Source organism: Trueperella pyogenes (assembly GCF_001070855.1).
GTDB classification, from domain to species: Bacteria; Actinomycetota; Actinomycetes; order Actinomycetales; family Actinomycetaceae; genus Pauljensenia; species Pauljensenia pyogenes_A.
The window spans coordinates 115343-173013 of record NZ_JVLH01000012.1 but is presented as its reverse complement, the minus strand read 5'-3'; the positions used below and the strand labels follow the sequence as shown (position 1 = coordinate 173013).

Annotated in this window: 49 protein-coding genes and 1 other RNA gene (2 of these 50 running past the window's edge); 15 read left to right on the top strand and 35 right to left on the bottom strand. The window is 55.6% G+C overall.

Annotation, left to right across the window (positions count from 1 at the left end):
• From ADG72_RS06125 to ADG72_RS06110, 5 genes are all read right to left on the bottom strand, one after another.
• On the bottom strand, positions 1-1071 hold the 5' portion of the coding sequence (locus ADG72_RS06125) for an EcsC family protein (protein WP_048713407.1). Its footprint begins 18 nt before the window's first position; the window shows 1071 of its 1089 coding nt (coding positions 1-1071); its start codon is at positions 1069-1071; its stop codon lies off the left edge, out of view.
• A 65-nt stretch (positions 1072-1136) separates the two neighbouring features.
• On the bottom strand, positions 1137-1811 hold the full coding sequence (locus tag ADG72_RS06120; RefSeq protein ID WP_239667685.1) for an EcsC family protein: 675 nt from the start codon (positions 1809-1811) through the stop codon (positions 1137-1139).
• Positions 1812-1940: 129 nt separating this feature from the next.
• Positions 1941-2315: a transfer-messenger RNA gene (gene ssrA / locus ADG72_RS08460) on the bottom strand.
• Positions 2316-2499: 184 nt separating this feature from the next.
• Complete coding sequence (locus ADG72_RS06115) at positions 2500-4704, bottom strand: YhgE/Pip domain-containing protein (protein ID WP_048713405.1); 2205 nt, start codon at positions 4702-4704, stop codon at positions 2500-2502.
• Positions 4701-7295 (bottom strand): YhgE/Pip domain-containing protein, encoded by a 2595-nt coding sequence (locus ADG72_RS06110; RefSeq protein WP_048713402.1) that lies wholly within the window; start codon positions 7293-7295, stop codon positions 4701-4703. Before ADG72_RS06110 ends, ADG72_RS06115 begins: the two co-directional genes overlap by 4 nt.
• Here ADG72_RS06110 and ADG72_RS08875 point away from each other — a divergent pair.
• Entirely contained in the window at positions 7261-7392 is a 132-nt protein-coding gene (locus ADG72_RS08875; protein WP_275043135.1) for a hypothetical protein, read from the top strand. The two genes, ADG72_RS06110 and ADG72_RS08875, sit on opposite strands and share 35 nt — an antisense overlap.
• On the opposite strand, the gene smpB is transcribed toward ADG72_RS08875, so the two are convergent.
• From smpB to gdhA, 12 genes are all read right to left on the bottom strand, one after another.
• A complete protein-coding gene (gene smpB / locus ADG72_RS06105) occupies positions 7373-7900 on the bottom strand; it encodes an SsrA-binding protein SmpB (RefSeq protein ID WP_048713400.1) in 528 nt (175 codons plus the stop codon). The genes ADG72_RS08875 and smpB overlap by 20 nt on opposite strands.
• Before the next feature lie 40 nt (positions 7901-7940).
• Entirely contained in the window at positions 7941-9212 is a 1272-nt protein-coding gene (locus tag ADG72_RS06100) for a M23 family metallopeptidase (RefSeq protein ID WP_048713397.1), read from the bottom strand.
• A 4-nt stretch (positions 9213-9216) separates the two neighbouring features.
• On the bottom strand, positions 9217-10131 hold the full coding sequence (gene ftsX / locus ADG72_RS06095; RefSeq protein ID WP_048713394.1) for a permease-like cell division protein FtsX: 915 nt from the start codon (positions 10129-10131) through the stop codon (positions 9217-9219).
• Positions 10131-10820, bottom strand: a complete 690-nt coding sequence (ftsE, locus tag ADG72_RS06090) for a cell division ATP-binding protein FtsE (protein ID WP_009408207.1) — start codon at positions 10818-10820, stop codon at positions 10131-10133. The genes ftsX and ftsE overlap by 1 nt, the downstream gene beginning before the upstream one ends.
• Before the next feature lie 106 nt (positions 10821-10926).
• The gene (prfB, locus tag ADG72_RS06085; protein WP_009408209.1) at positions 10927-12054 is read right to left on the bottom strand and encodes a peptide chain release factor 2; all 1128 of its coding nucleotides are present in this window, start codon (positions 12052-12054) and stop codon (positions 10927-10929) included.
• Positions 12055-12210: 156 nt separating this feature from the next.
• Complete coding sequence (locus ADG72_RS06080) at positions 12211-13353, bottom strand: ABC transporter ATP-binding protein (RefSeq protein WP_048713391.1); 1143 nt, start codon at positions 13351-13353, stop codon at positions 12211-12213.
• A gap of 21 nt (positions 13354-13374) precedes the next feature.
• Positions 13375-15144 (bottom strand): ABC transporter permease, encoded by a 1770-nt coding sequence (locus ADG72_RS06075; protein ID WP_048713388.1) that lies wholly within the window; start codon positions 15142-15144, stop codon positions 13375-13377.
• Between the two features lie 138 nt (positions 15145-15282).
• Positions 15283-16341, bottom strand: coding sequence for an ABC transporter substrate-binding protein (locus ADG72_RS06070; RefSeq protein WP_048713385.1), 1059 nt, complete (start codon positions 16339-16341; stop codon positions 15283-15285).
• A 124-nt stretch (positions 16342-16465) separates the two neighbouring features.
• Positions 16466-17143, bottom strand: a complete 678-nt coding sequence (locus tag ADG72_RS06065) for a response regulator transcription factor (RefSeq protein ID WP_048713382.1) — start codon at positions 17141-17143, stop codon at positions 16466-16468.
• Positions 17140-17988, bottom strand: coding sequence for a sensor histidine kinase (locus ADG72_RS06060; RefSeq protein ID WP_239667684.1), 849 nt, complete (start codon positions 17986-17988; stop codon positions 17140-17142). Before ADG72_RS06060 ends, ADG72_RS06065 begins: the two co-directional genes overlap by 4 nt.
• A 311-nt stretch (positions 17989-18299) precedes the next feature.
• Entirely contained in the window at positions 18300-18911 is a 612-nt protein-coding gene (locus tag ADG72_RS06055) for a class I SAM-dependent methyltransferase (protein ID WP_048713377.1), read from the bottom strand.
• Between the two features lie 181 nt (positions 18912-19092).
• The gene (gdhA, locus tag ADG72_RS06050) at positions 19093-20457 is read right to left on the bottom strand and encodes an NADP-specific glutamate dehydrogenase (RefSeq protein WP_048713373.1); all 1365 of its coding nucleotides are present in this window, start codon (positions 20455-20457) and stop codon (positions 19093-19095) included.
• 194 nt (positions 20458-20651) lie between these two features.
• Between gdhA and ADG72_RS06045 the strand changes: the two genes are divergently transcribed.
• On the top strand, positions 20652-21881 hold the full coding sequence (locus ADG72_RS06045; RefSeq protein ID WP_048713371.1) for a phosphotransferase: 1230 nt from the start codon (positions 20652-20654) through the stop codon (positions 21879-21881).
• A 108-nt stretch (positions 21882-21989) separates the two neighbouring features.
• Here the strand turns inward: ADG72_RS06045 and ADG72_RS06040 are convergent, their stop codons facing one another.
• The 3 genes from ADG72_RS06040 to ADG72_RS06030 form a co-directional block, all read right to left on the bottom strand.
• Positions 21990-25394, bottom strand: a complete 3405-nt coding sequence (locus ADG72_RS06040; protein ID WP_048713370.1) for a UvrD-helicase domain-containing protein — start codon at positions 25392-25394, stop codon at positions 21990-21992.
• A complete protein-coding gene (locus ADG72_RS06035; RefSeq protein WP_048713368.1) occupies positions 25391-28537 on the bottom strand; it encodes a PD-(D/E)XK nuclease family protein in 3147 nt (1048 codons plus the stop codon). Before ADG72_RS06035 ends, ADG72_RS06040 begins: the two co-directional genes overlap by 4 nt.
• Positions 28538-28674: 137 nt before the next feature.
• On the bottom strand, positions 28675-29460 hold the full coding sequence (locus ADG72_RS06030; protein WP_048713365.1) for a DUF5067 domain-containing protein: 786 nt from the start codon (positions 29458-29460) through the stop codon (positions 28675-28677).
• Between the two features lie 257 nt (positions 29461-29717).
• On the opposite strand from ADG72_RS06030, the gene ADG72_RS06025 reads away from it, so the two are divergent.
• Entirely contained in the window at positions 29718-29942 is a 225-nt protein-coding gene (locus ADG72_RS06025) for a DUF3107 domain-containing protein (RefSeq protein WP_048713362.1), read from the top strand.
• 36 nt (positions 29943-29978) lie between these two features.
• Here ADG72_RS06025 and ADG72_RS06020 read toward each other — a convergent pair whose 3' ends face one another.
• Positions 29979-30602 carry a ferritin-like fold-containing protein gene (locus tag ADG72_RS06020; protein WP_009408228.1) on the bottom strand — a complete coding sequence of 208 codons (624 nt, stop codon included), beginning with the start codon at positions 30600-30602 and terminating at the stop codon, positions 29979-29981.
• A gap of 186 nt (positions 30603-30788) precedes the next feature.
• Here ADG72_RS06020 and ADG72_RS06015 point away from each other — a divergent pair, with 186 nt between their 5' ends.
• Complete coding sequence (locus ADG72_RS06015; protein WP_239667683.1) at positions 30789-32420, top strand: DEAD/DEAH box helicase; 1632 nt, start codon at positions 30789-30791, stop codon at positions 32418-32420.
• A gap of 859 nt (positions 32421-33279) precedes the next feature.
• Here ADG72_RS06015 and ADG72_RS06010 read toward each other — a convergent pair.
• From ADG72_RS06010 to ADG72_RS05960, 12 genes are all read right to left on the bottom strand, one after another.
• The gene (locus tag ADG72_RS06010) at positions 33280-34020 is read right to left on the bottom strand and encodes a hypothetical protein (RefSeq protein WP_048713358.1); all 741 of its coding nucleotides are present in this window, start codon (positions 34018-34020) and stop codon (positions 33280-33282) included.
• Positions 34021-34231: 211 nt separating this feature from the next.
• Positions 34232-34861 (bottom strand): hypothetical protein, encoded by a 630-nt coding sequence (locus ADG72_RS08830; protein ID WP_239667682.1) that lies wholly within the window; start codon positions 34859-34861, stop codon positions 34232-34234.
• Between the two features lie 61 nt (positions 34862-34922).
• Positions 34923-35225, bottom strand: coding sequence for an ankyrin repeat domain-containing protein (locus tag ADG72_RS08825; protein ID WP_239667681.1), 303 nt, complete (start codon positions 35223-35225; stop codon positions 34923-34925).
• A gap of 88 nt (positions 35226-35313) precedes the next feature.
• A complete protein-coding gene (locus ADG72_RS06000) occupies positions 35314-36249 on the bottom strand; it encodes a hypothetical protein (protein WP_048713356.1) in 936 nt (311 codons plus the stop codon).
• A gap of 271 nt (positions 36250-36520) precedes the next feature.
• Entirely contained in the window at positions 36521-36862 is a 342-nt protein-coding gene (locus tag ADG72_RS05995; protein ID WP_034251332.1) for a DUF2249 domain-containing protein, read from the bottom strand.
• 148 nt (positions 36863-37010) lie between these two features.
• Positions 37011-37631 (bottom strand): CPBP family intramembrane glutamic endopeptidase, encoded by a 621-nt coding sequence (locus ADG72_RS05990; RefSeq protein WP_048713344.1) that lies wholly within the window; start codon positions 37629-37631, stop codon positions 37011-37013.
• Between the two features lie 104 nt (positions 37632-37735).
• Positions 37736-38548, bottom strand: a complete 813-nt coding sequence (locus tag ADG72_RS05985) for a hypothetical protein (RefSeq protein WP_048713341.1) — start codon at positions 38546-38548, stop codon at positions 37736-37738.
• Positions 38548-39276 carry an ABC transporter ATP-binding protein gene (locus ADG72_RS05980; RefSeq protein WP_048713340.1) on the bottom strand — a complete coding sequence of 243 codons (729 nt, stop codon included), beginning with the start codon at positions 39274-39276 and terminating at the stop codon, positions 38548-38550. The genes ADG72_RS05985 and ADG72_RS05980 overlap by 1 nt, the downstream gene beginning before the upstream one ends.
• Positions 39277-39292: 16 nt before the next feature.
• Entirely contained in the window at positions 39293-39658 is a 366-nt protein-coding gene (locus tag ADG72_RS05975) for a GntR family transcriptional regulator (protein WP_048713338.1), read from the bottom strand.
• Positions 39659-39845: 187 nt separating this feature from the next.
• A complete protein-coding gene (locus ADG72_RS05970) occupies positions 39846-42212 on the bottom strand; it encodes a glycogen/starch/alpha-glucan phosphorylase (protein WP_048713332.1) in 2367 nt (788 codons plus the stop codon).
• Between the two features lie 108 nt (positions 42213-42320).
• Positions 42321-42959 (bottom strand): MarC family protein, encoded by a 639-nt coding sequence (locus tag ADG72_RS05965; protein ID WP_048713330.1) that lies wholly within the window; start codon positions 42957-42959, stop codon positions 42321-42323.
• Entirely contained in the window at positions 42956-43801 is an 846-nt protein-coding gene (locus ADG72_RS05960; protein WP_048713329.1) for a PHP domain-containing protein, read from the bottom strand. The genes ADG72_RS05965 and ADG72_RS05960 overlap by 4 nt, the downstream gene beginning before the upstream one ends.
• Positions 43802-43858: 57 nt before the next feature.
• Between ADG72_RS05960 and ADG72_RS05955 the strand changes: the two genes are divergently transcribed.
• Positions 43859-45391 carry an aminopeptidase P family protein gene (locus tag ADG72_RS05955; protein ID WP_048713326.1) on the top strand — a complete coding sequence of 511 codons (1533 nt, stop codon included), beginning with the start codon at positions 43859-43861 and terminating at the stop codon, positions 45389-45391.
• A 58-nt stretch (positions 45392-45449) separates the two neighbouring features.
• Here ADG72_RS05955 and ADG72_RS05950 read toward each other — a convergent pair whose 3' ends face one another.
• Complete coding sequence (locus ADG72_RS05950) at positions 45450-46130, bottom strand: general stress protein (protein ID WP_048713325.1); 681 nt, start codon at positions 46128-46130, stop codon at positions 45450-45452.
• Positions 46131-46232: 102 nt separating this feature from the next.
• Here ADG72_RS05950 and ADG72_RS05945 point away from each other — a divergent pair, with 102 nt between their 5' ends.
• The 10 genes from ADG72_RS05945 (at position 46233) to ADG72_RS05900 (ending at position 57534) form a co-directional block, all read left to right on the top strand.
• Positions 46233-47522: a magnesium transporter MgtE N-terminal domain-containing protein gene (locus ADG72_RS05945; protein ID WP_019127241.1), complete on the top strand. Its 1290-nt coding sequence runs from the start codon at positions 46233-46235 to the stop codon at positions 47520-47522.
• Positions 47515-48090 (top strand): DUF1003 domain-containing protein, encoded by a 576-nt coding sequence (locus tag ADG72_RS05940; RefSeq protein ID WP_048713323.1) that lies wholly within the window; start codon positions 47515-47517, stop codon positions 48088-48090. The genes ADG72_RS05945 and ADG72_RS05940 overlap by 8 nt, the downstream gene beginning before the upstream one ends.
• A gap of 42 nt (positions 48091-48132) precedes the next feature.
• Positions 48133-49263, top strand: a complete 1131-nt coding sequence (locus tag ADG72_RS05935) for an Mrp/NBP35 family ATP-binding protein (protein ID WP_048713322.1) — start codon at positions 48133-48135, stop codon at positions 49261-49263.
• 95 nt (positions 49264-49358) lie between these two features.
• On the top strand, positions 49359-49994 hold the full coding sequence (locus ADG72_RS05930; RefSeq protein ID WP_048713318.1) for an O-methyltransferase: 636 nt from the start codon (positions 49359-49361) through the stop codon (positions 49992-49994).
• 304 nt (positions 49995-50298) lie between these two features.
• The gene (locus ADG72_RS05925; protein WP_048713315.1) at positions 50299-51924 is read left to right on the top strand and encodes an anthranilate synthase component 1; all 1626 of its coding nucleotides are present in this window, start codon (positions 50299-50301) and stop codon (positions 51922-51924) included.
• 1 nt (position 51925) lies between these two features.
• Positions 51926-52591, top strand: coding sequence for an anthranilate synthase component II (locus ADG72_RS05920; RefSeq protein ID WP_048713312.1), 666 nt, complete (start codon positions 51926-51928; stop codon positions 52589-52591).
• A gap of 1 nt (position 52592) precedes the next feature.
• On the top strand, positions 52593-53624 hold the full coding sequence (trpD, locus tag ADG72_RS05915; RefSeq protein ID WP_048713309.1) for an anthranilate phosphoribosyltransferase: 1032 nt from the start codon (positions 52593-52595) through the stop codon (positions 53622-53624).
• Positions 53621-55921 (top strand): tryptophan synthase subunit beta, encoded by a 2301-nt coding sequence (gene trpB / locus ADG72_RS05910; protein WP_048713306.1) that lies wholly within the window; start codon positions 53621-53623, stop codon positions 55919-55921. Before trpD ends, trpB begins: the two co-directional genes overlap by 4 nt.
• Entirely contained in the window at positions 55918-56775 is an 858-nt protein-coding gene (trpA, locus tag ADG72_RS05905; RefSeq protein ID WP_048713304.1) for a tryptophan synthase subunit alpha, read from the top strand. Before trpB ends, trpA begins: the two co-directional genes overlap by 4 nt.
• A gap of 3 nt (positions 56776-56778) precedes the next feature.
• The gene (locus ADG72_RS05900) at positions 56779-57534 is read left to right on the top strand and encodes a HisA/HisF-related TIM barrel protein (protein ID WP_048713301.1); all 756 of its coding nucleotides are present in this window, start codon (positions 56779-56781) and stop codon (positions 57532-57534) included.
• Here the strand turns inward: ADG72_RS05900 and ADG72_RS08455 are convergent.
• Positions 57517-57671 carry the 3' portion of a DUF3117 domain-containing protein gene (locus ADG72_RS08455; RefSeq protein ID WP_065427159.1) on the bottom strand. Its footprint extends 10 nt past the window's final position, so only the last 155 of its 165 coding nucleotides appear in the window; its start codon lies beyond the right edge, outside the window — the gene reads right to left on this strand; it ends in the stop codon at positions 57517-57519. The genes ADG72_RS05900 and ADG72_RS08455 overlap by 18 nt on opposite strands.

Here is a 57671-nt window from a genome sequence, read left to right as displayed (position 1 = left end):
CTCAGCAAGCTCGACGTAGCGCGCGAGCTCCTCGTCCAGATCGTCCACATCATCCGTCCCGTCGGACGGAGCCTCAGCCTCTGCGTCTGATTCCTCCTGCCCGTAGCGTTCCAACAGGAGGCGCTCTCGGTAGAGGTTGTCCGCTGTCACCCCGATGGTACGGATGAGGGACACGTTGAGGGCCATGCCGACGATGATGCCGATAATCGGCAGGATCTGCGCCATCTTCATGCCGACGAGACGCGTTCCCAGGGCCGCGAACAAGGAGTTCACGGATGCGGTCAGCGCGTTGTTCCCGACGCTCTCCATCGATCCGCGTTTGGTGAGCTTGCGCACCACCTTGTTAAACACACGCATCGAGGTCGCCTTCTCGACGGCATGGTCATCAGCCTTGCTTCGCGGGGCGATCGCCTGGGATAAAACCATCGTGGAGAACAGCTTTTCCGCTGGATCCTTCGTGTCATACCCGTAGTACGCAGCCGTGTGCGACACGAGGCGCGCAGAGGAGGCCAAGAACGTCGCGATATCGAGGCCGATTGCCCCCATGATCACGCCGATACCGGGTGCCGAAGCGATGCCCAGGCCAAGGAGAGCCGCAACCGCCCCTCCCGTCGCGAATATGCTGCTCAACGCTCCTTCCGTCGCGGTAACGACGGCATATCCCACCTTCAGGTGGGGCCTGACCAATTGGATCTCTGCCAGGTTCAGGTTTCGGATGTCTTCGAGACACTCCACGTCGTTGCCTGCCCTGCGATACGCCTTCACGATTCGTTCGCGTCGAACCGATGATTCGGCGGCTGATGTCGCCTTCTCGACGAGCCCCAGGACAGCCGATGAGATCCAGCCGGCAACCGCAGCGACGCCGGGCATCTTGCCCGCGAGGCCAACCACTTTTTTCAAAGGGGTGAGCACGTACGAACGGATGCGCTGAGTGATGACGCGAGGACTGCGAGGGTTGACCTGAGCGGCCTTCCATTCCTGGATCGCATCCCACTGCGCACGATCGTCGTCGGTCATGCGCTGCCGAATATCGTCGCGTGCGCTGTTCTCTTCCTCCGGCTGATCCGTCATACCCCAAGCCTACCCGACCAAGATAAAGCGGCCCACACCACAGAGCGAGCGGGATTGCCGCTCTCCTACGGGCGACTCTCGGCCTCCGCGATCTCCACGTAGCGCGCGATGTCTGCGCTCAGCTCCTGGCTGCCGGCAGACCTCGCCAGGTCCGTCGAGGCGCCATCGGAGGTCTCCACGCGACCGTAGTGTTCGGCGAGGAAGCGCTCGCGGTACAGGTGATCGGCGGTCTCGCCGATGGTGCGCATGAGGGCGGCATTGAGCCCGGCGCTCACGACGACTCCCGCGACAGGGACGATCTGCGCGAGCTTGCGAGACGCCAGACGCACGCCCATTGCGCTGAAGAGGGAGTTCATCGCGCTCACGACCACGTTGCCGCCGAGGCCGTCGAGCGAACCGCGCCGGGCAAGGTCACGCATCACCTTGTTGAAGGCCAGCATCGTCGTCTGCTTTTCGACGACGAAATCGTGGCCGCTGCCCGTCGGGTCGATCGCCTGCGAGAGCACCATCGTGGAGAAGAGTCGCTCCGTGGGGTCCTCCGAGTCGTAGCCGTAGTAAGCGGCCGTGTGTGCAACGAGGCGCGTCGCAGCGGCCAGGAAGGTCGTGATATCGACGGCGATAGCCGAGGCCGTGACCCCCACTCCCGGGGCAGAGGCCACCATTGACACACCCGAGACCCGCGACCAGCTCTTCGAGTACTTCGTGGATAAGGTATTCATCGGGCGCGAGCAGATCATCATCGCGTCCTATTTCCATGACAGCGCAGCGCCCATCGAGTTCGAGGAGCTAGAAGAAGCGCTCACCAGCGGACACAGGGCGGGGGAAGTGCGAACCTACGCTCGAAAGCGAGAGTTCGACACTTCCCCCTCAGGTGGAGATGGGGGGAATCGAACCCCCGTCCAACAGCCGACCCCGAGGTCTTCTCCGAGCGCAGTCTGCGAGTTATTTCTCAGCCCCTGGCATCATGCAGACCTGCTACCAGATAGGCTCAGTTGATGAAGTGTCGGAGCCGTCCTACCAACACGAACGGCACCCAGTGGCTTCCTAGACGACGCCAGACACCGGACCGGAAGCACCTTCCGGGCTGACGGACTAAAGGTTCACGCGGCAATCAGGCGGCGAGAACGTAGTCGGTGCGATTCTGTTCGGCACCTATTTGTTTGCACACATCGTTAACGAGTAGAGCATGCCTCCTCGGCTCGCTTCCCCTCGATCGACGACCGCTGTCGAAACCGATCATCCCCTATTGAGTTCTTCACTCACCAGCGCCCAGCCACCACAGCGGCACAGACACCGGACTTGAAATCATACGTCCCCGCAGCAGAGCTGGCAAGAGATCTCCGAGGCCACGCCCCCACTCCCCCGCACGCAGGCAGTCAGCGCCCCCTGGCCTCGGCGAAGAAAACCGAAGAACAACCCAAGGAGGCACTACATGAGCTTTGTGGATTCCAGCTTCTCAACCAAGAGTCGGTTGTTCTTGATGAGGAAGGGACGAAGACCCAATCCCAAGACCGCCGCAAATAGGGCAAAAGCACCCAGCAACAGCATTGCGTCAAGATATTCATTACCCGAATACCCCGCAATCGAGGCTCGCAGCGCCGTGATCCCATGCGTTGCGGGAAGATACGGCGAAATCGACCGGAAGAAACTCGGCAGAATATCCAGAGGGAACGCGCCACCGGAAGCCGAAATCTGGAGCACCAAAAACAGCACGCCCAGCGCCTTCCCCGCGTTCCCGAATGTCGCAATGAAGGTATAGAGCAGGAATGAGAACACCAAAGCCATGAACCATCCCGCACACATAAACTCCCACGGGTGAGCGTGCTGAACTTTCAGGAAGAACAGCTCACCCAGGCACAGAATCGTCGCCTGGATAAGCGCGATCAGCCCAAAAATGAGGTAGCGTCCAAGGAAACCTTCCCACAGCTTCACCTCGCGGCCCTTGAAATAGAGCGCAGTCGGATGTGTCTCTTCAAGCCCGTCGGCAACGTTCTCGGCAGTGACATCACTGCGCAAAGCAACAATCATCAGCACCGAGCCTACCCACAGTGCCAAAGCAGTGTACAAAGGCGCCATCTGCGAGCCAAAGTTCTCTACCGGATACACCGCAATCGTCTCGATCCCCACGGGTGCTGCAAGTGCGATTGCGAGCGCTTGGGGATCCGAGCCGATGATCGTTCGAACCTGGGCAAGATTCCCACCGTTGAGTGCGTCAGTGAGCTTCGTGTGGATCGTCGCCAGTTTTTCCGAGGCCTCGCGAAGGTTGGTCCCGACATTGCTGAAGGTGGATTGAAGTTTCGTCAGTCCCTCACGCACTCCCGTTGACCCGTCACCGACTTGAGAGCTCGCTGCGGAAAGCTGATTGCGAAGCGAAGCCATCGATGAAGTCGCAGAATTCATCGTCTGAGAAAGCTGCTCCAGCTGGGGGCGCAACGTCGATTCGACATCAGACTTGAGTGTCCCCACGGCCGTTTTCGCCTCTTCGATGAGGCTCTTCACGTCTTGATGATTCGCGGCTGCCGCTGCCCCGTTCTTTTCCAGATCATCCGCCGCCGCATTGATCGCACTTTGAAGCGCATTCAGGCGATCAGCAGAAGCTTGCAGACGATTCAACACGTCTTGAGAAATGGGAGAACCCGGGAGCTGTGAAAGAGTCTCTTTCACGTGAAGATACTGGGTCGCCTGGTTGCCCACGGCCTCGGCCTGAGAGCGCAAGGTTGCCACGGCCGAAGTCACGGTGCTCCCGCCTCGGGAATACACATCATCAATCGACGAAGCCAGGGCGTCCAAGGAACTAGCCGACGCACTCACCGCTGAAGACAGAGCAGAAGCAGCCTGCGAGGCACCAGAAGAGATCTTTGCAATCGAAGAAGAAGCCGTGTTTCCTGCATTGGAAAGCGGATCCTTCGCCTGCGCAGCATTATTGAGCATCGTCTGGGTGGAATCCACAAGCTGAATGGACGAGCCAATAAGCCCCGCATAGGCATCGGCGCTCGCCGCCGCATTCGCGAGACGTGTCGAGGTCGTCTCCAGACGCGAATTGAGCGCCTGAATCCCGCGCACGTTACTTGGGTCCGAAAGAGAGTCAGAAAGCGATGAGGCAGTATCGACAGCGATCTCGGCCAGAGTCTGAGCAAAAGCATGGTTGATCTGCGCGGAAACATGCTCTGCTCCCTGCCCCGCGATCTTCGGACTCAAACCGTTCTTCTTCTCGTTGATGTAGTAGGTCAGCGGGGTGCTGTGCGCATCCGAAGAGAAGAAGGTCATCATCTCGCGCGAGAAATCCTGAGGAATCACGACCGCCGCGTAGTACTCACCGGAGCGAGTCTTCTCAACTGCCTGCGCTTCACTATCAACAACCCAGTCGAAGTCCTCATTCGCACGCAGCGCGGCAACAACCTGATCGCCAATATTGATCTTCAAGGGCACCAGATCCGACTTGTACCCCGCGTCGCTATTGGCAATCGCGATTCGAAGATTCTTCGTATTCGCGAAAGGATCCCACGAGGCCGCAATGTTGAACCACGCGAAAATCGACGGAAGAACAACCAAACCCAGGACAACGACCATGGAGATGATCGAGCGATGCGCGCGATGGAGATCAGCCCGGAAAATTCGCCACACGGCTTTCACTTCTCGCTCCCCTCTTCCGTATTTTCCTCATTGCCGAGGCGGTGCTTCCCCAGTTGCGCAGCGGAAGCCTTGACTCCATGGAGCCTGCGACGCAGCAAGGAGCGCACGTCAGAATCATCCATCGAGGTGAGCAACTGCTGACGAGCCAAAGACTCACGAATGTACTCCAGGGCAATGAGGAAAGTAATAATCACGAGAATCCAGACGATCCACAGCCCCAGAAGGAGGGGGACCTCCGCAACGCTCGCAACAGAAAGAACTGCAAGGATCGCAGGAATCACGATTCCCAGAATCAGAGCCCCACGGCGCATCTTCGGATAACGCCGCTCGAAATTTCGCGCACGACGGGTTACCGAACGCGAATACCCATCGTGATCGGCAAGGACTGCAACGATCTGGGATAGACGGTAACGCGAGGAAGGAAGGTGCGTGGCCTCGGCAAGGAACAATCCTGAACGGGACAGGTCGCGACTGACCATCGCATTGAGGTTGACCAAGAAGGGACGAACCAGCAAGCCCACGGCGAAAGCGATAAGAACGTGGATTCCCAGCACTGCAATCGCCCTCAGGTACGCGTGCCCGTAGAAACCACCAACTGCCTCGCGCATCGCGTTAATCCCATAAGTGAAGGGGAAAAGCGGATGAAGGAAACGGAAGAAGGAGGGCATCATCTCGATGGGATACAAGCCCGCCGCTCCGGGGATCTGAAGGACCACAATGATGACACACAGGCCCTTACCGATATGTTGGAAGCAGGTCGCCAACATGTAGATCACGGAAAGGAACACCAAAGAAACAAGGACAGCAGTCCCCACAAAGGCCAGTTTCGAAACCGTTTGGACCCCGATCACCAGATCGCCGATGGAGACGACCAGAGCTTGCCCAATCGCGAATAGAGCCAAGAGCATCCAACGTGACATGTACTTTTGCGCCGAGGTCATGGAGCCGACGCCCTCTTCATCGACCTCAAGCTTGAGAATGATTACGAGTGCGAAGGCACCGATCCACAGAGAAAGGTTCGTGAAGAGCGGTGCCATTGCGGAACCATATGTAGCAACCGGGAAAACAGTCTGGGTTGTAATCGATGTCGGGGCAGCCATGAATTCTGCGATTTTCTCAGGGTTGAGATTCATCGAGTCCGCAAGTGACTGGAGTGCATTGGACGAGGAAATCGCCTGAATATCACCCTTGGTGCTGTCTAGATCGGACTTGAGAGAGGCAATATTCGCCGTAGACTGCGCAAGCGTTGTCTTCGTTGAATCAAGCAAGGTATCGAGCTGGTCCAGAAGGCCCGAAATCTGCTCACGTTGCCCTTGAAGGACGCCGATCGCGGAGCGAAGATCCGCTGAGGCAGAGGACATTTGGTCCAAGGCACCGGCGATGAGCGGAAGCTGATTTGTCACGCCTGAGCGCGCCTGCGCGGCAGCATCACTCAGAGATTGGCTGGCGGAGTTCAGTGAGTTGAGCGCCTGAGCGATCGACGCTGAGGTTGAGGACAGGTTCCCATTGAGCGCCGATAGATTTGCCAAAGTCTGCCCGACCTGCGCATTTTGAGTGCTTAAGTCCTGTAGTGCTTGCGAGGCAGTGGGCAGATTCGCAATCCCAAGACCCTGTAGATCGCGAAGGATCTCACCGTTGGCTTGGTTGATGGATTGCCCCTCGGTGAGCACGCCACCGATTGAGGTCGTTGCCCCCTGCACTCCCCCGTTGAGAGTTCCACCAACGCTTGAAGCTTTCGCGACTGCTGAGGAGGCGTGTGTCGAAAGCCCATCCAGAGAAGTCGACATATTCGCACTGAACTGCGAGATGCTAGATCGGGTATCGGAGACGAGTTGATCTGCTTGGGACAAGGCCTCGTTAAGGTCACTTAACGCTGAGTCGGCGTTCGTCATTGAGCGTCGCGCGCCGCCGACCTTATCCTTGGCTGAATCGAGCTTCTCCCCCATTGCGTTGAGGGACTCTTCGGCCTGCCCCAATTGCTCGCTTGCGGCTTTTACTTTCTCGCTGATGTCTGAGCGTCCATTTTGGAGAACTTGAGAGATCGACTTTCCCGTGGCCGTGATCTTCTCCGAAAGAGTCTGCGCGACGGTCGAGACGAAAGCCGAGTTAATCTGCTGGTCTAAGGAAGACGCGCCTGCTCCGGTGATTTTCGGAGCGACGGCATTGTTCTTCTCATTGACGTAGTACTGGACATCGGGCTTGGTATAGGTGCCGTCAACAATACCCGTGAGGCGCGTGGAGAAATCGGAAGGAATGATGAAAGCGGCATAGGATTCCCCGCGTTCCACTTCTTTCTTTGCCTGCTCCGCTGAGACGAAATGCCATCCGAGTTGATTGTTTTCACGCAGCTTCGATTCCAGCATCGCGCCCACGTTGACGAAACCGATCGCATCTTTCGTCGCCCCTTGGTCGTCATTGGCCACTGCAACGCGGATCTTGCTGGTATTGGAATAGGGATTCCAAAAGCCGACGATGTTAAACCACGCATACAGTGCGGGTACGAAGAGAAGACCGACAATGACAATCCACGCGGCAGGCACGGTTACCATTCGCCGTATGTCTCGGTTGAGCGATCGCACAACGGGCTTCATCAACGCTCCTCAAAAAGAACAGCTGTGCACCTTCCACATGGAGGGCACACAGCACTTCCTCGTGAACACGCCAGCGATCAGCGACGTGCTTGTTTGACATAGCGACGCATCGCGCGCTCTGCCTCACGCTGGTCCTGTTTTTCACGCAGGGCCTGACGTTTATCCCACTCTTGTTTACCGCGAGCAAGGGCGATCTCAACCTTTGCGCGGCCGCCGATAAAGTACAGCTCAAGGGGAACGATGGTGTATCCCTTGGCAGAAGACTTATCGGCCAGAGTGGAAATCTGACTGCTATGCAGCAGCAGCTTCCTCTTTCGCGTGGGAGCATGGTTTGTCCATGAACCCTGGGCATACATGGGGATATTCGCCCCATACAGCCAGGCCTCGCCATTCTTAATTTCCACCCACGCATCAACAAGCGACGCGCGGCCCATACGCAGGGCTTTCACTTCGGTACCCGAAAGGACCATGCCGGCCTCCCACGTATCTTCAATGAGATAGTCGTGGCGAGCCTTCTTATTGCGCGCAATTGTTTTCTTCGCGTCCGAAGCGGCCTTACGCCTCTCGGATTCGGTAGGCTTTGGCTTCTTCCATTCCTTCGGCATAAGCACCCCCTCAGTGAGAAATTACAGAAGAACTATTGTCCTACAAGTAATCCAGAGGTTCAACATCAGCACCATTGCGCATAACGGACAGGTGCAGGTGGCAGCCGGTGGCGTATCCGGTAGCGCCGACCCAGCCCAGAACCGTATCGCGTCCAACGTGCTGACCAACATAAACATTGGTGGACTGCATATGAACATACGCGGTCGACATGGATGCGCCATTCATCATCCCGTGGTTCACGTAGACGACGTTTCCGCCAGCCGTTTCGACGGTCACAGCGGTGACAACGCCTTCGGCAACGGGGTAGATCTCGGTGCCACAATTTGCGGCGAAGTCGGTCCCGTTGTGATAACGAGAGATCCCAAGAACGGGGTGGACGCGCCACCCGAATGGTGACGTCACGACCAAGGGAACGGGAAGCGGGCTGGAGAAGTTCGACGAGGAGGTATAGCGCCTATTCTGACGGCGATTCTCTTCATCGATCGCAGCGAGCTTCGAGGTCGCATCCTGGTATTCGCGCTGCCACTGGCCAAGTTGTTCTTCAGCCTGGGCCTTCTGCGCATCCCACTGAGCGCGTTTTTCTTCCGAGGTTTTCTTCAGTTCGTCGAGCTCGCGAAGCTTCGTTTCCGCAGTGTTCTTTGCACTTTCTGCTTCTTCCGAGGCCTTGCGCGCCTTCTCCTCTAGAGAGGAGATTCGCGAGGTGACGGCGTCTTGCCTGCTCTGCTGGTTACGCGTCGCTGCCTGCATATCCATTGCTTGGCTGAGTGCACTGTCTTGAGCCCGTGTCATCGCATCCGCTGCGGCTGCACGATCGGCAATTTCTTCGGTTCCTGAAGAGGAAAGCGCGATCAGAAGGGGCGAGCTCACTCCCCCAGACTGATACATCTCGCGCGCCAATGCACCCACAGCTTTTTGAGATTCCTCTTGCTGTTTGCGCGCTTTCTCCATCGCTGTATTCAGGCGAGCAACCTCGGCCTGAGCTGCATCCAGTTGTGCCTGCGCGACGTCATGCTCGCGCTTGGCACCCTCGTAGCGTTCATTAGCAGTGTCAAGCTCAGCCTGAGCAACGGGGATCTGTGCATTCGCAGTTTCAAGGTCTAAGTAAACCTGGGCGAGCGAAGCATCCAAACCCTCAAGGTTGTTGCGAAGCTCTTGCACGTGCTGCGCGGACTCGCGCTGAGCCTGGGCAACGCGGTCACGGTCTTCGTCCGCAAAAGCGGGTGGTACCAGAGCTAGGGGCGCTGCAACAACAAGCAAGGCCACCGCACTGGTAAGTCCCGTTGAAAAACCGTGAGAACGCATCTTTGCCATAGGATCAGATCTTCGTGTACTTCGCCAGTGAGAATGCGGATGCCGACAACGCAAGGAGCACCGCAGCAACGATGAGGATCGGCGACATGATCCACACTTCGCGCATGCCAATAAAGTTCGTCCAACGGAAAGCCTGCGCAAGCCACTGATTCACCAGGACGTGAACACCGACGAACAGGGTTCCCACTGCCAAGAGAGCACCGACCACCGCAGCAATCGCACCCTCAATCATGAAGGGAGCTTGAATAAACAGGTTTGAGGCACCAACCAGTCGCATGATGGAGGTTTCGCGTTCACGGCTCATCGCGGACAAGCGAATGGTGGTCGTAATGAGCAAGACCGCGGCGACGATCATGACGCCCGCCAAGCCCAGCGACAGGCCTCGCGCCTTACCCAAAACCTGGAATAGGGGCTCAACAATCTCACGCTGATCCTTGACAACGGATACACCAGCTGAACCGGTGAATTCGTCTCGAATAATGCTGAATTGCTCGGGATTGACCAGCTTGACGCGGAAAGAAACCTGCATCATGTCCTCGGTCGTCCACTGCCCCAGCGGAGAATTACCGTAGATCTTCACGAAGTTCTTAAAGGCCTCAGCCTTTGATTCTTCGTAGACGTCCTTAACGTAGGGAGCCAGCTCTGCAGAACGGAGCTTATCGCGCACCGCCGCAATCTGTGTTTCCGTTGCCTCTTGGTTGTTGCAGCTCGGAGTCTGATCATTGTTGGCACACATGTAGATCGACACCTCGATCTTGTCGTACCACTGACTCTTCATTCGCGAGACCTGCATCTGCGAAAGGCCTGCAATACCCACAAACAGCAGGGACACGAAGGTCACGATCACCACGGCAACAGACATCGCACGGTTTCGTGACAGGCCCTTGCCAACTTCCGAAAGAATAAAACGTAACTTCATTACTTCACCGCCCCATACACGCCGCTGTTCTGATCACGAGCAACCGTTCCATCGTGCAATTCAATGACGCGCATACGCATCTGGTTCACGATTGCAGCGTCGTGCGTTGCCATAACAACCGTGGTCCCATTGCGGTTAATACGATCCAGCAAACGCATGATTCCAAGCGAAGTATCCGGGTCCAAGTTACCGGTCGGCTCATCTGCAAGAAGCAACTCGGGACGGTTCACCATCGCGCGAGCAATTGCCACGCGCTGTTCTTCTCCACCGGAAAGCTCATGGGGAAGACGCTTTTCTTTACCGGCCAAACCGACCAGTTCCAAAACATCGGGAACCTGGGTTTCGATAGCATGGCGAGGCTTACCGATGACCTCCATCGCCAGAGCAACGTTCTCGTATACGGTCTTTGAAGGCAGCAAACGGAAGTCCTGGAACACGGTGCCGACCTGGCGTCGTAGCTTAGGAACCGACCAACGCGAGAGTTTACCCACGTCATGGCCGAGGACCCACACCTTTCCTGACGTCGCACGAATTTCCCTCATGGTGAGTTGAAGGAAGGTGGACTTACCGGAACCGGACTTTCCCACGAGGAAGACGAACTCTCCGCGCTTCACTTCAAGGGAAACATCATCTAATGCCGGACGCGCACCAGGCTGATACACCATGGTGACGTGATCAAATCGAATCATGAGCCGTCTCTGATTGGGGTTATGGTCCCTTTTACCCTATGCAGCTCGAGCCTCAAAACTTAGGCGACACGCGCAAAAGCCCGGGCTAGGCCCGGGCCTTTTCGCATCAGTCTTGATTCTGCTGGTTCTTACGCCAACGAATTCCAGCGTTGATAAAGCCGTCGATATCACCATCGAAGACGTTCTGAGGATTGCCGGATTCGTATTCGGTCCGCAGGTCCTTCACCATCTGGTAGGGCTGCAAGACGTAGGAGCGCATCTGGTCACCCCACGAAGCCTTCACATCACCCGCGAGCTCCTTCTTCTTCGCTTGCTCTTCCTCATGACGCAACACTAGAAGGCGAGACTGCAGAACTCGAAGAGCTGCCGCACGGTTTTGAATCTGTGACTTTTCGTCCTGCATCGAAACGACAATACCCGTCGGGATGTGAGTCATTCGAACGGCGGAGTCTGTCGTATTCACCGACTGACCACCGGGACCGGAGGAACGGAAGACATCAACCTTCAGTTCGGACTCGGGAATCTCAATGTGGTCCGTAGACTCGATCAGAGGAATAACCTCAACAGCAGCGAAGGAGGTCTGACGACGCCCCTGGTTATCGAAGGGGCTGATACGCACGAGGCGGTGGGTACCGGCCTCGACCGAAAGAGTTCCGTAGGCGTAAGGAGCTTGAACCTCAAAGGTTGCGGACTTTAAGCCAGCTTCTTCCGCATAGGAAGTATCCATAACCTTCGTCGGATACCCGTGGCGTTCTGCCCAGCGCAGGTACATGCGCAGCAGAATCTCAGCGAAATCAGCAGCATCCACGCCGCCAGCGCCGCTTCGGATGGTGATGACTGCGTTGCGCTCGTCATATTCACCGTCAAGAAGAGTGCGAATCTCAAGGGCGGACATATCGTCCTTCAAGGAGGCAAGGTCAGATTCAGCCTCGGCAAAAATATCTTCCGCGTCCGCAGGATCGCTCTCAGCGGTCTCACGGGCCATGTCAACAATTGCCTCGAGGTCGTCAATGCGTTCTTCCATTGCCAGAACACGATCGAGCTCGCTCTGGCGGTGCGACAGCTGCGAAGTCACTTCCTGCGCATGCGCGGGGTCATCCCACAGGTCAGGAGCGGCTGCCTTCTGCGACAGCTCCGCGATTTGGGCGCGAAGACGCTCGGGCTGCACAACGGCGGAAATATTTTCCATCGTCGTACGCAAGGACTGGATCTCTTCAGAAAACTCAATGGCCACGTCTAAAGGGTAGCCGATTCATCGAATTATTGACGAGGCCGGGGCCGGGTGAGGGACAATCACTCCCCTCACCCGGCCCCGGGCCGTGCCGTTATTTCATTGTATGAACGCCTCTACGGCGCATCCGCCTGCATTCAGACGATTGCGACCAGCACTTCAGGAGGCCAGCTGGCCAGAAGGCAAGAGCCACGCCTTTTCGGCCTCGATTCCCAAGCGCACATACTGGCCTTCTTCAAGAAGGTCCTCTGCACGCGGGTCGGAGACCACACACACCAGCGAGCCAAACTCGGTTTCAATCTCGTACTCAACGGTTTCGCCGTAGAAGATCGAGGTAACAACTTGGCCCAGCGAACCGGTGAGCGCCGCAGGCTTTTCATCGGTTGCGGAAATGCGCATGGATTCAGGACGAACCAGAACAACCAGCTCATGGCCCGAACGAACGGCTTCCTTTGCGCTCTCAGAAGCGTGGACACTGAGCTGCTGGCCCAGAGCCTCAATCTGAACCTTGCCGTCCTCGCCGACCTCACTGGCCTTTGCGGGAACAAAGTTCGCGCGACCAACGAAGTCAGCAACAAAAACGCTGGCCGGGTGCAGGTAGATCTCTTCGGGGGTATCCACCTGTTCGATTCGTCCCGCATTCATCACGACAATGCGGTCGGACATTGCCATTGCTTCGGACTGATCGTGCGTCACGTAAACAGAGGAAATCCCCAGACGCTTTTGCATCCGACGAATTTCCACGCGCATCTTCACGCGAAGCTTTGCATCCAAGTTCGACAAAGGCTCATCGAAGAGCAGAACCTTCGGACGTACGACCATCGCTCGGGCCAGTGCAACACGCTGCTGCTGGCCACCGGAAAGTTGGGAAGGAGCGCGATCCGCCATCGCGGTCAGGTTCATTGCAGCAAGTGCAATATCGACCTCTTCCTTGATTTCCGCTGCGCTCTTCTTTCGCAGATGCAGGCCGTAGGCCACGTTCTCGCGCACGCTCAGGTGAGGGAACAAGGCGTAGGACTGGAACACCATAGACATGGGTCGCTTGTTCGGTGGGACAACCACCATGTTTTCGCCATCGAGCATGACCTGACCTGAAGTCGCGTCTTCGAAGCCCGCAATCATACGCAGGGTCGTGGTCTTGCCGCAGCCCGAGGGCCCAAGAAGGGTGATGAATTCACCGGGGTGAATATCCAGGTTGATGTGATCAACCGCGGTGACCTCGGAAGCGGTGTTCGAGAAGGTCTTGGTCAGCTCCACCAGGGACAGGCGGCCGGGAGCATTTGTGTCATTCGTATTCGACATGGGTCTTTCCTTTGTCAACAATTACATGCCCGCGCCATTGGTGGCGGTGACAGATTTATCTCGAACAAGAACATTTGTTAGGCCGATAACAGCCATCACAATGACAATCAAGATCGTGCAGAAGGCAAAAGCGTTACCGAAACGGCCTGCATCAACCTCAGCAAGAATCTGAGAGGTCATGATCTTCGTCTTAGGAGTCGTGATGAAAATGATCGGCGACAGCGTCGTCATGGATCGCGCGAATGCGTAGGTCAAACCAGCGATGAATGCCGGACGGATCAGAGGAAGCGTCACCTTCATGAAGGTATGCAAGCCCGATGCGCCCAAGGAGGTTGAGGCCTCGTCAATCGAATGGTCAACCTGGTGAAGGGAGGCAATACCGGAACGCTGACCCGAGGGCATCGAACGCGCAACGTAAACCATGATGATTGCCAGGGCACCACCAAAGACCGCGGAACCACCCGCGAGCGCAGGCATCAGCATCAGTTTTCCGCCGACAATGAGCGGCTTGTTATAGGTGATGAGGTAACCAATACCCAGAACCGTACCGGGAACAGACAAGCCGAGCATGCCCAGGAAGTCCATGAAGCCAGCCGAGGCCTTAAGGCGGACAACCACCAACCATGCAACAACCATGCCCAAGATGCCAGCGATCGGCGTTGCGATCAGAGCCAGGATGGTCGTGTCAATGATGGCATCGTTGCCGATACCCGAGAGCACGTACTTGAAGTTCTTCAGAGTGAATGTATTGTCCACGCCCAAGATCGAGACGAAGGCTCCGACAATAACCGTTGCGTAGATAGTGACAACGAAAGCGGCCAGCAGGAAGGTTGCGATTCCCAGCGGGATGCGCGCCTTCATTGAGCGAACCATACGGACCTTACCGGTCGGCTTGCCCGTCACGGTAACCGTTGAGGAGCGTCCTGACCAGTAGCGCTGCAGAAGGAAGACAAGAAGCGCTGGGACCAGAAGAATCAATGAGTATGCCGAGCCCGCAGCCGTGTTGTATTCGCCGTTAACAGCGATGTAAGCGCGCGATGCCAGGACGGTGAAGTCACCGCCGATGACCAGCGGGTTCGCCAAGTCGGCAATGGCCTCGACAAACAGAAGAAGGAAGGAAGCAGCAAAACCGGGGACAAGCATCGGAAGCGTGACGGTACGGAAGATCGTCCACGAGGACGCGCCCAAGGAGGCGGCGGCCTCTTCCATTGCGGGGTCAAGGTTCTTGAGCATTCCGAGCATATTCATGTATGCAACGGGGAAGAAGGAAAGGGACAAAACCAGGGTCAGACCTGAGAGGCCATAGATATTCCACTGCTGTCCCAGAACCTGCGTCGAGATCAGGCCGTTACGACCAAAGAGAGTGATGACCGATGTTGCCACAGCGAAAGGCGGCGAGACGATCGGGATCATGCAGATCAGGTGAAGGATTTTCTTGCCCGGGATATCGACTCGTGCCTGCACGTAGGCGAAGAAGAAACCAGCAAGAGTACCGATCAATCCAACAACCAGGCCCAGAACGACCGTGTTCAGCGCAATCGTTCGGTTCGTTGTTGAGCTGGCGAAGGAGGTCAAAACCTTCAGGCCATCAGTTGAGAAGGCTCGCGCCAAGATCGTGACCAGCGGCAGCAAGACCAGAAGGAAGAGAACTGCTGTAATGATCGCGACGATCGCAACCGTCACGGGGTCGCGTCGCACCTTCGTTCGTTTTTTCTTTCCCGAGGCCACGGCTTGCGCCTGCGGGGTTTGTGCCCCTTGGGTGCGTGGTGGCGCAACTGTCTCCACTGACATTGGCTATCCGATCTCTCCAGGTACCCGCGTAACGCGGAAAAGCCCCTGTTGGTGTGCGCGTCCTTCAGCGGACACATGAAGAAAGAGGGAGGGGATGGAACAGGGACATGGAAAGAACCACCCCCTCCCTATGCACCACTACTGGCGCGGCTTTGCGGCAACCTCTTCATCGAAACGCTTCGTCAGCTCGGGCTTTGCGGCCGCTGCTGCAGCGAAGTCGTAATCGATCAGGTTGATCTCATCGAGCTTGGCCATCTTGTCGTTGGTCTTGGCATTCGGGTTGGTCAGAATCTGGTTTGATCCAACGGTCTGGCCAAGGTTCTGGGCATCAGCCGAGATTGCCCAGTCGATGTACTTCTTGGCGGCCTCGGAGTGCTTCGAGTTCTTCACCAAAGCGACGCCACCGATCTCGTAACCGGTGCCTTCCTTGGGGAAGGAAACAACGAGGTCCTTCATGCCCTCATCGCGGTACTTGACGCAGTCGTGAGAGAAGACCAGGCCCACTGCGACCTCGCCGCGTCCTGCGATCTGGCCGGGAGCGGTACCGGACTTGGTGTACTGCAGGACGTTTGCGTGCATCTTCTTCATGTAGTCGATGCCGGCATTCTCGCTGCCGCCAAGAACAACCTGGGTCCACAGTGTCGTAAACGCAGTTCCCGAGGTCGAGGGGTGTGCCGTTGAAATCTGGCCCTTGAGTTCGGGCTTGAGAAGGTCATCCCACGACTGAGGAACCTGGAGGCCCTTTTCTTCAAGAACCTTCTGGTTCGAGCAGAAGCCCAGAACTCCAACGTAAACACCGGTCCAGTAGTGCTTCGGGTCCTTGTACTTATCGGGGATTTCCTTAGCGGTGGGCGAATCGTAGGCCTCGATCAGGCCCTTTTCTGCAGCTGCACCGTAGCCGTCAACCGGGCCGCCATGCCAGACATCAAACTCTGGGTTGTCCTTCGCGGAGTCCAGACGAGCAACGGTCTCACCGGAGGAAAGACGAACGTAGGTTGCCTTGATTCCGGTCTGCTGAGAGAAGGTCTCTGTCCACTTCTGGCAGAGGTCTTCCATTGCGCCACAAGCAACGGTAATGGAATCCGAAGATCCGCTTTCGCTGCTACCTGAGGACGCTGAGTCATTCACAACACACCCGGAAAGTGCTAGTGCACCCGCCGCGCTGAATGCTGCAAGGGAGATGAAGCTCTTCTTCATCAGATTCTCCTTTGAATCGAGGGTATGCACGGGGCTGTCACTATGCTCGTGCGCTCTTGGTTTCATTCTTACGTGAAACAGAACACGAAAAGACCGACCTTAGTAACGAGCGGTAACTGATCTGTTACCGAAGATCCGGCATGGTGTACCCAACCGAGCGAACCGATTGGATCAGCTCTCCCCCGCGATCCCCAAGAGCGCCTCGCAAACGGTAAGCGGTCATCTTGATCATGTCTTTCCCGCCAGAACTATCCTGTGTTTCCCAAACAGAGTTGAGAAGCTCGCGGTAGCTCACAGGCTCTCCAATATGCGAAGCAAGGAAATCCAAGAACCGTCGTTCCGTCGAGGGCAACTCCACCGGCACCCCGTCGACATAGACTTTCCGGTCATGTCGATCGATACGCAAAGGACCGTTGGACACAACATCGTTGGGATCTTTCTTACTTCGACGCAGAAGAGCCTGAGCGCGAAGAGTCATTTCCTTTGGACTAAAAGGTTTCGTGATGTAGTCGTCCGCGCCGCTTTCAAGTCCCTTGATGCGGTCAGATTCTTCAGAAAGCGCCGTAATCATAATGATTGGGACATCACTCATCGCTCGAATTCTTTGAGCAAGCGAAATCCCTGAGATCACGGGAATCATCAGGTCAAGAATGACCAGGTCGTAGTAGCGAGTTGCAAATTTCTCCCAAGCCTTCGCCCCATCGCTTGCAGTTTCTACAGTTATTCCCGCAGTTTCAAGGGCGAATTTGATAATCATGAGGATCTGCGGCTCATCATCAACAACTAAAGCCTTCGCGTTCACCTGGCCTCCTCAGGCAGGAGTGATTGATCGCCACTTCGTATGGTACGCGGAATAGTCAGATAGAAGGTTGTTCCTTTTGAGGAAACCGTATCAACTAAGATCGTGCCACCGTGAAGTTTCAGAATCTTTTGCGTAAGCATCATCCCTAAGCCCGTTCCAGGTCGTAGCGACCCTCCAGTATCGAATGGGATGAAAAGACGCTCTTTTTCTTCCTGGGTCATTCCGCGACCGTCATCAACGATAGAAATGGTGACGTCTTCGTCAAAAGCTTGTACTGTCACGACGATCGAAACGTCATCGCCCGCATGACGGGCTGCATTATTAATAACATTGGCAATCGCCTGCCCCATCAAGCGCGGATCCAGCGACATATAGATGGGCGCGCCATGGTTTTCCAAACGGATGGGCGAGGAATGGAAACGACGCATCTGCGCCACATTTTTACGCACCAGTTCACGCATTTCAACGCGTTGAAGGCGAAGATTAAATAAGTCAGACTCCAGGCGCACTTCGGCCAGAAGATCATCAGCCATTTCGACGACCTGGTGCGCATTTTCGGCAATGGTTTTCGCAAACTTCATTTGCACATCATTCATAGGTCCAGTCGAACCATCAGCAAGAAGCTCTGCTGCTCCCCTGACAACAGTCAATGGAGTGCGTAATTCATGGGAAAGCACCGCCGGACCAGCCATGTAGTCCTGGTGAAGTTTACGTAGCTGTTCTTTTTCTGCATGCAAGCGCTGAATGTCTCGGCGCATTCGAAGAGCAAAAACAATCGCAAGAGCAGCGAGGAGCCACGACAGTGCGATAGCACCTATGGCAACTGATTGCATTGTCCTGCTCACCTTTCCATTGCACTCTCAACGATATCCCCACACGGTCACGAAAGGCGAGCGAAAAAGCGAAGACACTCGTTCATTGCTTCTGTTGTGAAACTTTGATCGGGTGGCGGGCTCATCGTCGTAGCTACCAATGTGCGGGCACTGCACACACAATCCTTCCTCTATCGTTAGGGTCTCCACTGCCCCGTACTGCGACGAAGTGCATCGGTGGAACTTCAACGATATCCGGCCCTTTCTTAGGCGCGTAGAGTTCCTTACACTCCTTCTTAATGTCAAATGACAACTCAGACTCCGGGTGAGCTCAACAGTGAGGACTATTGATCATCATTGTTACAGGTAAGGGAAGCGATCACACAAGGAATCCGGCCGTCGATAAGGGTGTAAGTAACGTTGCGATATCCCAACTGTTCAAAGAAAGTTCGATAGGAGTCCACATCGAATTGTTCCTTGAAGTCAGCACCGAGCTTCGCAAGGATCTTCGGGATTATTCCTTGTTTGCTTGGGCGACGCTTGACGTAAGTCGGGACAACAATAGTGCCTCCAGGGCGGACCACTCGTTCAAGTTCCCGCATGACAGCACCAGGATTTGGAAGCAGATGGATGACATTACCTGCGACAAGCACGTCGAAGGAATCGTCCGCGTAATGCAACTTTGTGATGTCAGCTCTTTCGACAGTGACGTTGCGATATTTTGCAAGTTTCTTCCGCGATTGTTTGAGCATTCCCTCGGAAAAGTCGGTAGCAACCAGCCTCTTGCACTTTGGCGCAAGGAAAGTACTGATTGCACCGGTTCCGCAGGCGCATTCAAGGACCTCGTCTTCGAGGCCAACCAGCTGAGCGACGGCGACGCCTGTTCCGTCGTTCACACCGCGATTGAATGTGTTTTCAAAGAAGTCATAAAGGGGCGCAACCCGATCCCAGAACATCAGCGAACCTCCGCTTGCCCAATGCCTACGCTTCATTGCGATACCGAGAATGCTACGCGCGTCCAGAATTTCGCACTAGCCCCAATGGAAGCCGCTCTATTTCGGTGGGCGCGCTCCTCCGCCTATACGAAAGGGGGCTTCACGCCCACCGGCGCGAAGCCCCCTGCTGCGAGTCTTCGAATTAGATCAGGCCCTGAGCAACCATCGCATCGGCAACCTTGATGAAGCCAGCGAGGTTCGCACCTGCAACGTAATCGCCGGGAACACCGTATTCGTCAGCGGTTGCAAGGCAGTTCTCGTGAATGCCAACCATGATTTGATGAAGCTTTGCATCCGTCTCTTCAAAAGGCCACTGGGTACGACCCGAGTTCTGCTGCATCTCGAGTCCCGAGGTGGCCACACCACCGGCATTCGAAGCCTTACCGGGTGCGTAAAGGACACCGGCGCGGCGCAGCTCATCAATGGCCTCGGGAGTGGTGGGCATGTTCGCGCCCTCCGCGACCATCTGCACACCGTTATGAATCAGGGCCTCGACACCTTCAAGGTCAAGCTCGTTCTGGGTAGCGCACGGAAGAGCAACGTCACAGGGAACCTCCCAAATCGCGCCTTCTGAGAAGAAGTGCGCGCTGGGACGCTCGGCGGCATAGTCGCTGACGCGACCGCGACGAACTTCCTTGACGTCCTTCAGGAGATCGACATCGATTCCTTCTTCATCAATAACAAAACCGGAAGAATCGGACACTGCAACGACCTTCGCGCCCAGCTGCTGAGCCTTCTCGGTCGCGTAAATTGCCACATTTCCTGAACCGGAAACAACAACACGCTTGCCCTCAAAAGAGTCTCCTCGCGCACGAAGCATTTCCTGCGCAAAGTAGACCAAGCCATAACCGGTGGCCTCGGTGCGAGCAAAGGAACCACCCCAGGTCAGGCCCTTGCCAGTCAGAACACCGGCATCAAAGCTATTGCGAATACGACGGTACTGGCCGAAAAGATAACCGATTTCGCGGCCACCCACGCCAATATCACCGGCGGGAACATCTACATTGGAACCAATATGACGCTGAAGCTCAGTCATGAACGACTGGCAAAAACGCATGATTTCGGCGTCAGACTTCCCCTTGGGGTTGAAGTTTGCACCGCCCTTGCCGCCTCCCATGGGCAGGCCGGTCAAAGAGTTCTTGAAAATCTGTTCAAAGCCAAGGAACTTGATGATCGACAAGTTCACCGAGGGATGGAAGCGCAGGCCGCCCTTATAGGGGCCAAGCGCGGAATTGAATTGAACGCGGAAGCCGCGATTCACGTGAATGCGCCCCTGATCATCACTCCACGGAACGCGGAACATGAGTTGACGTTCAGGCTCGACAATTCGCTCGAAAATCGCCAGATCCTGGTATTCGGGCTTGCGTGCAACCAGAGGAGTCAGTGTGGAGAGAACCTCGAAGACTGCCTGGTGGAATTCACCTTGGTGGGGGTCGCGCGCTACCAATTCATCGAAAACCGATGCGAGCTCGCGGGGAAGCTGGGATGTATCGAACTTTTCACTCATGTCTTGATCATGGCACTGCTCCGGTTTATTTACCTTTTCTTTTCCAACATATGGACTCTGTATTGCGCATGCCCTGATCGCAGGCACGCAACACCAGCCACGAAGGCTCACATATTCGGTGTACTTGGCGGCAATTTTGCCTTCTCTCGATGCGCCTGCCCCGCTGTTTTCGCCCAGCACATTAAGGTCTAAACGTGACTCGATCTAAGACTCCCTATGAACTTGCTGCCCTTGCAACAGTTGCGGTTCCGCGGCTCGAAGTAGCCGGACTGCGTCCCCCGCAGTTCAGTGATGAGGTCCTTTCAGTCACCGGACTCATTGACACTTCAGGTGACCGCTGGATGGTTGTCTGTCCACACGACACTGTCGGCGGACTGGACATGGAAGCCCAGAACGCGGTTCTGGAGCGTTTGGGGAAGGCTCACGATTTCTCGAAGATCCCCTTTGAGGTTCCCCGTCCCGCTGGTTTCACCCGCACCCCAGAGGGTGATCGAGTCATGGTCCACCGCGATCTGGGTGGGCACGTCATGGAAACCTCGGATTTCGACGACCCACACTTGCTTCCTGCATCTTTGGGAAATGCACTGGCCGCACTACACAATCTTCCCGAGCTGATCTATACCGGCGTCAATCTTCCGGCCTATTCAGCAATTGAGTGCCGTGACCGCCACCAAGCAGTTTTGGACGAGGCCGCGCAGGAAGTCGTCATTCCCGCAAACTTGTGGGATCGCTGGGAAGAGTCGCTGGAGAATTTGTCTCTGTGGCGTTTCCTCCCCTCCCCCATTCACGGCGATCTTTCTGAGACTTCAATTCACGTCGACCACGGTCGGGTCTGTGCATTGACAGGTTTTTCATCCGCACACGTTGGCGACCCCGCCGTCGATATTGCATGGGTATTTGCGCGCGCGTCGGATGAGTTTTTAGAGCGCTTCCACGAGGCCTACCAGCAGACTCGTTCCGAGAAGGACCTGCACCTTCTGGCGCGCGCTGAGCTTCTTTCCGAATTGGCCGTGGTGCGTTGGTTGGTTCACGGACTGCACAGTGGGGATTCCGATATTGTCGACGAGGCCCGAGCTATGTTGGCAGAGCTCTCGGCAAGTGTCGGAGAGAGCGCTGCCAAGCGCTCTCAAGAGCCTGTGAAGACTCCAAGCGATTCTTCTACTACAGAAAAAGAGTCTTCTTTACAGAGCGAGGACACAACCCTTCGAACATCTGAGTCGACTCCCGAGAGCCCGCGCGCAACAGAAGCAGCTAGAAACAATGCTTCCACCGGCACGAGCGAAGGTCATGCTCGTCCCCATTCCGGTCCGATCAGGCTGAGTGCCCACACGTCGAAAGCTGATTCTGAGGGTGACTCTCAGCAAGCGGCTGAAGCGCCGACTGAGCACATCGATATGAGTGTGATCCTGCCTACTCACGAGTAGATCAGGCTCAGCATTATTTCTCAGTTTTTCTATTTTCTGCGCGCTACTTAGCGACGCGAGGTAAACACCTTCAACGTGCAGTCATCCTTCCTTCACTGCCCGTCAGCGCTAACTGGGATTCTTTTTCTGGAGTTCGGTGAGCACCTGAGTCAGCTGGGATTCAAGCTGATCAACAGGCACACCAGTTTGATTCACGATGTCACCGATGCTGTAGCTAATAGGGCCCCTGAGGAAGCACACTTGTGCCTGCACTTCACTGGGAGAGAGACCTTCGCGCTGTGCCCAGGCGATGCGGTAGAGCTGAAGCTGACGCGCGTAGTATTCCCACGTTGAAAGCGGTGTGTTCTTCCCAGGAAGGTGCGATGTCTTCCAATCAATGACGGTATATGTGCCGCTGGCATCTTTAAATACCGCATCGATTCTTCCTTGAATAGATATTCCCGCGAGGGTAAGCGCAAAGGGTTCTTCGATAGCAATGGGTTCGAGCTGTTCGAGGTCTAGCAAATGGAAGTTTTCTTGCATCTGAGCAAGCAGTTGTTGATCAGAAGCTTCTAATGCTTCGCTGCCTTCCACGGGTTCGTCCCATAGCTCACCGGTACTGAGGTGAAGTTCTTTTTCAACCCATTTGTGGAAGATTGTGCCAAGCACGGAACTTGATTGCGGTTCAACGGGCAAAGGCCTGCGGATATTGTTAATCCACGTATCTGCTTTCCCAATCAAGTCTGAGATCCCTGTGGCGCGAACACGATCAATGCGAATATCAAGCGCCGAATGAAGGGCTCTTTCTTGTTCTTCAAGCAGTAGATGGGTGTCGTGAACCAAGGGATCGCCGCTGGCATCCATGACATATGGGTCGCTTTCGCTCTGATCTAAAAGAGCGTGAACGCGTGCAGCACTTTCAATGACCAGCTGGCGTGAACGTCCTGGAAGGATTGGATACTGTCGCAATCTGGTATCGACCTCGATAAGCTGTTCAGATTCCCAGTCTTCGTCGGGTCGCGCGGCGATCTGTTGAACATCTAGATCGAGTGCGTTCACTGTTTCCATGAGATACCGCGATGGATCGCGCGGTTTCAAGCTTCCTGAGTCAAGCCAAGAACCGCACAGGAGCAGATCGTGTCGCGCTCGAGTCCATGCGACATAAGCCAAACGCCGTTCTTCGCATTCGTGGTGAATTCCTTGGCGATAGTGGATGCTGTCTGTATTTGTTTCCTTGCCGGACTTTCCCTGCATGTGGTTGTTGAAGATGCTCATCGCAGTGGTCCGCGAACTTGTTGCTTCAGATGCGAGCAGATCGAAATATTCTGCTATTCCGGTCTCTCCGTACTCTTCGGGGACGATCTGGGGAAGATCCGAGTAATCTCTGCGCACGGGATAGGGCAACTCTGAAAGAGAGTTAAACCATTCTTTTGCTCCCGGAGGGTCCTGCTTCCAGTCTCTTGGAGAGGCACTGTGGTTAGGGAAGCGCGAATCTTGTAGGCCAAAGACCACGACCGAATCCCATTCCAGTCCCTTTGCAGAGTGAATCGTCAGCAATTGGACGGCATCAGCACGAGTAGCGCTGGTAGGTATTGGGAGTCCTTTTTCTTCTTCCTCTGCGACTGCCAACCATGTAAGGAATCCGGATAGATCAGCCCCTGCGACCTGAGCTTCGTAGTCAGCCGCGATATCCACGAATGCATCGAGCATTTCCATTCCCCCGTCGCCCAGGGGGTCGGACATGATCGCTTCTCTGAGCCCAAGGATGGACATTGCACGCTCGATTTGTTCATCGAGTGGCCTGCCGGTTCCCTGACGAATAATTTCAAGTCGGCGTGCAAGAAGCGAAAGCCGTTCATGTGCGACAGCGGTAAATGACGGGCCTCCTGAAGGCGCGTGCCATCCCACAGGCGGAAGCTGATCAATGGCATCCATAAGGAAAACATCCGGATGCTCCTGTTCAGCCTTCATTCCCTGTCGAGCCCGGTATTTTGCATATTGGTTAAGAACCAGAAGATCTGCTGCGCCGATATCCATCGCGGTAACAAGGCGCATGAGAGCTGGGGCATTCGTCGGATCTGAAGCGAGCTCAAGGGCGGCACGAACATCGCTGACTGAGGGTTGGTCTAAGAGACCTCCTAAACCAACAACTTGAACCGGGATATCTGCATCTTTGAGTGCACGTTCAATCGCGGGAAAATCTGCACGACGACGACACAGTACTGCGCAGGTGTTCCACTTTCCCTTCGCGTCTTGGACGCGATGCTGACGGATGAATTCGATAACATGCTCAAGTTCTTCTTGGTAGGTCAGCGGATAGCTAGCGCTGACCTTCCCTTCTCCCGCTTGAGGCCTTGGCCCAAGAACTGGCGGTTTGACCTGAGGAACCTTAATGGAAGTGCTCCCAGTGCTATTCTCTTGGCCGATTCTGGGAAGGCCTCGAAGCGGAAGAGCAACCGCGTTTGCTGCTTGAAGGATCGCGTGGTCGTTTCTCCACGCGGTCGAAAGGGCGAGCTGGGTTGCCTCACGCTGGGTAGAAAATGCGGTCAAGAAGTTACTGAGCGCGGATGCCGAAGCACCTCTCCACCCGTAAATTGCTTGACTGGGATCACCAACTGCTGTGGTTGGATGATCTGCAAAAAGTGTGGATAGGAAGGTCATCTGGATGACCGACGTATCTTGGAATTCGTCGAGTAGTACAGCTTGATAGTCCGAACGCACCTGGCGGACGACTGCAGAATTTTCCGTGACGATTCGTGTTGCAAGAAGAAGCTGATCCGAAAAGTCAATCAGACCGTGACTGCGCTTGTAGTCTTCAAACACCCGTGCCATATCTAGGAGCAAAATCCTATTGGCATTAACGGTAATCATGGATTTGAGAGAGCCGGTCGGATCTTTTCCTGCAGATTGCGCGATTTCTTCCAACTCTTCGCTAAATGCGCGGAGGGCTTTTGCTCCCTGATCAAGAGTCATATTTTGTTCTGCGATATGACCGCTTAAGGCGAGTACCGCGGCGACAATTGATGACGTTGGTTTGTATCGCCCATCTTCTTCGGGGTACTCTCCCCTCCAGTTTTGGACAATCTCCGTGAGAATTTGAACCTGCTGCGCCTGTCCGATCAAGCGCGAGTCGGGATCTACCCCAATTGTTGCGCCGTACTCGCCAAGGATTCGAGCGGCGAAAGAGTTATAGGTCAATGCCGTTGGATCGCCTTGGAAATTACGGCCAAGATTTGATGCCAAGACCCCGAGGTCTTGTCGCATTTTGAGCCCCAGCTCCCCCGCTGCTTTGCGTGTAAAGGTCAAGCCGAGAATGCGCTCCGGGTCAATTTCGTGATGGGCAACCATGTAGAGCACACGCTGCGACATAGTGGTTGTCTTCCCTGCCCCTGCTCCCGCAACGACGAGCAGAGGTTCAAGAGGGGCTTCGATAACGGCACGTTGCTCATCCGTGGGGGGAAAATACTGGCGGCTTCGGGGGGTAGCCAAACGCAGAATTTCATCAACACTGAGCTGTGTACTATCGATGGTCATTCCACACTCCTCTTTCCTTGCTCACGCGCTGGGCAAGAACGGGCGAACTCGCAGTATTGGCATGCTTCATCAGAGGGCGTCGCGATAAAAGATGGGCCTTTCATTTTCTGCCCAATCTCATCAAGCTGGCTGATCCAATCCGCCCTTGTTTCCGGGTCTAAGGGGTCTTGCGCGATTGTCCGGACATCACCGTAGCCAAGATATTTGAGCTCTGCTCCCAGAACTTCATAACCCAGTTCTTCGACTGCAAGTTGATAGAGAGCGAGCTGCGGGTGGTCCGGGTCCTTTTTCGCGCCGGTTTTATTTCCCTTCTTCCCAGTCTTGAAATCGATAATCCGAACGCCTTGGCCTTCCGCTTCCATTCGGTCAATTCTTCCGCGGATGTGAACTGAAGAGATCGGAACATCGAATGGCACTTCGACTTGAACATTTTCGTTCGGATCTGAACAGCTTCCCATTTGAGCAGATTGCTCAAGATATTCACCAAGCGCAGATGCCATCTCTCGAAGATGGTCCATGTGGATCTTGCTTGCAGCTTGGCCTTCATCCACGCCCATTGCACGAATTTCTTCCTCGAGCGCATCCATAACAGCGCTGCGAGGCCCGCATGGGAAGCGCTCGGCCAGGCTGTGGATTAAGGTTCCATCTGCTGCGCTCTGTGTCGGCATTGAAGTACCGCTATTGGAAGCAAAGAACCAGCGAAGAATACACTGACGCGCGCTATCAAAACTTGAAGGACTCACAGCGACGCGCTGCTGGTCGTAGACCGGACTATCCGAACTGATCCCTCCGGCTCCAATCCAATTGCTGGGGATTGCGCTGGGGACTCCACGTTTGGCAAGAATTGCAAGCAGACGGGTAGCAAGCTGAGATGTTTGGAGGTCATTCTCTTGCGCGGCAAGATACCTCAATCTGGAGATATGACCAGAAAGGTCTAATGCGGGCGGGACGTCTTCAATTGCAAAGCCATCTTCGGGGATCTCAATCCCCGCGCCTTGTGCAACAAGTTCAACAAATTGCGATGGTGCCTGATCTTCATTGGAAACAACTCCAATGTGCAATGCCAGATTCGTTCGTGAAACGGCAGCAAGAAGTCGCCGAAGTTCATCGTCTAAAACTGCCCTGCGTTGGATTCGAGGATCATCAATGACTTCTTGAGCAGGGTCCATACTTCGTGTGATCTCCCCAAGAAGATCGGCGCGCAGCAAACGCTGTCGAAGCCGCAGATCGGGCCAACTGCCATCTTGAAGCCCATAAAGTGCAACAACGTTCCAATGTCGCCCCACTGCCTGTTCTGGGGTGAGAACCTGGATCCCTTCATGGCGATATGCGGTTACAGCAATGGTGTCAGTTGCTACATCGGATTCGAGGAGCTCGCGTGCAAACTCTGCGGCGTCTCTCTGCGGATTTCTTTGTTGCCAGATATCCGCGACCCTAAACAGTGCAATCACCGAATCTAGGACGTCATCAAAATAATCTGAATCCGAGTCGTGCGCTAATGCCCGTTTGCTCAGTTCCTCGGCTACATCTGCAGTCGCCCATGCTTCCCAGAGCGCTTTTTGGGGGCTGAGGGTTTCTACTTCTTTCCATAGAGTCGAGGCCTTAAGAAGCTTGCGCAGTTCCGTTTCCACATTCTGTGACAGAAGAGAGGGGTCCTGAAGAATGCGAGAGACCGTGTCTGTACTGAGGTGCTGAACGCGCCCCTGTGCCAACTTCTGATCGCTATGTGCCCAAACATAGTTGTGAAGAAGCGAACTGACGTGTAGGGCATCGATCGAAATCAGATCTGAACGTAGCCAGCGATCGATAACTCCTACGCCATTGTCTTCATTCGGAATTAAGGCTTTCAGCAACGCGCTGGTCATTGAATTGGACGCAAAATTGAAAGCTTGCTGACCTCCAGCAAGGGGAATTTTGCTACGTTTCAGGGCCCTTCTGGCCTGCTGAATAAGAGATTGCGAGCGAACTATTACTACCTGCTGAGACCAAGGAATGTTGTCACGCAGATAATGAGAGCGCAGCTGATATCCCAAAGCCGCCCCCATCTGCGCAAGGCTGGCACAGTTGTGGATATGTACCCCTTGCTCACCGAGCCGCCTTTCAGAGTCGCCAGCAAATGGGGCATTTCGTCTTCCGGAGGGGCCGCTTTGCGTAATGCGTGAGGCAAGCGAGAGATTCAAGGAATGAAGCTGAGGAGTACCGACGTAGCTACACCCGCAGTCTTCAATTTGAACGTCGAGGATCTTGGCCAGATCGAGATCCATATGGGCATAACCGCGCTTGTATGAGGTTACTGAGAGATCCGGATTCGAGAACGCAATGATACGACTTCCCAGTTGGTGTGCGACATGAAGTAGCGCTAGCAGTGAGGGAGTGCAGTCCTGCAGGTCATCGATCAGAAGGTAGCGCGGAAGCGGGGTAAAAATTCGTACCCCCGCGGACTGCGCATGATCATCCCAATGGGCAAGGAGCTGGGCAGCTTGTCTTCCCAGCCGCGCCCCATGCGCCAGCATCGTTCCTCGGAACTCCACCCCCAGCTGCGGAAGTTCGTTCCACTTCTTGAGCAGGGGTGCAAGGCTCACCCACTGCTTCATTGCGCGAATGCGGCCGAGTTGCTCTAGATGCTCAGCAGTCGTCCCAGACTCTGCAGCAGTATCAATGAGATCACGCAGTTCCATCCGAAATGCCGGAAGCGAACGGATGGTATCTGAAAGCTCTTCGGGCCACTGAACCGCAGTTTCTTCTAGCAGTTGAGAGACCATGCGATCCATGTTTGCGCCCGTCAAGAGCTCGACATCACCCAGCGGTTGATCACGCGTATTTCGCCACTGCGACACAATTGAATAGGCCCACCCGATGGGGGTTCGCACCGGGCGCACCGCATTGGGAGCAAGCGCTTGTACCGCAGGCATCAACTGATCGGCGCGCAAACGATCCGGAGTAAGAACTAAAAAAGAGTGATCCTTGCGTACAAGTTCAGCAACAGCGGCGAGAAGAAGAGTTGTCTTCCCGCTTCCAGGCGCACCGCGAAGTACAGCATCACCTTCAGTAATCTGCTTAAGCAGCAAGCGCTGATGGTCGCTGAGTTCCGGTAGCCCTGAGAATTCAGAGCCAACCGTGATACGCACCGCTGTGTTGTTCATATAGCGATTCTGACAGAGGCCACCGGCATTTGGAGCCAACTTTTGGCTTCACATCGAAATTGAGAAAAATGTGCCCCCGAAGCGAAGGCTTCGGGGGCACAGCCTGGCAGTCCTACTCAAGGTGGGAAATTAACCCTTTACTGAAGTGAATATTCCTTTTTGAATGCCTTCGTTGAAGGGACAGTGCTGTCAATCATCAGCGTAACTGGAGCAGCTGCATCGCGAAGAACATACCCTTTCACAAGGGTCATGCTTTTACCAGCTGGGAGCTCTTCCAAGTCCGTGAAAGGCTCGTATCCCTCAGGCATTAGATTATCGGAATAAACTGCACTATCGAGCGCAGCCTTGTTTTGGGATACCTCAACATAGTATGCAAAAGGATTCAAACTACTTGTGTCATTATTTGTGATCTTTAATGTCACAGCGACCGTTGGCTCACCTTCCTGGTCATCTACCGACTCCTCGACCTTCTTCACCTCAATCGTGACTTTACCGTTCTCCAGCTGAACAACATCCGAGGTAGCCGCACCTTTGGAAGCTCGAGACGATACAGAAGGTGGCCCGAAGGCTTTACCATTAGCCTTCGAATACATAGCTTGGCTTCCAAAAACAACAACAATGGCAAGAATCGAAATCACCAGTGAGGTGATTGCGATACCGGAGCCACGGTGAGTCATATCCGGGCGTGTCTGAACGACAGCGAGAATCGCCACGACTGTAGCAATAAGGGCCAGAATGAAAATTAGCTTGTGAAGAATCGGAATCCAAGACAGGAGAAGAGAAATAATTCCCAACACGAGTGCGGTGATAGCAAGGGGAGATAAGGGTTTAACTACAGTTGCTACTCCAAATTGTCCTTGAGGAGGAACAGTCGAATAAACCCCCTCAACGGGCATTTCCTGAGGATAAGGAGGAAAAGACATCGTTCACCTTTCGAGTAGATTCAACTTTAAGCTTTACCGCCAGAACACAAAACAACTCGTCAACACAACCCGATAGCTTCCGCTTCTCGCACTATTTTCAACACAACCCTACATGCTAACCACTTAGACACTAGACCGCGACGACGCTTCGACTGCCCCACAATTACGCCCTTGCAGAAATAGCAGGCTCGCTCCCCCGTCTGCACGTACTATGGGGACATAGAAGACCATTCGATCCACAACATCTGGGAGTCGCAGTGAACATCACGATCGGTATCAACGCCAGCCCGCGCGAACTCGACATCGAACTGGACCTCAGCGAAGACGAACTCTTCGCACAAGTCACTAATTCTCTACGCGAGCAGACTCCCCTGATCCTTACGGACACCAAGGGAGAGAAGACACTTATTCCCGCCCAAGCGATTTCCTACGTGCGCGTAACTGCCCCGCAGACGCACCGCGTCGGCTTTGCAATTCACTAAAAGCAAGCCGAATTAGCTGACATTATCCACCTGCGTCTAACCGCGCAGGTGGATTCCTTTCATGCGCTCCGCATGCTCAACACTCAAAGTCTGAGCGATAGCATCTGCGTCTTCGGGAGAATCCGATAACTCAGGGTGCATGAACAGGGTTGAGCGCACCAATCCCAATACCTCTCCAGCAACCCTTCGCGCCCACAACGACAGGCGAGCGGCAAGCTGCTCATCGGCCTCGAAAATCGGAGCCAAATTCTGGCGCTCCCACTCCCCCTGCTCAAGATCCCACTTTGCTTCCGGGAACAGGTTTTTACGCGACGCAATCTCACGCAGCAGGCCACCCAAGATTCCCAGGGTCACATAGGTTTTAACCGTGCGCTCATACCAGGTCGTCGGTCGCGTACGGGCATCGAGATCGTCATATAGCCCATCAAAAGCCTGAGCTTTCTCAGCTAAGTCAACACCGCGATGCTGACACCAGGTTTCGACCTGGGTATAGGTATCGAAAACTCGAGTGGCCATGCGCGCATGCTCAACCTTCGCCTCGAAAGTCGGAGCCTGGTCGCTGTCCTTTGCCAAGCGTGTCATTGCAGCCAAAATCGAATACGCGATCAGACCGACAACGTCAGCGTCGCGATCCGGCACAGGTTCATAGGTGCGTTCCATGCACTAACACTACATCAGATAAACGTGACGGGTTCCTCCTCGAGCGATCCGCGTCAACCTCGTAGAATACAAATGACAGTGCTGACCGATCGCACGTGAGATATTTTGCCCGGGCACTTACGCCCCTTGAAGAAGAACCGCGATCGGCTGCAATTTCCAACGGGTTTTTCCCAGAACAGGTTGATCGTGACTTCACCGTCTGACTACTCTGCTGGCGTCGTACGTTTGGGCTCAATCACAGCCCCCTCGACCCAAGAAGATGAAACCACCCCCGATATTACGAACTCGGGAAATGAAACATTCGAAGCGAAGTCTTTCGCTGATTTCGGGGTCAGTGACCCCATTGTTGATGCGCTTGAAGAACGAGGCATCACCCACCCCTTCCCTATCCAGGCGCTGACTCTTCCCGTTGCACTGGATCGCCATGACATTATTGGCCAGGCCAAGACCGGTACCGGCAAGACGCTGGGATTCGGCATCCCTGTATTGGAAGATGTCATTGCTCCGGATGAAGAAGGTTACGAAGATCTTCTCAACCCGAACATGCCTCAGGCCCTCATCATCTTGCCGACCCGAGAGCTCACTAAGCAGGTGGCCGATGATCTGCGTGCAGCGGCTTCTAAGCTCTCAACGCGCATTGTTGACATCTACGGCGGCGTTGCTTTTGAACCGCAGATTGAGGCGCTCAAGCGAGGAGCGGATATCGTTGTCGGTACCCCCGGGCGCCTGATTGACCTGCTGCGTCAAGGTGTGCTGCACCTGAACGGTGTAGAGAACGTTGTCCTTGACGAGGCCGACGAGATGCTTGACCTGGGCTTCCTCCCCGACGTGGAGACCTTGCTTTCGCGCATTCCTGCGGACCGTCACATGATGCTTTTCTCGGCAACCATGCCCGGGCCGGTGATCACACTGGCGCGCAAGTTCATGACTCAGCCGACCCACATCCGCGCGCAGGATCCCGACGATCAGGGTCAGACCGTCAACACGGTCCAGCAGGTCATTTACCGCACTCACGCGATGAATAAGACCGAGGTCGTCGCCCGCATTCTGCAGGCACGAGGCCGCGGTCGTGCAGTGATTTTCTGCCGCACCAAGCGCGCGGCGGCGCGCGTTGCCGATGAGCTCACCGAGCGCGGTTTTGCCGTTGCCGCCCTTCACGGCGATCTTGGTCAGGGTGCACGTGAGCAGGCTCTGCGTGCCTTCCGCAATGGCAAGGTCGATGTTTTGGTCGCAACGGATGTTGCCGCACGAGGCATCGACGTTGACGATGTCACCCACGTCATTAACTACCAATGCCCCGAGGATGAAAAGGTCTACATCCACCGCATTGGCCGCACCGGTCGCGCGGGGAATTCCGGCACAGCTGTGACCTTCGTGGATTGGGACGATGTCCCGCGCTGGTCTTTGATCTCGAAGGCTCTGGGCTTGGGTGTTCCCGAGCCCCTGGAGACCTACCACACCTCGCCGCACCTCTACACGGACTTGGATATTCCCGAGGACGTTACAGGACGTCTTCCGCGCGCGCAGCGTACGCGCGAGGGGCTGAGCGCCGAGAAAATTGAGGACTTGGGTGGTTCCTCGCGTGGTGGCCGAGGCCGAGGCCGCGGTGCTCGTTCGTCCACTCGCTCAGGAGGACGCGGGGAGCGTTCGACTTCTGGCGAACGTACCCGCACCCGACGCCGTACCCGCAAGGATGGCGATCAGACAATGAATTCCGGAAAGCAGGGACGCTCTGACCGCGGTACCAAGGGCCGAGGCCGAGGCGAGCACTCCCCCACACCACGAAAGCGGGTGCGCCGCCGTAAGGGCAGTGAGTGAGGCGGTTGAGCGCCGCGCACTACTGACACTGGCACTCGGGTTGACGCACAGCCGACCCGCCAGCGAGCACGTTGCGCATCTGATGCGCACGCCGGCCATTGCGGCGCTCACATGGTGTTCACACCATGCTGATACGACATGAGGAGGGGTCCGAGCCGAAAGGCTTGAGCCCCTCCCCCTGTTTGTTTTCCTCCGGCGAAACCTTGCGACGCCGCATACGCACGTAGCTCCGGCCCGCTCACACGGGTGCAGCGAGCTCTGGACGCGATACGCACTGCACTTGTTACGTGGCACTGCACCCGATCAGAAGAGGTGCAATGCCTACGGATCGGGTGCACCGCCTCCCACGACAGCAAGCTTTATCGCGAATCTGACGGACGACCACATCCCTACCCCAGTTCCACAAACCCAGATCATGCAGCGCTACACCAGTTAGGGGCATTACACCACCTCCGGGCTGGTGCGCCCCCGCTAAGTGGTGTCAAATCACTTAGCAACCAGCCGCAATGTGGGAACGCTCCTCGATTCACGAGCTAAAGACACGCGCCCAACACGACCACGAGACAAGCACTCATCACGCCGACACCCACCACAGCCAGCACAACAAACACCCGAGCAAACAAGCACTTCGGGGGCACGCGACATAGTTCCCCCACAATCTCGCATGCAATTGCCCCCCGGTGCCACTCCAGACACCTCCAGAAAACCTTGGAATTCCAACGATCCGATTTCGAAACCTGAAACATCAAGAAGGGAATTGCATACGGCATTTTTGGGGAAGCATGCACGGCACGAACCCTGTCTGCGACAGCTTAGCTATGGGCTCAGCAATAGCATCAGTGACAAAGCAAGAGTCGATTCAACGACGACCGACATTCTGCGTGTCAGAAGCAGTAACGTTCTCACTCGCAGAAACGGGCACCTCAGAGTTTTGGGAGTCAGTGAGCGAAGACTCTTGAGTTGCATTGCTAATGCCTTCTTCAGACGAGCGAATGAACCCTATGATCGTTTCCGAGAACAAGCCAACAACAAACATCACAGATAGGCCGACGGCCCACCCAATACCCATCTTAAACAGGACGAAGACCCCACGCTGATCCGACGTACAACTCCTAGCACAATACACGCCGAGAAGAGACCATGATTTAAGCAATTCAGGCATGACAATGCCCATGATGATGAGGATACCTCCGATAACCTTATTCGTTTCCTCTTGTCTACCCTCAAACTCGATCAGTACAGATTGAAACAACGCTCCCACATAAAAGAGCATCATTACAAAAGACACCTCTTGTGTGGACACCAGCCCCGACTCAGAGGCTCCCTCTCCAACATAAAATCCCTCACCAATACCATTGGGAAGACAAACAACAACTGCATAAGCTAACAAAAATGCAGCAATAATAATCAACCGCACTGTCAGGATTGGTCGGCTTTGTCGCCACGATTTTCGTTTCCAAGAAATTATGTGCCCGAGCCCATTATAAAAAATAAGAAGTATTAACGAAACACAATAAATTCCCCAAACCGACCACACATTCTCTTTGTCAACTTGAACCGAGATGATCATCAGCGTCCAAACGAAGAGTAAGGCGATCATGAATAGTATGAGACACCAAGACACGCAATATACGACTGCCACTGGCCTTTGTCGCAGCCAACCATAAATTCGTTTACCCATCTCCACAGTGTATCGCGGCGAGCTTTACACCTAGGCCCGCTCACCGCCCCACGTCGGGCAGATCCGCCTCCATCAGGACCGGGTTCAGGCGCACCCACGCAACCGCCAGCTCCGTGATGTAGTCGACAGCCTAGTGAGACATCGAACGAGACTTGAGAGAGGCGACGGCAGCCTCTGCGCGGGAGCCAGAGTCGGGCAGCAGCGGAACGCCGGACGCGACAACACGCAGATACTGGTTGAGCAGCACCGTAAACGAACACCCCCAGTCGATGCCGCCATTGTCGTAGACCTCGTAGGCGACCTTACCCGTGATCCTGATGGCTTCGCCTTGAAGTGTCTCGGCCTGATTATCAAGTGGAACTAGCAAGTCCCAGAGTTCGTTGGAAAGATTCTTCCAGCTCTTCGAGGAGTCGAGCTCAAGCTTTTCTCCAACGTTTGGTGCCGGACGCGCAACTTGCTGAGCGACGCCGAACATTTCGCACAGCTGTCGCAAGGCTTCCGCGGCTTCGAGGAAGCGGGGGCCACTGGCCTCTTCAGGGTTGTGGGCGATGATCGAGCAGCGATCTTTATCCATGGCTTGAAGGGCTTTGTATTCCTCGCCGCTTGGGTGCGCACCGTGGGCACGCAAGACGTTGAAAACACGCAGGATCCTGGGGGAATCAAACAAGTTATACCAACTCAGCGCATACTTCGTCAGCGTGTAGTCCCCATAGATTTTTGAATGCGCATCAAGAGTGGGGTCAGCGCCCCATTGGATCATCTGTTCTACCTCGGGCGCGTCTAGGCGTTCGACAGCGCCGAACAACGGAGTTTGGTCCGTGTTATCTCGGGCATTGATATCGCCGCCAAGGGGCAAGCAGACCGGGGATCAGATCGGGTCGACGTTGCTTGACGCGGCAGTGAATGGGGGTTTGTCCGCGTTCATTGCGACAGTTGATGTCCTCGCCTCGAGCGACCAAGAACTCGACGAGCTCTTGCGAGCAGAGGAGGTGCAAGAGCTTGGGCTTTCCGTATTCGCTCCGCAGGTATGCACCGATCTCACAGTTTTTCACTGCCTCAGCCACGGCCTCGACGTCCCCGCTTACAAGGATCTCTTTAATGTCGTCGGGGAGAGTTTTGCGCATACCGGCCTCCAAGTGAAGGTTATTCTTCAAGAATAGCGTCTTGGTTCACACCTCTATTCAGAATGCACTCCAAGCGCATACAAGCGACTTATCGACCTTTGGTCGCTCGTTCTCCAATCGCCTGGATTATCCAAACGACAGCTCCGCCCAGGACAGCAGCCGCAAAGCTTCCACAAGGGTTATGACGCTGCGCTACAGGTGGCATTGGCTCAACAGAGGAAGGTGGCGCTGCAGTTTCTAGCTCTTGTCCTGGCAGATTTTGCTGATTCTGAGCGCCTTTCAGAGAATCTGGAAGCGATCCAGGTTCTCTCGCATTAGTACCATCACCGGTGACCGAACCAATGAGACGCTCAAGTGTAGGCGAGAGCATCGTAAAGAAAAATAGAACTGCTAGCGCCGCCGAAAACGCAATGGCCATTGTGAACACCAGGATCATTTCAATTGCTCGCTCTTCGCATTGCGCATTAGGTAGCGGCCCCGTGCACGTTGCTCGTAATAGCGCATATGAGTTGAGCGTGTTCGGTAGAAAAATACCGATGATGACGAGTATGCCGCCGACACCGGAACGAAGTTTACTCTGGTGTCCATCATTCATCACCGACAGCATCTGAAGTATCGCACCCAAGAAGAAAAGCAGCCAAATAAAAAATGCTTCATAGGAGGAAATAACTCCAGGTCCCGGATTACCGAGAAAGAAGGCTAAACCATTCTCACCCGCAAGGTCTAATACGACCCTGAATACCCCCAGAAGAACGGTAAAATTTACCAACAGAACTGTTAGATACAGCCGCTTCGACGCCTCGATCCCTCCCATCCTGCAAACTGCAATAACCGCGGGAATAAATAGGGGTAAAAGATACCAGAAGATATATAAACGTTCAGTACCCTCGATCGCCTGAGTCCTAATCTCTGCAAGTGTTCCCCAAACACAGCAAATGATAAGGGCCAACAAACCGACCCAGATAAACCCGTAGACAGTAGCGGTAAATAGCTTGTTTGGTTCGCGTCGACTCTGAACACTCATACACAGATTCTAGATCTAAGCGGCACTGCAGTTCTCTTCTCACATGGTTCGCTGAATGCAACGCACAATTTGAACCAAAAGTTTCCACTACCTCCGCTACAACTCTGCGCCAAAGACGAACTGATGGACCAACGAACTAACAAGTAGATGACATAAACAAACGTCCGGCAGTATTTCCACTACCGGACGCTTCAACTCCCCTATGAACCCGCGCGATCCCGTACTAATGAATGAACGCAAGCTCTCAAGGTGAGCAGTCTATATCTCCTGATCAGCCAACGCGGGAGATTTTAACGATCGCGCCTTCATCACTGACGGCAACCAGTTCGTAGGCAAACTCGCCTTCCAGCGTCATATCGATCTGGTTGAGAAGCGGGGTGGGCACGTGAGGTGCGACCAGCTCCATGGCCTCGCCAACGTTCAAAGAAGAAACGGCACCCAGGATTGCGGGGTGACGCAAGCGAGGCGGGAAGGGACGTGCATCCAAGCGCGGAAGCTGAGCACCGTGATCGCAACCGCAACCGCATCCACCGGACTGAGCAGGCTCCTGAGCCTTTTCGGCAGAAACATCACGAAGTTCGAATTCGGGCAGGTCGGAATTAGGTTCGATCATGAGATCCCTTTCGTGGGGCTCGGCGACTGAATGAAGCGCCTGAGCATCAGCTTCTAATAAAACATAGTTTATACGTTTTTATTTGCCGAGCCCCAACGGGAGGCGTGAGCTAGAAAGCACACTTATTTCCACTCCCTACAAGCAGGTTTCACATCACGTTAAAGGCCATTCCCAGAGCAACTAGGAGATTTGCCAACGAGTGCAGCAACCAACTAGGGATCACAGAACCACCCGCCGCTTGTTCGTTCAGCCACCCCATAATCCAGCCATTGATTCCAGTAAGGACCGTGATTGCGACAAGACTCAATACGGGGAGATAGTTGATAAACAACAGCAAGTGAAGAAGAGCAAACACAGTGGCTTGAATGGCGTTTCCAAGGGAAAAACCAAAGGACGCACATAGGCGCTTAGCTAAGAAGCCCCGGAAGAAAAGTTCCTCAGCCAATCCGGTCTGAATAAAGGCATAGAGAAGGATCGGGACGACTGCAAGAAGTCCGGCACCCATAAATCGCGAGGTCGCCAGAGCACCCCATACCGAGCTTGCAATCCGAAGTGACGCCAGTGAGACAGCGACCCAGCAGACCAATGCAATTCCTAGTTGTTTCTGCGAAACGCGCTGAACAGGACCAACTTTCCAGGTCGGAACATAAAGACCAATCCAGGTCGCAAATTCCAAGCGACGCTTAGTTGTCACCGCCCACCAAATCGCTGGAATCAGCAGAGCAATTCCCAACTGAACGAAAGATGAAATAAAAGTCGCGAAGAGCATGGGTTTTTCCTGTCACACAAGCAGATAACTCTGACAGAATACAGCTGCGCCCGGGGCGCACGTGAATGCGTCCCGGGCCGCATACCGCTTATTGGCCAGCTCTTTTAACGCAATGAGGTTCGCTTTTCAATCGAGCGTGATGCCCAGGCTGCTAGGAATAGCGCAAAGATAGGGACCAAAATGCACGCGCCCATTCCCCAAACATTCGGATATCCATCAGTTCCCAAAGTCGCTCGATATGACGTCCACATAACCTCGGTACTGAAATGGCCGTCGGGAGTCATCGAGAAGGGCATGAAGAACGTTCCGACTCCGCTCAAAACCTGGTCAATGATGTAGAGCAGGACCAATCCAATAGCCACCGCACCGAAGCCCATGTGGTTGAAGCGTCCTTCGGCTGCAAGAGTCATGACCGCACAGACCTGAAGAATCAGCGCAATACACGAAACGATCCAAGCAATAAATAGAACCACAAGCACCAGAGTCGAAAAAGTCGCAAATAGCGAACGCGGACCAGCAGTGTAGTCGGCGAGAGTGACGCCCTGACTCCATGCCGCCGCCCACGCAACTGCAATGCCTCCGCCAATAGCTATGGCAAGTGCGACGAGGAATTCAATGATCATTCGACTGACTTTTGCCCAGTAGATCACGGCACCTGACACGGGCAGGGTCATGGTGAAGTACCCCCGTTGTCCATACAGAGTCTTCCAGTAGTCACTCATTCCGCTGATCGCTATCCCCACAGGAATCGCTACGCACATCAGGTAGCCAAACATGGTCATCGTCCCACTCAGTCCCGGGACTCCGCTTGCAACGACACCGACCGTCACAACAAGGATCGCAAGCACAGTCCCCATTTCGCGAAGATCAGCGCGCATGCGACTACCGATTTCATAAGACAGCATTTTCCCAAACATCAGCGGTACTCCTTCCGGAAGATAGCGTCGAGCGAATCACCGTGCGTAGCGCGCAGGTCATCGGCGTCGCCTTGTAGGAGAACTTGCCCTTCCTTCATGAAGAGCGCATAGTCAACGAAATGCTCAATATCCGAAATCAGGTGGGTTGACATAATGAGCAGCGACTCGGGATCAAACTCACGCAAAATACCCTCGAGGATAATGTCGCGTGTTGCCGGGTCTACTCCACTGATCGGCTCATCCAACAAGAAGAGCTTCGCTTTGCGTGCCATGATCAGGCTGATTTGAAGCTTCTCCCCCATTCCCTTACTCATCTCACTGAGCGGCCGTCCCTCGGGGAGCTCAAAGAAATCAACCATGGTTCGCGCTCTTTCCGGTTCAAAATCAGCAAAGAAACGCGAGTAGATGTTAATCGCACGCTCCACGGTCCATTCGCCGTTAAGGAATGCTGCCGAAGGCAAGTAGGACACGATGGCTTTTGTATCGATTCCAGGTTTGTGCCCATCGATACTCACCTGCCCTTGGTAATCATTCAATACGCCTGCAAGGATTTTCAGCAGCGTCGTTTTCCCACATCCGTTGGGACCCATCAGACCGACGATGTGCCCGGCATCCAGTGACAGCGAATAGTCCCGTAGAGCCGGCGTTTTCCGGTAATGCTTCGTGAGGTGCTCAAAGTGGACGAGGCCTTGCCCCGTACACGTTCCGCGCTCAGTTTGTGTGGTCATGAGTTTGCCTCCTTGGCTACTTCTCCGTGGTATCCCAACGTTGATCGATCAAAGCCTGGGCACCTTCTAAATCGATTCCCAGTGAACGACATGCGCGAATGTAGGCATCTGCCGCAAGATGCGCGTCGTTCTTCCGCAGAGCATGCAGAGCGTTCTCATCAGTTGCGACAAAGCGTCCTGCGGTCCGCTTCGGGACCGTCAACCCTTCTTCGTCAAGTGCACTCAGAGCTCGCTGAACGGTATTGGGATTCGTGCCTGCCTCGATCGCAAGATCACGCACGGAGGGGATCTTTTCGCCAGGTTTCCACGTACCGTCGGTAATACGACCGCGGAATGAATCAGCTAATTGGATCCAGATTGGACGGGTGTCATCGATGCGCATCGATGTATCCCTCCTGTCTATCTGTATTAATACACTAATACAGTGCCACACTATCGAAACTGTGTCAACACAGTAATACAGTTTGCTCAGAAAACGAACAACAGTAAACGCCCCGTTGGGATTTCCCAACGGGGCGTTACGGCATTAAGCCACGCATTCAGCCTCTCAAAGGCCGCCTATTACGCGTTCACGCAATCGGCTGAGCATCGATGTGCCACACCTCGCGAGCGTAATCACTAATCGTACGGTCAGAGGAGAAACGACCGGAACGCGTGATATTGATCCACGCCTTGCGCGACCAGGCTTCCTGATCGCGGTAATCCTGAGCCATGCGATCCTTCGTCTCACGGTAAGAAGCGAAGTCACCCAAGACGTAGTAGACGTCAGCGGGCTCATAGCCCGATTCCAGAAGCGACCAACGCAGATCATGGAACCAACCGGAGTTGGAGTCATCCAAGGTGCCATCGGTCAAAGCGTCGATCACGCGCTTCAAGCCAGGCACGTTCTCGTAGTGCCAACGAGGATCGTAGTGGCGACGCAGTTCGGGAAGCTCATCATCGGTCGCACCGAAGATATAGGCATTCTCCTCCCCCACGGCCTCGAGAATCTCAACGTTCGCACCGTCCAAGGTTCCCAAGGTCAGCGCACCGTTCATCATGAACTTCATGTTCGAGGTGCCGGAAGCTTCCTTACCAGCCATCGAAATCTGCTCGGAAATATCCGCAGCAGGAATGATGTGTTCGGCGGGCGAGACATTGTAGTTGTGAACGAAAACAACCTTGATGCGGCCATTGATATCCGGATCGTTGTTGACCAGGTCGGCAATGGTGTTAATCAGCTTAATAACTGCCTTCGCGCGAATGTAGCCGGGGGCAGCCTTCGCACCAAAGACGAACACGCGCTTGGGGACGTCCAAAGCCGGATTGTCCTTGATGCGGAAGTACAGATCCAAGACGTAGAACGCATTAAGCAGCTGACGCTTGTACTCGTGCAGACGCTTGATCTGAACGTCGTAGATTGCATCTGGATCGATCTCAACACCCTCGCGGTCCTTGATCCATGCAGCAAAGTCAACCTTATTCGCATGCTTAATCTGAGCCAAGCGAGCATAAAGCTCCGAGTTACCAGCACCCGTGTACTCAGAAAGCGCATCAAGGTCAGTCACCCAGCGATCCGAGCCGGTCACTTCATCCAGAAGCGTTGCCAAACGGGGGTTGCACTGCTTGAGCCAACGACGCGGAGTCACACCATTGGTCTTATTGTTGAAGCGCTCAGGCCAAATCGCGTACCACTCTTTGAGAGTCTCACGCTTAATGATTTCAGTGTGCAGCGCGGCCACGCCGTTGCTCGAGTACGAGGCATAGCAGGCGATCCACGCCATGCGGACAGTATTGCCCGAGACGGGGGCCATGTAGTCGATGGTTGCGCCATCAACACCGCGCTCGGACATGTCGATGCGGAAGCGACGATCGATCTCTCGAACGATTTCAGAAATACGCGGGAAGAGACGATCGAAGATGTGAATATCCCAGGTCTCCAGAGCCTCAGCCAAAACCGTGTGGTTGGTGTACGCAAAGGTACGCGAAACAACATCCCAGGCATCTTCCCAACCCAGGCCATGCTCATCCATCAGGATGCGCATGAGTTCGGGAATGGCCAGAACCGGGTGGGTGTCATTGAGCTGGATGGCGTTGTATTCAGCAAAACCGCGCAGGTCCGAACCGTGCTCAGCAACGTAGTTATCAACGATGGCCTGCAGCGACGCAGAGCAGAAGAAGTACTGCTGACGAACACGCAGAACCTTGCCTTCAAAGGTCGTGTCGTTCGGGTAAAGAACACGCGAGATATCCATGGTGCGCTCGCGGTCGACAATCGCATCAGTAAAGCGCTGTGAATTGAACGCATCGTAGTCGAACTCTTCCATGGGCTCGGCCTTCCACAGACGCAACGTATTGACGTTCTGGGTGCCATAACCGGTAATCGGCATGTCATAAGGAATCGCGCGAACGGTCAGGTCCGCGTAGCGAACAATGCGCTGTTCCTCTTCACGACGAATAACGAAGGGGTAGCCCTCTTCCATCCAAGGATCAGGGTGCTCGGTCTGGAAACCATTGTCGAAGAGCTGCTTGAACAATCCGTAGCGGTACAAGATGCCGTAACCAGCAACGGGCAGGTCCAAGGTCGCGCAAGAATCAAGGAAGCACGCTGCCAGACGACCAAGACCACCATTACCCAAAGCGGCATCGGGTTCTTCTTCCAGAACCACGGACAGATCCTTGTCCAGTGCAGCCAAGGCCTCGCGGGCCTCGTCAACCATGCCAAGGTTGGAGAGGTTATTAAGCAACGCACGTCCCATGAGGAACTCTGCGGAGAAGTAGTGTTCCATACGGCCCACTGCGTAGGTGCGCTCAGTTGCATGCCAGCGATCAGCAATACGATCAATGATTGCCGCCGAAAGGCCCTGCCACGCTTCCATCTCAGTCGAGACGCGTTCTGGGCGTCCGGACACTGCGCGTACCTGGGACTTCAGCTGTTCCTCTAGGGACCGGCTCATAAAATCTCTCCTTGCGATTGACTCAGCACTACCGGTAGCACTGGACTAAGCCTACTGTAGCCCCATAAAGCGGGGCGAGATAAAAAAGATGACGGACTGTCAACCTGGCTACTGAACGATTCCAGCGTTCTTAATAAAGTCGAAAACACCACCCATGACCAGTTCAGTTGCAATAGCGGCCAAAAGCACACCGGAAATCTTCGTGAGCAACATAATGCCGCCCGTTCCCAGGAAGCGTGAAAGCTCCAAAGCGAAACGCATCGACAGCCAAATCACCACGTGGGTTGCAACGACAGCACCGACAACGCCAACAATGGAACCAACTGTGTGGGCCTGTGCCATCGACACCATCACAGCAACAATCGCACCAGGACCCGCAAGCAGCGGAATCCCCAGCGGAACCAAGGCAACATTCACTGCGTCATCACCGGTATCGGGCTGCTCCATGTCGCTGGAGGTCAACAATTCCATCGCCACCAAGAACAACAGCACGCCACCGGAAAGTTTCAAAGATTCCATTGAAATATGGAGTGCGCGCAAAATCTGCTGCCCAAGGAAAGCGAAAGTGAGAATGACTCCGAAAGACACCAGCGACGCTTGGAAAGCCGCTTTACGCTGAGCAGTGCGCGACAGCTTAGAGGTTAACCCCAAGAAGACAGGCATCAAGCCCATAGGGTCCAAAATGACGATCAGTGTCGCAAAAGTCGTCAACAAGACCGTAATGTCCACAACAGAACCGATACTCATGGGTGCAGGACCTCTAAAAACGCTTCCTCTTCAAGTTTGTTCAGCACCGACTGATCCGTTAGGTTTTCACCAAGTTGATTCGGCTTTCCTAAGCCGTGATAGTCGGAGGAACCAAATACTTCCAGCTTCAAACGGCGTGCGATCCGCTCCACATCGGCTCGATCCTCTTCGGCATGATCACGATGATCGCGCTCAATCCCGAACAGGCCCGCGTCCTTCATCATATCAATGACTTCCTCTGGCAGAAGCCTTTGGCGAGCCCGCGCGCGTGGATGAGCCAGCACAGGGATTCCCCCGGCGGCTCGAACCAGCTCCACAGCATCGACGGGGTCGGGTGCCCAGTGCATGACGTAATACTTACTAGAAGGATGCAGAGTCTGAGTAAAAACGGCACTGCGATCAGGAAAAGCGCCTATTTCAACCAAGGCATCCGCAATATGTGGACGCCCAACCGGTCCATCTTCAGGAGCAAGAGCACGCACTTGCTCCCACGTGATTGAGTAGTCTTCTGCGAGGCGTTCAACAATTTTTTGCGCGCGAGTGAGACGCGACTCAGTCGCTCGACGCTGCACTGCAAGCAGGGCCTCGTTCGTGGGATCGGGAAGGTATCCCAGAAGGTGAACAGTGATCCCCTCACGCGCACAAGACAACTCCACCCCACGCACCAAGGACACCCCAGTTCGCTCAACGCACGCTGCGGCCTCGTCCCAACCAGCGTAGGTGTCGTGGTCGGTCAGCCCCACGACATCCAAATGTGCCTGACATGCCTTCTCCATGAGTTCGGCGGGAGTATCAGTTCCGTCCGAATACGCACTGTGTGTATGAAGATCGATCCTGGTCATGTATTTAGAATACGGTCCACGTAGCACGCCGCACAGGGAAAGTGAGACCATGACACTATGACTACGACTGAAACAACCTCCGCGGAAGAAGCACCCGATTCTTTGGCTGAGCGCGTGAATAATCGCTCGCGCCGTCCATCCTCAGATGCATTCCGAGAATTCATGGGCTCCCAATGGGGGCCGCGTCCTGATCCGGGTATTACTCGATCGGCCGTTGCCGACTACCTTCCCGCGCGCGCAACTGCAGCCGGAGAGCCTTTCAGCGGGGAACGACTGGTCATCCCCGCAGGTTCCTACAAGGTTCGTTCCAACGACTGCACATACCGTTTCCGCGCGTACTCGGCCTTCGCTCACCTGTCTGGCCTTGGACAAGAACGCGAACCCGATTCAGTGATTGTCCTTGAACCCCTTCCCGAAGGCGGTCACGAGGCAGTGCTGTACTTCAAGCCCCGCACTTCCCGTTCTTCCCAAGAGTTCTACTCCGACTCGCGCTACGGCGAGTTTTGGGTGGGTGCCCGCCCATCCCTCGAGGAAGTTTCAGCCGAAACCGGTTTGCGTTGCGAGCACATTGATACTCTTCGCGATGCTCTGGCCAAGGATGCGGGAATCGTTCGTTTGCGCGTGGTTCGCAATGTCGACGAGGCCGTGGAAGCCATGGTCAACGAGGTGCGCATGCAGGCAGGCCTGCCTTTTGGTGGCGACGCGGCCGAAACCGATGATGCTTTGGAAGAGCGCCTGTCAGAAATCCGTCTGTGCAAGGACGAGTTTGAGATCTCCGAACTGCAACGCGCAGTCGAGATCACAAAGACTGGATTCGAAGATATCCTTCGTTCACTGCCTCGAGCCATTGGTCACCGCCGTGGCGAACGCGTCATTGAGGGCGCCTTTGGAGCGGTAGCCCGCGAAGAAGGAAACGGCCTAGGCTATGACACCATCGCCGCCTCGGGCAACCACGCAAATACTCTGCACTGGATCGATAACGATGGTCCGGTGAACGACGGCGACCTGGTTTTGGTCGATGCCGGTGTTGAGGTTGATTCGCTCTACACCGCAGACATCACCCGCACGCTCCCCGTCAATGGAACCTTCTCCCCCACTCAGGCGAAGGTTTACCAGGCAGTTTTGGATGCCTGTGAGGCCGCACTTGAACGCGCGAACCAGCCGGGAACCCGCTTCCGCGATGTTCACGATGCCGCTATGAAGGTTATTGCCGCACGCCTGGAAGAATGGGGCCTGCTGCCCGTCAGCGCAGAGGAATCGCTTTCTCCCAACGGCCAGCAACACCGCCGCTGGATGCCTCACGGAACCAGCCACCACCTGGGTCTGGATGTTCATGACTGTGCTCAGGCGCGTCGCGAAATGTACCAGGATGCGCTGTTGGAGCCAGGAATGTGCTTCACCATCGAACCCGGTTTGTACTTCCGCGCCGATGACATGGCCATCCCCGAGGAATTCCGCGGAATTGGCGTGCGCATTGAGGATGACGTTTTGGTGAACGCTGATGGCAGCGTCACCCGAATCTCAGAAGACATCCCGCGAACCATTGCCGATGTTGAGGCGTGGATTGCCAGTGTTCAGGGACGCGCATAAGTTTGAATGCACAAGTGGCCTCGTCCCAGTCGGGACGAGGCCACTTCGCGTATATACGTCAGTTCTGTGGATCGGTTTGCGAGCTTTCGTCGTCGCGTTGTTCCGTGCCGGCAGCGCTGGCATCAGTTTCTGACAGTTGCGACAAACGCACTCCAAAACGAGGCTTCTCATCGGGACGCGAGCCGTACTCAGTCGGGCCACTGCTTTCTCGTACCGGGCGAACTCGACGCGGGCGCATCTGATTACCTTCGGTCTTCTGGAGAAGATCGAAAGCTTCACGAATGCGATCACTACCGGCAGCCTTCGAAATGATCACCGCATAGCGACCAGCGACTACCTGGGACTGAGAATAAAAGTCCCCTCGGCGCCGGCGGATCAAGAACATTGCAGTGCTTAAGCAAGATGTGATCAGGGCACCCGCCAACATGCAGGCACCCACCCAGACCATTGTGTTTCCTTGATTGACAGAGAGTACGATGCCGATCATGGCGCCCCAGAGCGCGCCGTTCATCACCGCCTGGGAAACCGCTCGAGCCCAAGTCACACGCCCGATAATTCGCTCAACCGAATAGAGGTCGGTACCAACCACGCTGACGTTCTCAACCTCAAAGTCATTGTTGGACAAGACCTCAAGCGCTGCCAAAGCCTGATCGTAAGAGGCATAGGAAGCAACTTCGGTGCCGTCAGGCAGGCTTCCACCCCCACGGGTCCGCCGGGTTCCGCTCACAGGTACGCTCATACTTTTCCCTTTCGTATTCTGCCATCGTAGCGAGAACTTCCCTGCCGTGGGCGGGTAAGAAGTTCGCTCTGGGGATAAACTGGCCGGGTGAGCAGTGCACCTATGAACGTCGGAACAACCGGACGCCGAATCTACATCGGCAAGCTTGCCGGTACCTCCGTCTTTGACCCGCTGGGCGAGAAAGTCGGTGTCATTCACGACGTCGTCGTGACATTTCGCCTGAATTCGACCGCCAACGTCATCGGCTTTGTCGTCGAGGTTGGCCCCCGAAAACGCGTGTTTCTGCCCTTTACTCGTGTGACGGCAATTGAATCCGGTTCCGTCATCACAACTGGACTGCTCAATATTCGGTCTTTCAACCAACGCCCCGTTGAAACGCTTGTCATCACTGAGCTTTTCGATCGCGAAGTCACAATGAATGACGGAAGCGGCGTTGTGAAGATCCTTGACGTCGCCATGCAGCAACGCCGGCCTCGTGACTGGATCATCTCCACTCTGCACGTCCAGCGCGTTCGCACAACAACTTTGGGCTTCAAACGCGGTGGAACAACCATGACGGTTCGCATCGATGAGGTCTCTTCACTGCTCAAGACCGATTCAAACCAAGCGGCGACCGCTCTGATTCAACACACGGAAGACATGAAGGCAGCGGACCTCGCAGACTTCATCCACGACCTTCCTACAGAACGACAGCTGGCCGTCGCAACGGAGCTCCCCGACTCACGTCTTGCAGACGTGCTGGAAGAGCTGGGCGAAGACGACCGCGTGTCGATCGTTTCTCAACTGGAATCCAAGCGCGCTGCGGACGTTTTGGACGCGATGCAGCCAGACGACGCGGCTGACCTCATGTCTGAGCTTCCCGTTGAAACAGCACAGTCTCTGCTGTCCTTGATGGAGCCCGATGAAGCTGCAGACGTTCGTCGACTCATGGCCTACAAGGAATCAACAGCCGGTTCCTTGATGACCACCGAACCGGTCATCTTAGCCCCCGATGCGACTGTGGCTCAGATGCTCGCTTCTATTCGTCGTTCCGACCTTCCGGTTTCTTTGGCCGCAGCTGCTTTTATCGCACGACCGCCCTTGGAAACCCCGACGGGTCAATACTTAGGTGCTGTCCATTTCCAGCGCGCACTTCGCGAACCCCCCAATACGCTTGTGGGGACCATCATGGACACCGACCTCGACAGGCTCTCCCCCGACGCTCACGTCGCGACTGTGACGCGTCTGCTGGCGACATACAACCTGACAGTTCTTCCCGTTGTCGATGAAGATGGTCATCTCTTGGGTGCTGTGTCTGTTGACGACGTCTTGGATGAGCTTCTCCCCCGCGACTGGCGCGACTGGGATGATGATGTCACCGACCGAGTAATGGCAAGGAGTATTGATGGCTGATCGTCTTGATACCCCGAGCGAGCGGAAGTTTAAACTTTTTCGCCGCCGTTCCTCTGGCGATGGTTTCGGCCAGTTTGCCGAGGCCACGGCCCGCTTCATGGGTTCGCCGAAGTTCATCCTCTACATGACGATTTTCGTCGTCTCGTGGATTGCCGCGAACGTCCTCCTTTACAAGGTCTCAGAAAAGTACGCGTGGGATCCTTACCCCTTTATTTTGCTGAACCTCGCTTTCTCAACCCAGGCTTCATATTCGGCACCTCTGATCCTTCTTGCACAGAACCGTCAAGATGATCGTGACCGCGTCCAGGCAGAACAAGATCGTCAACGCGCGGAACGCAACCTTGCCGACACCGAGTATCTGACCCGCGAAATTGCTGGTCTTCGCCTTGCGCTACAAGACGTGGCAACGCGCGACTTCGTACGCTCGGAACTGCGCGATATGCTTAACGACCTGCGCGAGGAACTTGACGAGCGCGACGAACGATTTGCGCAGCTAAGCGCACAGGGAAATCCAGATCAAGCAGAGGATTCTGCGGATCTGTCTACTCCGCTTCACGCCGACAGCTAAACCAGTCTGCGCAAACCGTTGCTGGGTCATAGGATTGACACCATGACTTTGACCTCGCAGAACGTTCTTGATGCCCTGTCGGCTGTTATCGACCCCGAAATTCGTCGTCCAATTACCGATCTCAATATGGTTGATTCCATCAATATCGATGGTTCAACGGTTTCGGTCACAATCTTGCTGACGACAGCGGGGTGCCCTCTGCGAACAACGATCTCAGACGACGTCAATAAGACTCTCAGCGCCCTGGATGGCGTGACGGATGTCAAGGTCACCATGGACGTCATGAACGATGAGCAGAAAAAGGCTCTTCGCGAGAAGCTCAACGGCGGTCGCCCCGAACGTGAAATTCTGTTTGCCCGCCCCGATTCTCTGACGCGCGTCATTGCCGTCACCTCAGGAAAGGGCGGCGTCGGCAAGTCCTCGATGACCGCAAATCTTGCCGCCGCGATGGCTCGTCAAGGCCTCAAAGTCGGTGTGATGGATGCCGACATTTACGGTTTCTCAATTCCTCGAATGCTGGGAGTGAGCCACGATCCTCAGGTCATCGACGGAATGATCATTCCGCCTTTGGGAGCCGAAGGAGTCAAGGTTGTCTCGATTGGCATGTTCGTTCCCGATGGCCAGCCCGTCATTTGGCGTGGCCCTATGCTGCACCGCGCACTTCAGCAATTCCTTGCAGATGTTTTCTGGGGCGACCTTGATGTTCTACTCATCGATATGCCTCCCGGCACCGGCGATGTCGCAATTTCGATCGCACAGCTCCTGCCCAATGCTGAAATTCTTGTTGTGACAACTCCGCAGATTGCTGCAGCTGAGGTCGCTGAGCGCGCCGGTTCGATCGCAACCCAGACGGATCAAAAAGTCATCGGCGTCATCGAAAATATGTCCTACCTCCCCCAGCCTGACGGCTCCAAGTTGGAGATCTTCGGTCACGGTGGCGGGCAGTCTGTATCTGATCGCTTGAGCGCCCAGCTGGGCTATTCGGTTCCGCTTCTGGGACAGGTTCCGCTGGACATTTCACTGCGCGAAGGCGGAGATGCTGGCGATCCCGTTTCAACACACGAAGGTCCCGCTGCGCAGGTCCTCCAAGAGCTCGCGGGCTCGCTCGCTCACGCCTCGCGCGGACTTGCGGGACGCCCACTGGGTGTCGCTCCCCTGAACAAAACCATTTAATTCAAGGAATCGCCGCCACAATGGCGCGTAGTCATCAAGTTGACATGGGTTGTGCGTAACCTATGAGACATAGGTACACGAGTGCGGAGGAAAAGATGGCGTCAGATAAAGCCTTGAGTTGGGTTTTCGCAGAAGAATTCGTCGAGGAAAACGAGCTTCTTGCGCAAGCTCGCGAGGCTGCCACCGATTTGGGTGCTGATCCTGTCTCAACCGGAGTTGGTGCCGCCCTTCGTCTTCTGGCTGCAACCTGCGGCGCAAAAGCAGTTCTGGAGATTGGTACGGGTGCCGGTGTTTCTGGTCTCTGGCTGCTCCAAGGCATGTCTCCCGATGGAGTTTTGACCACTATCGATCAAGAGGTTGAATTCCACAAGCACGCGCGCCGCGCCTTTGCGGCAGCTGGGATTCCTTCCCAACGTACCCGCCTCATTGCCGGTCGAGCGCTGGACGTCCTGCCCCGTATGGCTGCCCGCGGTTACGACATGATGGTGATTGATGCACCCAACGCCGAAATCCCCGATTATTTGGATCATGCGCTCCGCGTCCTGCGCCCCGGTGGACTAATCGTGATCGTCCACGCTCTCTGGCATGACCAGGTTGCTGATCCCGCGCAGCGCGATGAGCAAACCGTCATGATGCGAGAGATTGCAAAGGTTCTGGGAGCTTCTGAGGAGTTCATTCCCGCTATGCTCCCCGTTGGTGATGGCCTTCTTGCTGCAGTCAAACGACGCTGAACCAGGCCGCAACTTCTACTCTTCTTTTGGCGCCCGTCGATCTCGTTCTCGCGATCTACGGGCGCCGCTCTTTCAGGTTCCCTTATCCAATTCGCTTTGCATGTCTCACTTATTGGCAGCGTTGGCGCCCCCGCGCACCCCGCATTAGTATGAAAAACATGTTTGGTACTTCAGCATCGCAGATGTGGTGGTGGCTCCCCTAAGGGCGGGCCTCCTTTGACGTACCTGGAAATGATCAAGGCTCGCTCATGTGGCGGGCCTTTTTCGTTGCGCTGGCTCGCCGAGGGCAAGGGATAGGAACACAATGACACACGCAGACACACCCCACGTGATCTCGCGAGAGGTGCGCTACCACCCAGACGGCGGCGAGCTTTTGGCTTACCTGTGCGACAAGGGTTTGGTCCCCCAATCGGCCTCGGGCCACCCAACACGAGTCGTTCTTTTGGATAGCGCCGATATCGCTTCTAAACAGCACCTCACCACCATTGCAGTTCTTGATACTTCTGCGTCGATTCAATGCGATGGAGACTCCGTGCGCATCACCTCAACCAACCCAGTTGATGGCCAAAGTGCACTCGACCAAGTCTGTGAGGCTCTCCCGAGTGCTCTACGCGAGCGGAAGGACACGCACGCTCTCTTTGAGCTTCCTTCCCTGCGCGAAGACGAGGCCGATGAGGAAACACGCTTGAAAGAGCGCGCAACCATGGAGCCCTTGCGAGTTCTCACCGATACTCCAATCGATCACCCGCACCTACCTTTGGTCGCCGGAACCGTTTCTTTTGATTACCTCGCAACATACGAATCCCTACCCGATGTCGACCAGGGTTTTAATTCCTGCCCTGATTACCTGTTCTTCCTTGCGCGAATCATCTTGGTCGTCGACCATCCTTCTCAAAGCGCCAACATTGTCGGAGCCTCACTCGACCGTGATTCTCTTGAGCAGCAAATCGATGCGCTTGCCCAGGCAATCGACCACGCTCCTCTGTCGACCAAGACGCCCACGGCCTCGGAAATAAAAATCGATCCTTCATCGCAGCCGCTTATTGCACGCCCAACGATTTCTGATGATGACTTCGAGGCTCTGGTTACGACCATGCAAGAGCACATTGCTGCTGGCGATATCTACCAGGTCGTTCCCTCGCGCGGTTTTATTGCGGATTGCCCGAATGCACTGAGAAGCTACCGCTTTTTGCGAGATGAGAATCCCAGTCCATACATGTTCTATATCGGCGCGGACAACTTCGAGCTTTTCGGTGCGTCTCCGGAATCCTCGCTGCTCCATTCAGCAAAGGACGGAACGGTCGCAATTCGCCCCATTGCCGGTACCCGCCCCCGTGGCTTTGCCCCAGACGGCAGTATCGATCACGAACTAGATATTCGCTTGGAACTTGAATTGCGTTCGGATGCGAAGGAAGTTGCTGAGCACGTTATGCTCGTCGACTTGGCACGCAACGATGTCGCACGCGTTTCACAACGAGGAACTCGTCGCGTTGAACAGCTCTTGCGCGTCGACCGTTATTCCCGAGTCATGCACCTGGTATCTGAGGTCAGCGGCACCCTAGCAGACGATTTGCATCCCTTGGATGCTTTCCGCGCGTCGATGACCATGGGAACACTGACGGGCGCTCCAAAGCTTCGCGCGGCAGAGCTCATTCGCAACTACGAAGGTCAGCGCCGCGGCTCATATGGTGGTGCAGTTGGTTACCTTCGAGGCGACGGCGAGCTCGATACCTGCATCGTCATTCGTTCAGCCTTCGTCAAGGACGGGCAAGCGATCGTGCAGGCGGGGGCCGGAGTAGTTGCCGACTCTGTCCCCGCTCGCGAGGCTGAAGAAACCGTCCACAAAGCAAGCGCTGTTTTGCGCGCTTTGGCCGCGTCAACCGGGCGACCACTGGCCATTTCCTCGAATGCGGAAGAAAGCGAGTTCTAAGATGCGCGTCATTTTCCTGGATAACCGCGACTCTTTCGTCTACAACTTGGTGGATTTAACCGCCCGCGAGGCCGCAGTTCAGGTCTTCCGCAATACGACCCCAACTTCAACGCTTCTCAAGGCACTTGTTCCAACCGAGGCTGAGCGCGCTGCGGGCGAACGTCCCCTTTTGATTTTTTCCCCCGGTCCGGGCCACCCCCGAGGCGCAGGAAACATGATGGAGATCCTTGAGGTGGCTCTCCGTGAGAATATTCCAACCCTGGGGATTTGCCTGGGTTTCCAAGCAATGGTCGAGGCCTGCGGGGGCGTCGTCGGTCCCGTAGGGGCAACCCACGGGCGCACCGACCGCATTGAGCTTACCGAGGCCGGCATTGAAGATCTTGCCTTCTCCTCAATTGCAGAGGCGCCTCGTCCCGGTGATGATGCTGAGCACGGATATATTTCCGTCGCTCGTTACCATTCTCTGGGCACGCGCAGCCTTCCCGATGCTTTGGTTTCCCTGGCACACACCCGTGATGGGATTGTCATGGCTGCGCGTCACCGCAGTGCGCCGTGCATCGGTCTGCAATTCCACCCAGAATCGATCCTGACTCCGGCTGGGCCGCTTCTTCTGCGTGCCCTGCTGGCTGACCTAACCCTATCCACCGCAACTAATTCAAGGAATTGACATGAGTGAGTCCTTTCTGCGCCGCGCATTGAACGGTCACGTATTAGACCAGGAACAGGCACGTTCCGTTTTCGAGGAAATGTCACGCGGGGAACTCAGCGAAATTGAAATCGCAGCTTTCCTTGGAGCGCTTCACGCACGCGGTGAACAGCCCAGCGAGATCGCAGGTGCGGCGGAAGCTTTCCGCTCAGCAGCACAGCACTTCACAACAACTGCCCCTGGCGTCATTGACGTCGTCGGAACGGGCGGTGACGGTGTCGGAACAATCAATATCTCGACGGCCTCGGCTTTCGTTGCGGCCTCCATGGGACTCAAGGTCGCCAAGCATGGTAACCGCGCAGTGTCTTCGAAGGCTGGAGCGGCAGACCTTATTGAGGCCGCAGGTATCCCCCTGGACCTCTCCCCCGCTTCTTCGGCGAAGCTCTTGGAACGCACCGGTTTCTGCTTCTTATTCGCGCAGAAGTATCACCCCGCAATGCGCTATGTCGCACCCGTGCGCGGTGCTTTGAAGAACCCGACCATCTTCAATCTCATCGGCCCCTTGGTAAACCCCGCACCGCTGTCCTACCAAGTGCTGGGGGTCGGTAAGCCTGAGCTCCTCGACGTCGTTGCGAAGGCCTTGGCATCCTTGGGGCTGAAGCACGCACTGGTGGTTCACGGAAACGGTACCGACGAATTCGCCGTCCACGGTCCCACCGAGATTCGCGAGATCACCCAAGAGGGCATTGCCTCCTTTACCCTGAGCCCTGAGGAGCTGGGAATTACTCCTGCTCCGCTGGCAGAGTTGGTCGGTGGGGATGCAGAAGAAAACCTGCGTCTAATCTCGGAGATCTTCGCCGGGAAGGGCGCGCCGGCCCAGCGCGAGGCCATCGCTGCGACAAGCGGCGCGATGCTCTATCTGGCGGGCAAGGCGGAATCTTTGAACCAGGGAACCGAATTGGCGCTGTCTCAGCTCTCCAGCGGCGCCGTCGCCTCCCACCTTGAGACCATCGTTTCGACCGCGCGCGAATTGAAAGAGCAGGAGAACCAGTGAACCAGCCGTCTTTCTCTCCCATTTCCACGCGATTGCGCGAAACCGGGACAGTCCTTGATTCGATCGTCGCTCAGCGTCGGACGCGTCTTCCTGAACTTCACGAGGCCTACGGACACATCGATCCCCTGACGCTTCCTCGCTCGACGCGCTCTTTTGAGGACGCACTACGCACGCGTCGTTACGACGAACAGATAGGCTTCCAGCCTCGTCCCACCGGCCCGGCAATCATCATGGAGTGCAAGTCCGCTTCACCGACTCTGGGCACGATTATCGAAGGTGCATATTCTCCGCGCCTCTTGGCTCGCGCCTACTCGCGCTACGCGGCAGCGATCAGTGTGTTGACAGAGCCCGACCGTTTCAACGGCAATTTCGCTGATGTTGATGAGGTACGAGATGAGGTTAACCAGCCTGTCTTGTGCAAGGACTTCATCATCGATCCCATTCAGATCACCGCTGCTCGCTCTCACGGGGCAGATGCGATCCTACTGATGCTGTCCGTTTTGGACGATCAGGACTACACAGAGCTTTCCTTGGCAGCACATCGACTGGGATTGGATGTCCTGACCGAAGTCGACAGCGAAGAGGATATGCACCGCGCTCAGCGCTTGGGCGCACGCATTATTGGCATCAACAATCGTGACCTGCGCACGCTTCAGATCGACATTACCCGCACGCAGAAGCTTGCTCCCCTTGCTCCAAAGGGAGCGGTAATCGTTGGAGAGTCTGGCATTCATTCACGAGATGATGTGCTGACTCTTGCCCCTTACGTCGACGCACTGTTGGTTGGCTCCTCGCTGTCGGGATCGGATGATCCCGCGCAGGCTGCTTGGGAGATCACAGGTGGACAGCCCAGTGCCGGCCACGCCTTCCTCGAAGAAGCGGCGCTCCACACCTCGTGGAAGCCCTACTCCAGTGAACGCCTCGGCGCAAAGACGGAGGGCACGAAGGACGAAGAAGCTCCCGAGCACCCAACGAAGCTTTCCCCTTACTTCGGACAATTCGGCGGCCAATACGTTCCTGAGCTTTTGATCCCCGCACTGGACCAGCTTGAAGAAGCATTCGTTCAGGCAATTGACGACCCAACTTTTATCGAGGAGATCAATACCCTTCTCCATCAGTTCCTGGGACGCCCCACCCCAGTCACAGAGCTACGCAACCTTCCCGGTGGCGGCGCTCGGATCTTCCTCAAGCGTGAGGACCTGGTCCACGGAGGCGCACACAAGGGTAATCAGGTTCTGGGGCAAGCTCTGTTAGCTAAGCGCATGGGTAAGACACGCATCATCGCTGAAACCGGAGCCGGCCAACACGGGACCGCAACCGCAATGGTATGCGCACTTTTGGGATTGGAATGCACGATCTACATGGGCGCAGTCGATGTTGTTCGACAGGCTCCAAACGTCGAGCGCATGGAACTCATGGGGGCAACGGTTGTCCCCGTGACCGCGGGGAGCGGAACCCTCAAGGACGCCGTTAACGAGGCCCTGCGCGACTGGACCGCAACCTTTAAGACCTCGCACTACCTGTTGGGAACCGCGGCCGGCCCGCACCCTTTCCCCACAATGGTTCGCGAATTCCACCGCATTATTTCAACCGAGGCGCGTGCACAGATCCTCGCACAAACCGGTGCACTCCCCGACGCGGTTATTGCGTGCGTGGGTGGCGGCTCGAACGCAATTGGTATGTTCGCCGACTTTATTGACGACCCATCTGTTGCGCTCTACGGTGTTGAGCCTGCGGGTGAGGGACTGAATTCCGGACACCACGGCGCGGCAATCCACGAGGGTAAGGTCGGTGTTCTTCACGGTGCGCGCTCCTACCTCATGCGCACCGATGAGGGACAAGTCGAAGAATCCTATTCAATTTCCGCAGGCTTGGACTACCCCGGTGTTGGTCCCCAGCACGCCTATCTGGCTGCGAGCGGCCGCGCTCACTACGTGGGAATTACCGATGACGAGGCCGTCAACGCCTTCATCGAACTCTCTCGTCATGAGGGCATTATTCCGGCAATGGAGTCTTCTCATGCCTTGGCTTACGCCCTCAAGATGGCGCGTGAGCTCAAGGATACGGGTCATACCGAAGGCCTTGATACACGCGAAGGACACGTCCCCACACTGCTCGTATGTCTATCCGGCCGAGGCGACAAGGATCTCGACCAAGTACGCGAGCGCTTGGGAGGCTCCTTCTCCAGGGATGGGGCGGTTGCCCGCGCCGCTGAATTGGTTGCACAAGAACGTGCCGGCTTTGGAACCCATAGGACCCATTCCTATGATCTGGGTTCATCTAAGGAGGAACGATGACTCGCTACGCATCAATGTTTGAGCGCTGCGCCGCGCAGGAACGCGGGGCAATCGTCCCCTTCGTTATGCTGGGTGACCCTACCCCTGCGTCCTGCGAGGCCATCATCGAGGCGCTCATCGCCGATGGCGCAGACGCTCTGGAGCTCGGGATTCCCTTCTCAGATCCGGTCGCAGACGGCGTTGTTATTCAGGAAGCACACCTACGAGCCCTTCAGGCCGGTACTGCTATCGATGAGTGCTTCAGGATCCTCTCTCGCATTCGCAACTCACATCCAGATCTCCCCATCGGTCTGCTGGTCTACGCGAATGTGCCCTTCTCCATTGGTGTTGATCGTTTCTATGACCTCTGCGCGCAAGCGGGAGTCGATTCGGTACTCATTCCAGATCTCCCGATCCGCGAGGGCCATCCATTCGGAGAAGCAGCACTCAAGTCGGGGATCGACAGTGTATACATCGCTCCCCCATCGGCCTCGCCTCGCACCCTGAGCGATGTCGCACACTCTGCACGCGGCTATGTCTATGCGGTCTCTCGCGTGGGCGTGACGGGCGCGGATCACGAGGCCTCGACCGTGGGCTTGCACGAGGCCGTCGCAAAGCTTCGCGAGGAAGCGGCCGCACCTGTTCTCTTGGGTTTTGGGATTTCGCGACCTGAACACGTGCGTGCCGCACTCCAGGCGGGAGCAGATGGCGCGATCTCAGGTTCAGCAATCGTACGCATCATCGCCGAGCATGCGGCAGAAATTGCGGAAGAGGAGAAGAACGGTGCTCGCGATGCGCTGAACGAAACTCTTCTGCGGCTGGGTGAGTTCTTCGCACCGATGTACCAGGCAACCCTAAATCACGGAAACAACTGAGTCGTGGATATTCTCCCCGCCCTCGACATTGCCAATGGTCGGGCCCTCACGCACCGTAAGGCTGACGGACGTGAGGATCAGGCCAGTGCTGATCCCTTCGAGGTTGCACGTTCCTTCGTCGCTCAGGGCGCTCGCTGGATTCATCTGGTCGATATCGATGCGGCCTTTGAACGAGGAAACAACTCAGATCTGCTTTCTGAGGTGATTTCTGAGCTCCGCAGATATGAAGCATCCACCTCAGGCAGGCACGCCCCTGAATGCCGCATCGAGTGGTCTGGTGGAGTACGCAGCGGGGACGATATCGAAGCTGCGCTTCAGGCAGGTACCGATCGCGTCAATCTGGCTTCTCAGGCCTTGGTTGATATCGATCGGGTCCGCACCTTGATCGCTGAGTTCGCCGGGCGCCTCAACATCTGCATTGACGTAGAGGGCGATCGTATTCGTCCACGAGGCGTTGATGGGGACGCGGGAAACCTTTGGGAAGTCTGCCGCACTCTGGATCAAGCGGGTGTGCAGCGCTACATCGTCACCGAGCTCCAACGAGACGGGGCACTTATGGGACCGCCCGTAGACCTACTCAGAGATCTACGGGCGAAAACACCTACGCTTCTGGTTGCCTCCGGAGGAATCCGTCATGTCGAGGATATCCACACCTTGAGGCGTGAAGGTTATCTAGATGGAGTGATTGTCGGCAAAGCGCTCTATGTCGGAAGCTTGACACTTGAGCAGGCACTGAGTGCCTCAGAGAGCGTTAGCTAAGGCCTGAGCCAGTTCCTGTGCTTCTTCAGCGTTGAGTTCGATGACCAGACGGCCACCACCTTCGCTGGGGATACGCATGACAATCCCACGGCCCTCTTTTTCTGCCTCGAGGGGGCCATCTCCGGTTCGCGGCTTCA

What these genes read in the sequence shown, in the direction of transcription:
- ADG72_RS06000 (WP_048713356.1), bottom strand. Translation starts at nt 36,249, where the DNA reads ATGAGTGTTCAGAGTCGACGCGAACCAAACAAGCTATTTACCGCTACT.
- ADG72_RS06055 (WP_048713377.1), bottom strand. Translation starts at nt 18,911, where the DNA reads ATGTTCTGGGATCGGGTTGCGCCCCTTTATGACTTCTTTGAAAACACA.
- ADG72_RS06035 (WP_048713368.1), bottom strand. Translation starts at nt 28,537, where the DNA reads ATGAACAACACAGCGGTGCGTATCACGGTTGGCTCTGAATTCTCAGGG.
- ADG72_RS06120 (WP_239667685.1), bottom strand. Translation starts at nt 1,811, where the DNA reads ATGATGATCTGCTCGCGCCCGATGAATACCTTATCCACGAAGTACTCG.
- ADG72_RS05935 (WP_048713322.1), top strand. Translation starts at nt 48,133, where the DNA reads ATGACTTTGACCTCGCAGAACGTTCTTGATGCCCTGTCGGCTGTTATC.
- ADG72_RS06040 (WP_048713370.1), bottom strand. Translation starts at nt 25,394, where the DNA reads ATGACCATCGATAGTACACAGCTCAGTGTTGATGAAATTCTGCGTTTG.
- ADG72_RS05960 (WP_048713329.1), bottom strand. Translation starts at nt 43,801, where the DNA reads ATGACCAGGATCGATCTTCATACACACAGTGCGTATTCGGACGGAACT.
- ADG72_RS06100 (WP_048713397.1), bottom strand. Translation starts at nt 9,212, where the DNA reads ATGGCAAAGATGCGTTCTCACGGTTTTTCAACGGGACTTACCAGTGCG.
- ADG72_RS06075 (WP_048713388.1), bottom strand. Translation starts at nt 15,144, where the DNA reads ATGTCAGTGGAGACAGTTGCGCCACCACGCACCCAAGGGGCACAAACC.
- ADG72_RS06080 (WP_048713391.1), bottom strand. Translation starts at nt 13,353, where the DNA reads ATGTCGAATACGAATGACACAAATGCTCCCGGCCGCCTGTCCCTGGTG.
- ftsX (WP_048713394.1), bottom strand. Translation starts at nt 10,131, where the DNA reads ATGAAGTTACGTTTTATTCTTTCGGAAGTTGGCAAGGGCCTGTCACGA.
- ADG72_RS05965 (WP_048713330.1), bottom strand. Translation starts at nt 42,959, where the DNA reads ATGAGTATCGGTTCTGTTGTGGACATTACGGTCTTGTTGACGACTTTT.
- ADG72_RS05995 (WP_034251332.1), bottom strand. Translation starts at nt 36,862, where the DNA reads ATGATCGAACCTAATTCCGACCTGCCCGAATTCGAACTTCGTGATGTT.
- ADG72_RS06110 (WP_048713402.1), bottom strand. Translation starts at nt 7,295, where the DNA reads ATGAAGCCCGTTGTGCGATCGCTCAACCGAGACATACGGCGAATGGTA.
- ADG72_RS06020 (WP_009408228.1), bottom strand. Translation starts at nt 30,602, where the DNA reads ATGGAACGCACCTATGAACCTGTGCCGGATCGCGACGCTGACGTTGTC.
- ADG72_RS05970 (WP_048713332.1), bottom strand. Translation starts at nt 42,212, where the DNA reads ATGAGCCGGTCCCTAGAGGAACAGCTGAAGTCCCAGGTACGCGCAGTG.
- smpB (WP_048713400.1), bottom strand. Translation starts at nt 7,900, where the DNA reads ATGCCGAAGGAATGGAAGAAGCCAAAGCCTACCGAATCCGAGAGGCGT.
- trpD (WP_048713309.1), top strand. Translation starts at nt 52,593, where the DNA reads ATGAGTGAGTCCTTTCTGCGCCGCGCATTGAACGGTCACGTATTAGAC.
- ADG72_RS05945 (WP_019127241.1), top strand. Translation starts at nt 46,233, where the DNA reads ATGAACGTCGGAACAACCGGACGCCGAATCTACATCGGCAAGCTTGCC.
- ADG72_RS06070 (WP_048713385.1), bottom strand. Translation starts at nt 16,341, where the DNA reads ATGAAGAAGAGCTTCATCTCCCTTGCAGCATTCAGCGCGGCGGGTGCA.
- ADG72_RS05940 (WP_048713323.1), top strand. Translation starts at nt 47,515, where the DNA reads ATGGCTGATCGTCTTGATACCCCGAGCGAGCGGAAGTTTAAACTTTTT.
- ADG72_RS08830 (WP_239667682.1), bottom strand. Translation starts at nt 34,861, where the DNA reads ATGATCCAATGGGGCGCTGACCCCACTCTTGATGCGCATTCAAAAATC.
- ADG72_RS08825 (WP_239667681.1), bottom strand. Translation starts at nt 35,225, where the DNA reads ATGCGCAAAACTCTCCCCGACGACATTAAAGAGATCCTTGTAAGCGGG.
- ADG72_RS05920 (WP_048713312.1), top strand. Translation starts at nt 51,926, where the DNA reads ATGCGCGTCATTTTCCTGGATAACCGCGACTCTTTCGTCTACAACTTG.
- trpA (WP_048713304.1), top strand. Translation starts at nt 55,918, where the DNA reads ATGACTCGCTACGCATCAATGTTTGAGCGCTGCGCCGCGCAGGAACGC.
- ADG72_RS05955 (WP_048713326.1), top strand. Translation starts at nt 43,859, where the DNA reads ATGACTACGACTGAAACAACCTCCGCGGAAGAAGCACCCGATTCTTTG.
- ADG72_RS05950 (WP_048713325.1), bottom strand. Translation starts at nt 46,130, where the DNA reads ATGAGCGTACCTGTGAGCGGAACCCGGCGGACCCGTGGGGGTGGAAGC.
- ftsE (WP_009408207.1), bottom strand. Translation starts at nt 10,820, where the DNA reads ATGATTCGATTTGATCACGTCACCATGGTGTATCAGCCTGGTGCGCGT.
- ADG72_RS05990 (WP_048713344.1), bottom strand. Translation starts at nt 37,631, where the DNA reads ATGCTCTTCGCGACTTTTATTTCATCTTTCGTTCAGTTGGGAATTGCT.
- ADG72_RS05980 (WP_048713340.1), bottom strand. Translation starts at nt 39,276, where the DNA reads ATGACCACACAAACTGAGCGCGGAACGTGTACGGGGCAAGGCCTCGTC.
- ADG72_RS05925 (WP_048713315.1), top strand. Translation starts at nt 50,299, where the DNA reads ATGACACACGCAGACACACCCCACGTGATCTCGCGAGAGGTGCGCTAC.
- ADG72_RS08875 (WP_275043135.1), top strand. Translation starts at nt 7,261, where the DNA reads ATGTCTCGGTTGAGCGATCGCACAACGGGCTTCATCAACGCTCCTCAA.
- ADG72_RS05985 (WP_048713341.1), bottom strand. Translation starts at nt 38,548, where the DNA reads ATGTTTGGGAAAATGCTGTCTTATGAAATCGGTAGTCGCATGCGCGCT.
- gdhA (WP_048713373.1), bottom strand. Translation starts at nt 20,457, where the DNA reads ATGAGTGAAAAGTTCGATACATCCCAGCTTCCCCGCGAGCTCGCATCG.
- ADG72_RS05930 (WP_048713318.1), top strand. Translation starts at nt 49,359, where the DNA reads ATGGCGTCAGATAAAGCCTTGAGTTGGGTTTTCGCAGAAGAATTCGTC.
- ADG72_RS05975 (WP_048713338.1), bottom strand. Translation starts at nt 39,658, where the DNA reads ATGCGCATCGATGACACCCGTCCAATCTGGATCCAATTAGCTGATTCA.
- ADG72_RS06030 (WP_048713365.1), bottom strand. Translation starts at nt 29,460, where the DNA reads ATGTCTTTTCCTCCTTATCCTCAGGAAATGCCCGTTGAGGGGGTTTAT.
- ADG72_RS06010 (WP_048713358.1), bottom strand. Translation starts at nt 34,020, where the DNA reads ATGATCGCCTTACTCTTCGTTTGGACGCTGATGATCATCTCGGTTCAA.